The organism is Cyanobium sp. Aljojuca 7D2 (genome assembly GCF_024346415.1).
GTDB lineage: Bacteria > Cyanobacteriota > Cyanobacteriia > PCC-6307 > Cyanobiaceae > Cyanobium_A.
The window spans coordinates 1-55,096 of the sequence record NZ_JAGQCX010000013.1 but is presented as its reverse complement, the minus strand read 5'-3'; the positions used below and the strand labels follow the sequence as shown (position 1 = coordinate 55,096).

Genomic DNA, 55,096 nt, shown 5'->3' with positions numbered 1-55,096 from the left:
GGGGGGCATGGAAGGCCTCACCATGGCCGATCTGCTGGGTCCAGACTCCAGCCAGCAGCAGCAGTCGCATCGCTCCTCGAGCGCCAAACAGGCTGGCAGCGCCGATCAGGCTGGCAGCGCACCGGCCCGCAGCGTCGACGATTTCGATTTTGACGAGGAGGCGTTCCTGGCCGCCCTCGACGAGCACGAACCCCACGGCACCACAGGGGAAGTGGTGCGCGGCACGGTGATTGGCCTGGAGAGTGATGGGGTGTACGTGGACATCGGTGGCAAAGCACCGGGGTTCATGCCGAAAACGGAATGCGGTCTTGGTGTGATCACCAACCTCAAGGAGCGCTTTCCCAAGGGACTCGAAGTGGAGGTGCTGGTTACCCGCGAGCAGAACGCTGACGGGATGGTGACCATCAGCGCCCGGGCCCTCGCCCTGCGTCAGAGCTGGGAAAAGGTGCGCGCCCTGGAAAAGGAGGGAAAGGTGGTGCAGGTGAAGGTGAACGGCTTCAATCGCGGCGGTGTCACCTGCGATCTCGAAGGCCTGCGCGGCTTCATTCCCCGCTCCCAGCTGCAGGAGGGTGAAAACCATGAGGCTCTGGTGGGTAAAACCCTCGGCGCGGCTTTCCTGGAGGTCAACCCCGAAACCCGCAAGTTGGTGTTGTCGGAGAAGAAGGCAGCCACCGCCGCCCTGTTCCAAAACCTGGAGGTGGGTCAATTGGTGGAAGGGCAGGTGGTCTCGATCAAGCCCTACGGCCTGTTTGTGGACCTGGGGGGCGTGAGCGGCCTGCTGCACCAGTCGGCCATCACCGGCGGTCAACTGCGCGAGCTGCGCGAGCTGCGCGAGGTATTCGGCCAAGGCGATCGGCTCAAGGCCCTGATCACCGAGCTCGATCCAGGCCGCGGTCGCATCGCCCTCAACACCGCCCTGCTGGAAGGCCAGCCTGGTGAACTGCTGATTGACAAAGACAAGGTGATGGACGAAGCCACCGACCGTGCCAACCGCGCCCGTTCGGTGCTGCGCCAGCAGGAGCAACAGGCGGGATGAGCAAAGCCCCTGTTCCAGCGGAGCCAGTGGTGGCCCCAGTCACCACTGGCCTCTCCCCCGACTGGGAGCTCGACTACTACTCACGGCCCATCCTCGAGCCCGACGGCAAGAAGCGCTGGGAACTGCTGATCTGCTCCACGCCCCAGGTGCAGACCGCAGAACAGCCCTCTGCTGCCACCTTTCGCTGGGTGCAGGCCTGCCCCGCCTCCAGCGTCAACTCGATCTGGCTGAGGGACGCCCTCGAGCAGGCCCTAGCCGCTGCTGCCGCCCAGGGCTTCGGGCCCCCACGGCGGCTGCGCTGCTGGCGGGCCTCGATGCGCACCATGGTGCAACGGGCCGCCGAGGGACTGGGCCTGGAACTGGTGCCCAGCCGGCGCACCTATGCGCTGGTGACCTGGCTGCAGGAGCGGGAGCGTGACGTTTACCCCCAGGAGAGCGGCTACATGGCCGGCCCCCTGGCGCCGCCGCCCCAACCGATCCGCCCGATCGCCGTACCCCTACCGGAAGCGGCTCGGGGCGAGAGCTGGGGCTGGGCCACCCTGCCCGTGGGCGCCCTCGCCAGCGCCGCCGACTGGGAGCTGGGATTTGCCGGCCTGGTGCCTCTGCCAGAAGACCTCTCCCCCGAGGTGCCGGTGCCAGGGATTCGCCTGTTCAGTGCCTCCCGGGCCCTGGCCCTGGCTGGCTGGCTGGCGGGGTTGGAGCCGGTGCGCCTGGACATCAGCGGGCAACAGCTGGTGCTTGAGGCCGGCTTGGAAGACCGCTGGCTGCTGAGCGATCTGCCGGCCGATGAGGCGAAGGCGGCGGCAACGGCTTTCGCCGCGGCCCGCCAGCAGGCCGGAGGGCTGCAATTCCTCGCCGTCCAGGCCCGCGAGGACGACCAGCGCTTCGAGGGCTTCTGGCTGCTGCGCGACCTCCCCGACGCCTGAGACCACCGGCACCCGGCACCAACCATGGCCGAAGCGCTCGATCCCCCTTTTGACCGTCCCGACCGGGACTTCAACAGCCTGCCGGACTGGACCTGGGTGGGCACCTATGGCGGCCACTACCTCCAGTGCGACCTGCTCGGCAGCTTTGAGCACGCCTTTTTCACCCGCCAGTGGCAGGGCCGGGGGCCTGAGGTGCTGGCCGGCTACGTGAGTGCCGGGGTGAGCGTGCACCGTCTGCGCCAGGTGCACAGTGCCGTGGTGCTGCCGGCCAGCCAGGCCACGGCCGAGCCCTGGCCCGAGGCCGATGGCCTGGTGAGCGATGGCGGCGGCCAGTGTCTCTGGGCCTGCGGCGCCGATTGCACGCCGGTGCTGATCGCCGATCCGGTTTCGGGCCGGGTGGCCACCTGCCATGCGGGTTGGCGGGGTGTGGCCGGCGGCATCCTGGCCGCGGCCGTGCAACAACTGCAAGCCAGCGGCAGCCGCGCCGCCGAGCTGCTGGTGGCCCTGGGTCCCGCGATCAGCGGGTCTTGCTACCAGGTGGAGCGAGCGGTGAGCGAGCAGGTGGCGGCGGCTCTGGCGCCAAGCTCGCCGCAGCCACTGCCAGACCAATTGGAGGCCTTGCGCTGCTGCGGGGCCCTGCAGGACGACCCCGATCCCCAGCGCGACCGGCTAGACATTCGCGCCGCTGCCCGCCGCCAACTCGAGAACCTCGGCGTTGCGACTGAACGCATTGCAATCTGCCCCCTTTGCACAGCCAGTGAACCACTGCTATTTCACTCCTGGCGCCGTGATCAAGTGAAAGCGGTGCAGTGGAGCGGGATTGTTTCCCAGGCCTGATGTTCGAGACCAATTTTTTTCGCCGCCCATGCGACTGGATGTGACTAAATCCATGCACCTTGGCACAGCACCGATCCGGATTTACATCGGATTCCCACCCCTTCGCTTGCAGTCGGGACAGATCCTGCGTAATAATGCAGATGTCGGATAAATCTCATCCATGCTCACTGGCGCTGACCTCCTCGCAAAGGTCAAGGAACTTGGAGATGTGAGCAAGTCCGATCTCGTCCGAGCTTGCGGCTATGTCTCCCACAAGAAAGATGGCTCGGAGCGGCTGAATTTCACGGCCTTTTACGAGGCCCTGCTCAATGCCAAAGGCGTTGATTTCGGCGGCACCGCCAAAACCGGCAAAGGCGGCCGCAAGCTCAGCTTCAACACCAAGGTGCAGTTCAACGGCAACCTGATGGTGGGCAAGGCCTACACCGGCATGCTCGATCTCAAACCCGGCGACGAATTTGAGATCAAACTGGGTCGCAAGCAGATCCGACTGGTGCCCCTGGGCGCTGAAGACGAGGACGAGTGATCGCCAAGGCGACCTGCTCGGCCACCTTGATCCCATCGATGGCCGCCGAAAGGATTCCGCCCGCATAACCGGCTCCCTCTCCCGCCGGATAGAGCCCTGGGGTGTTGCAACACTCCAGGGCTGTTTTGTCTCTGGGCAGCCGTAGTGGCGAGGAGGTGCGCGTTTCCACCCCCGTCAGCAGGGCATCCTCCATCGCGAAACCGGGGATGCGACGTTCAAACACCGGCAGGGCCTCCCGAATGGCCTCCAGCACAAACGCCGGCAGGCAACCCTCAAGCGTGCCGAAGCGCACCCCAGGCTGGTACGACGCGTTCACAGCCCTGGCGCCGCCGCTGCTGGGGCGACCGGCCAGGAAATCACCCACCCGCTGGGCGGGTGCCTGGTAGCCGGACCCACCGGCAATGAAGGCACGGCTCTCCCAGTGCCGCTGGAAGGCCACCCCGGCCAGGGGATCGTTGGGTCCATCACCGTAGGGGGCCAGATCGTCGAGGTCGACCGTCACGACAATGCCGCTGTTGGCGTTGCGCTCATTGCGGGAGTGCTGGCTCATGCCATTGGTCACCACCCGGCCCGCTTCCGAGGTGGCACCCACCACCAAGCCGCCCGGACACATGCAGAAGCTGTAGACGCTGCGGCCCTGGCTGGCTTCGCCGCTGCAGTGATGCACGAGCTTGTACTCGGCAGCGCCCAGGCGCGGATGGCCGGCGGCCCCACCCCAACGGGCGCGGTCGATCAGGCTCTGGGGATGTTCGATGCGCAGGCCCACCGCGAAGGGCTTGGGCAGTATTGCCACACCGGCATCCTTCAGCATTGCGAAGCTGTCGCGGGCGCTGTGGCCGAGGGCCAGCACCACATGGCTGGCCGCAATCCGCTCGCCGCTCTGGAGCCGTAGGGCCTGCACGGAGCGATCCCCATCCGCCAACTCCAGGCCATCCACCCGAGCCTGAAAGCGCACCTCACCCCCCAGGGCCTCAATCCGCTGGCGCAGGCCACGCACCACCGTGGCCAACTTGAACGTGCCGATGTGGGGGTGATGCAGGGTGAGGATGTCTGGGTTGGCACCGGCAGCCACCAGCTCTTCCAGCACCTTGCGCACGTAGGGCTTCGCCTCGCTCACCTGGCTGTAGAGCTTGCCGTCGGAAAAGGTGCCTGCTCCCCCCTCCCCAAACTGGGCATTGGAGTCGGGGTTGAAGGGGCTGTTGCCTCTCCAGAAGCCGAAGGTGTCGGCCGTGCGCTCCTTGACGGCTTTGCCGCGCTCCAGCAGTAGGGGGCGGAAGCCCATCTGGGCGAGCAGCAGGGCCGCGAAGTAGCCACAGGGGCCAGCCCCCACCACCACCGGACGCGGTACGGCCACCCCTGGATTGGTCCCAGCGCCGGGGGCCTGGGCCACCGGGTGGTATGTCGTATCGGGGCTGGGCCGCAGGTGGGGATCCCCCGCGAAGCGCTGCAGCAGGCGGGCCTCCGCCCGCGGATCGAGGGCCAAGTCCAGATCGAGGCTGTACACCAGGGCGATGGCCTGGGGCTTGCGGGCATCGACGCTGCGCTTCACCAGCCGCACCGCTCGCAGCTGGTCGGGAGCAATCCGCAACCGCCGGCACGCCGCCGCCTCCAGCTCGGCGTCGCTGTGGTCGAGGGGAAGTTTCAGCTCACTCAGGCGCAGCACAACCGTCTCCTGGGGGGCCCAACCGGAGATGGCGGCCGATGTATGGCGTTATTTCAGCAGTTTCGAGGTCCGCCGTCAGGACAACGCCTCGGCCTGCCAGGGTGAGAACTGATACGGCGCCAGCCCCATGGGGATCACCCACTGCCCCCTCTGCATGGCCCTGGCGGTTCTGTGCGTGGTGCGAGCCATGGCCCACGGCACCCTGTTGTGGCGCCTAGCGGCTTGATTGATCCCCCTTGCCCCGGGCGCTAAGCAGGGGGCAGTCCTTTGCCTGCAGACCATCCCATGGATGAGCGCCCCATGCACCATTGGCCAGGCTCCTCCCTGCGGCGGCGGGATGTTCTGACTCTGGCGGGGCTGGCCTTGGGGGCCTGGGCGACTACCGGCCTGCCCTCAAGGCCTGCTGCAGCCAGCTCCAACAGAGTCGGGGCATCCGCACTGCCACCGCGGGGCGACCTGCGGCTGGTGGCCATCAGCGACCTCAACAGCAGCTATGGCTCCACGAGCTACCTGCCGGAGGTGCTGCGGGCTGTCGAGCTGATTCCCAGCTGGAAACCTGACCTGGTGCTCTGCGGCGGCGACATGGTGGCCGGCCAGAAGCAGGGGCTCAGCCGCGTGCACCTGAGTGCCATGTGGGCCTCCTTCCACCGCCAGCTGCTGGCGCCGCTGCGGCGGGCGGGGCTGCCGGTGGCGATCACCATGGGCAATCACGATGCCTCCTCCGCCCGCTCCGGCGGGCGCTACGCGTTCGGGCTCGACCGGCAGGAGGCGGAGCGCTACTGGCGCGGGCAGGAAGACGGGCTGGGGCTGTCCTTCATGGATGCCAGCCGGTTCCCGTTCGCCTACAGCGTGCGCCAACACGACCTGTTCCTGCTGGTGTGGGATGCCTCCTCCGCCACCGTGCCGGCTGAGCAGGTGGCCTGGGCCGAGCGCCAGCTGAGCAGCCCGGCGGCGCAGTCGGCCCGGCTGCGCCTTGTGCTGGGCCATCTGCCCCTCTATGCGGTGGGGCAGGGCAGGGACACCCCCGGCAACGTGCTGCAACAGAGCGACGCCCTGCGCCAACTGCTGGAGCGCACCGGTGCCCACGCCTACATCAGTGGCCACCACCACGCCTACTTCCCCGGCCGGGTGGGCCAGCTGGATCTGCTCAACCTCGGCGCCCTGGGCAGTGGGCCGCGCCGTCGGCTGGAGGATCCCTCGCCACCGGTGCAGACGCTCACCCTGATCGATGCCTTCTGGCCCCGGGGCGACGGCGCCGGCCGCACCGTTTACACCACCTACAACATGCGCACCCTGCAGCCGATCACCAGCCAGCAGCTACCGGCCCAGATCCGCCCCAGCCAGGGGGCGGTGCTGCGGCGGATTGGCTGAGCGGATCGGCTGAGCGGCTCTGGTCGGGCGCTCAGCCCAGGCTGGCCTCGATTCGGGCCACCTCCAGCCGGGTGGCGATCACGGCGTCGGGGTTGAGGCTGATCGAATCGATCCCCTCCTCCACCAGGAAGCGGGCGAAGTCGGGGAAATCACTGGGGGCCTGGCCGCAGATGCCGATCTTGCGGCCGCAGCGCCGGGCCGTTTGGATCGCCAGCCGGATCATGGCCTTCACGGTGGCGTGGCGCTCATCAAACAGCTCCGCCACCAGCGCCGAATCGCGATCCAGGCCCAGGATGAGCTGGGTGAGGTCGTTGGAGCCGATCGAGAAGCCGTCGAAACGCTCCGCAAACGCCTCAGCCCCGATCACATTGCTGGGCAGCTCGCACATCACATACACCTCCAGCCCGTTCTCGCCCCGCACCAGGCCGGAGCGGGCCATCTCGGCCAGCACCTTGTCGCCCTCTTCGGGGGTGCGGCAGAAGGGCACCATCGGGATCACGTTGGTGAGGCCCATGCCCTCGCGCACCCGCTTGAGGGCCTGGCATTCCAAGGCGAAGGCGTCGCGGAAGGCGGGGGCGTAGTAACGGGAGGCGCCCCGCCAGCCGAGCATCGGGTTCTCCTCGCTGGGCTCGAAGGCGGCGCCCCCCAGCAACTTGGCGTACTCGTTGCTCTTGAAATCGGAGAAGCGCAGGATCACCGGCCGGGGATAGAAGGCCGCCGCGATGCGGGCCATGCCCTGGGCCAGCAGATCCACGTAGTACTCGGCCGGGCTGGCCTGGCCCGCGGTCAGCTGGGCGATCGCCACGCGTTCCGCGGGATCGGCAACCCGCTCCGACTGGAGCAGGGCCATCGGGTGCACCTTGATGTGGTTGGCGATGATGAACTCAAGCCGGGCCAACCCCACCCCATCGCAGGGGATGGCCGCCAGGTTGAAGGCCTCCTCCGGGTTGCCCACGTTCATCAGGATCTGGGTGCGGGTGGCGGGCAGATCGCCGATGGGCTGCTCCGTCACCGAGAACGGCAGGGTGCCGCGGTACACCCGGCCCACATCGCCTTCGCAGCAGCTGATCGTGATGGGATCGCCATCGTGGATGCGGCGGGTGGCGTCCCCGGTGCCAACGATGGCGGTGATGCCCATCTCCCGGGCAATGATCGCCGCGTGGCAGGTGCGCCCCCCCTGGTCGGTCACCACGCCGCTGGCTCGCTTGAGGATCGGCTCCCAGTCGGGATCGGTGCGCTCAGTGATCAGCAGATCGCCGCTCTCGAAGCGCTCAATCTCGGAGGGGTGGCCGATCACCCGTGCCACGCCGCTGCTCACGGAGGCGCCGATGGCACGGCCGCTCACCAGGGTTTCGGCCTGGTGAGGCTCCAGGTGCCAGCTGCGCAGCACCGCCAGCTGCTGGCACGACTGCACGGTTTCGGGGCGGGCCTGGAGGATGAACAGCTCGCCCGTCAGGCCATCCTTGGCCCACTCGATGTCCATCGGCGTGGGGGACCCGCGCTGGGCGCTGTAGTGGCGCTCAATCCGGCAGGCCCAGCGGGCCAGGGTGAGGCACTCGTCGTCGCTGAGGGCGAAGCGATCGCGCTCGGCCTGGGGCACCGGCTCGTTGTGCACGGGCGCGCCACCCTCGCCAGCCCCAGCCTCGCCGTACACCATCCGGATCGCCTTGCTGCCCAGCCGCTTGCTCAGGATCGGCGCGAAACCCTGCTCCAGCGTGGGTTTGAAGATCAGCATCTCGTCGGGGTTGACGGCCCCCTGCACCACGTTTTCGCCTAGGCCGTAGGCGGCCGTGAGCAGCACCGCATCGCGGAAGCCGGTTTCGGTGTCGATGCTGAACATCACCCCGGCACAGGCGCGGTCGGAGCGCACCATCCGCTGCACACCGATCGAGAGGGCCACCTCGAGGTGATCGAAGCCGTTGAGCTGGCGATAGGAGATCGCCCGGTCGGTGAACAGCGACGCGTAGCAACGCCGGCAGGCATCGAGCAGGGCTGCCTCCCCCGCGATGTTCAATTAGGTCTCCTGCTGCCCGGCAAAGCTGGCGTTGGGGAGGTCTTCGGCGGTGGCACTGGAGCGCACCGCGACCGCTGGCAAGGTGCCATCTGGGGCGCAGAGCTCTCGATAGGCCGCCAGGATCGCCTCGACCAGGTCGGCAGGCAGCTCGGCGTTCAGCAGCAGGGTGCGGGCGGCCTTGCCGGCGCTCTGCAGGGCGCCGAGGTCGTCGGCATCCAGCCCCGTGAGCAGCTCCGCCAGCGGGGCCATGAGGCCATTGCTGCGCAACAGGTGGCGGTAGGCGGCCGCAGTGGTGGCGAAGCCCCCCGGCACCCGCACCCCCTCGCCGGCGAGCTCGCGAATCATCTCGCCCAGGGAAGCGTTTTTGCCCCCAACCTGCGCAATCGCCCCAAGGCCCACCGCCGTGAACGGCACCACCAAGGGAGCACCCAGGGTTTCGGCAGGCAGGGGATTGGCGGTGCGCATCCGGTAAGGGCAGCCAAATCAACTCTGGCGCCACTGGACGGCCCTGGGGCCAACTGTGAAGGCGGCCACCCAAGCCAAGCCCCCCTATCCCAGACCCGACATGGATGCCACAGTGGACCGATGCTGTTTCCCCGTTCGGCGGTTTCTGTGTCTCGTTTTTCCCTGGCCCGGTTCGCTGCTTCCGCCTTTAGCGCCACGGCTTTCGCTGGCGCCACGGCTTTCGCTGGCGTCACGGCTGTAGCAGGAGCAACGGCGTTGCTGGGAGCTCCCGGCCTGGCCCAGTCGTCAGCACCTGCCGCAGCGGCCGCCAAGCCCGCCAGCCTGGAGACGATGAACGACATGGCTCTGGCCGCCGCCGTCAACGTCTGCGAACTGGCAGTGGAGCAGAAGGTGCCAGTGCAGAACGCCGTGATCTCCAACGCCAAGGCGATCACCTACGTGGTCACCGCCACCCACGGCGGCCAGATCGCCGGTGCGGGCAAGCTGGAGGCCTCCCAGATCGTCAACGGCACGATCGTGCAGATCGTGGGCCGCGTGAAGCAAGGCTGCTACCCGAAGATCACCACCGCCGACAAGAAATTCGTCGATGACGTGATCGCCCAGTTCTCGGCCCAGGCCAAGCAGCAGCAGAAGAAGTAGGAAGGACGCGACTGGGCCCCGTAACCGGTAGGGGCCCCTTCAATCGGGATCTGACTCTTCCGGCTGGCTTTCGGGCAACAACTGGGCCAGCAGGCCCGCGGCCATCAACACACCCCCGAGGCTCAGGGCCAACATCCTGTTGCTGGCTGCGGGTCCGTCACTCCATACGCCGGCCGCCAGGAAGGCTCCACCCAGCAGTAGGGAAGGCACCAGCACGATGCCTTTGGCAGTGCGGTTCAAACTCACGGAATCAGCCCAAGCAACAGGATCAGGCGCCGAGATTGGCACAATCGCCGCTGGGATCGGCGTCAGCGGCAACCTGAGCCAGGCCGGCGGCAACCAAACCGCTGGCCAGATCCGTGCCCCCGGGAGTGCTTCCGGATCGGGGTTGGGGAGCCGAGAGGGTCTGCACCCGGGCCAGCAGAACCCCCTGGTTCTGGCCCATGGGCCGCAGATTGACCCGAGTGCGGCGGGGGGCGGCCTGACGCAGCCAATCCACCGCCTCGCTCTGCTGGGCCTCGGGCACCACGATGCAAGCCAACTGGACGGTGTAGCTGCGGTTCTGATCACCCAGTTGCAACAGGGTGGCGCCCCGCACTTGCAGCATCTCAGCCGCCAGCGCCCCACCAGGCCAGAGCAACAGGACGAGGGCCGCGATCAGTGCCGCAAGCCACCTCAAAGCTTGGCGCCGCAGTTGGGGCAGAACAGATGGGCGCTTTCGGTGGTGCTGCCACAGGCATGGCAGTGGCGGGTGGTATCGATGGCCAGCTCGGGATGGCTGGGCAAGCCCACCATCTGGGCGTTGCTGGCGCCGGGGGGCACCATCGGGTAGCAGTTTTCGTTGCGGCGCACCTTGACGTCAATGAACACGGGGCCGGGATGGTCGAGGGCCGCCTGGAGCTGCTGGCGCAGGCTGGCCCGATCATCGATCAGCACGCCCCGCACCCCGAAGGACTCGGCCAGGGCTGCGAAGTTGGGCATGCCTCCGGTCATCTCGGAGGCGGAATAGCGCTCGCCGTAGAAGCTTTCCTGCCACTGGCGCACCATGCCCTGCCAGCCGTTGTTGAGCACCACCACCTTCACCGGCAGGTTGTACTGGCTGAGGGTGCCCAGCTCCTGGATGTTCATCAGGATGCTGGCGTCGCCGGCCACACAGATCACCTGCTCGTGGGGGAAGGCCGTTTGCACCCCCATAGCGGCAGGCATGCCGAAGCCCATGGTGCCCAGGCCCGCCGAGCTGATCCAGCGGCGGGGGCCGTTGTGGAGAAACTGGGCTGCCCACATCTGATGCTGACCCACATCCGTGGTGTAGAAGGCATCGGGCGCCAGCTCACGCAGGGCCACCACCACCTCCTGCGGGGCGATGTCGCCCTCGGGAGCAGGCACCACCAGGGGGTAGTGCTGCTTCCAGCTATCGATCCGCTGCAACCAAGCTTCGGTGCGGCCTTCACTGCTCTCACCGGCAGACGCCGCCAGCAGAGCCTCCAGGGCGGCCTGCACATCGGCAACCAGTGCCACATCCGGCAGGCGGGTCTTGCCCATTTCCGCCGCATCGATGTCGATGTGAATCACCTGGGCCCGGGGCGCAAAGCCGTCGAGCCGGCCGGTGACCCGATCGTCAAAGCGAGCGCCGCTGGCGATCAACAGATCGCACTCGGTGACCGCGAAATTGGCGTAGGCGGTGCCATGCATGCCCAGCATGCCCACCGCCAGGGGATGCTTCTCATCGAAGGCCCCCTTGCCCATCAAGGTGGTGGTGACGGGCAACCGGAAGCGCTCAGCCAGCTGCTTGACGGCACCATGAGCGCCGCTGCTGATGGCGCCGCCGCCCACATACAGCAGGGGACGGCGAGCCTGACGAATCAGCGTCAGGGCCGCGGCGATCGCCGCCGGATCGGGGCTGGGGGGCAGCTTGAAACCGGCGGGGATGGCCGTACCAGGGGCCACCGGGGTGTAGTCGAATTCCTCAAGGCCCACGTCCTTAGGCACATCGATCAGCACCGGGCCGGGGCGGCCGCTGGCGGCGATCAGGAAGGCCTCGGCCACGATTCGGCCGATATCAGCCGGGTCGCGCACCACCCAGGAGTGCTTCACGATCGGCAGGGTGATGCCGAAGATGTCAGTTTCCTGGAAGGCATCCGTGCCGATGGATGCCCGGGGCACCTGCCCGGTGATCACCACCATGGGCACCGAGTCCATCTGGGCGGTGGCGATGCCGGTGACCAGGTTGGTGGCGCCGGGGCCGGAGGTGCCGAAGCACACACCCACCTTGCCGGTGGCGCGTGCATAGGCATCGGCGGCATGGGTGCCGCCCTGCTCATGGCGCACCAGGATGTGCTTGAGCCAGCCACGGGCCTCGGCCTTGTGCAGCTCGTCGTAGATCGGCAGGATCGCGCCGCCGGGGTAGCCGAAGATGTGCTCCACCCCATGGCGATGCAGCGCATCCATCAGGGCATAGCCGCCACTAACGCGCTGCGGAAGGCTGGCCGAAACGGCGGCGCTGTCGCCATTGGAGACAGCAGGGGCGGACTGGGCCGCAGGAGTGAGGGGCGTCAGCGTCACGGCTGCAGCAGGCCAACCACTGAGGCTGGTTCACGAACTACGGCAACCCTAGGTGCCGGCGCGGCTTTTGACGCGGCCTGCCGCCATGGCCCGCAGAATCTGGGCGGGATCGAGCCAGCGCCCGCCGTGACGCATGCCCCAGTGCAGATGGGGGCCGGTGGTGCGACCACTCATGCCCACATGGCCGATCAACTGTCCGGTGCGCAGCCGTTGCCCCTGGCGCAGGGCCACGGGGCCGCTGCGATAGGTGCCGCCGGCCACCTGGCCGGCGAGGTGGCAATAAATGTGCTCGTAGTCCCCCGAGCGGATCACCAGGCCGATGCCACAGGCTCCGTCGTGGATCACGTCCTGCACCACCCCGGCCCACCAGTTGCGGATCGGTGAGCCCATCGGGGCGGCGATATCGAGGCCGTAGTGGGGCTCCACCCGGCCCCAGGGCCCCGTGCGGGTGCCGAAGTGGCTGGTGTAGGCCAGGAAGTTGGCTACCGGAAACACCCCCATGTGCCAATGGGCTTGCGCGAGCGCCGTACCGCAAGCCAGCTGAACCGTGACAACCACAGCCGCGCAGGTCAGGCTGGACCAGGCAGCGGTTCTTTCACCCCTGCAAAACCCTGTTGAGCAGCGTGTCAAACAACGCCTGCAAGGGCCTTTGAAGCGTTTCGTCAGGGGGCGGTGTTTAAAGCAGGCCGAGCGCATGCAGGGGGCCCCGTCCGCTGATCAGTTCCAGCAGGAAAGCGGAAAAGCCCACCATCGCCAAGCGGCCGTTCCACACCTCGGAGCTGTTGTTCCAGCCCCAGGCCCACTTGTCCTGGGGATAGAGCTTCACCTTGGTGGGCAACTCGGCGGCCTGATCCAGGTTGACCTCCGGGCCCTCCAGGGCGTGCTGCACGAGATCGGCCAGGCCGTGAATGAAAGCCGGGGTCGTGTCCAAGGCCGGGACGCGCCTGAAATTGATGATGCCCGCCTCGGTGGCGATTTCCCGGTATTCGATGTCAATTTCTTCGAGCGTTTCGATGTGCTCGCTGACGAAACTGATCGGCACCACCACCAGATCGGTCACACCGGCGGCCCCCAGCTCCTGCAGAGCGTCGTCGGTGTAGGGCTTGAGCCACTCCACCGGACCCACCCGGCTCTGGTAGGCCAAGGTGAACGGATTGGCGTGACCCAGATCGCGCTCGAGCCGTTCCATGATCAGGCGCGCGCAGGCTTCGATCTCTTGCTGGTAGGGGTCACCGGCCTCCTCCACGTAGCTCTTGGGCACCCCATGGGCACTGAAGAACACATGGGCCTGGGCCGGCTCGGGGCAGGCCTGGATCTCGCGGGCGATCAGGCCGGCCATGGCGCCGATGTAGCCGGGGTCGTCGTAGTAACTGCGGATGCAGCGGATCGGCAGGCGCGAAAAGCCTGTATCGGCCTGACGCAGCCGCTGCAGCTCCCGGAAACTCGAGCCGCTGGTGCTGATCGAGAAGTGGGGATAAAGGGGCAGCACCACTACCTCATCCACCCCGTCGGCCTTGATGTCGCCCACCGCCGATTCGGTGAAGGGATGCCAGTAGCGCATGGCCACATAGCTGGTGGCCTCGATGCCCCGGGAGCGCAATTCACTCTGGAGCTCCCGGGCCTGCTGTTCGGTGATGCGCCTCAGGGGCGAGCCACCGCCGATCGAGCGGTAGGCCTCCTGGGATTTGCCGGCCCGCAAACTGCTGATCAACCAGGCCAGGGGCTTCTGGAGAGCAGGATTCGGCAGCCGGATGATCTCCGGATCGGAAAACAGGTTGTACAGAAACGGACCGACGTCCTGGATACGCTCGGGCCCGCCGAGGTTCAGTAGCAGCACGCCAACCTTGGCCATGCCCTCGTTCCGTACGGCTCAGGAAGGGCGAGCGTAACGCTGCAGCTACGCCCCTAGCGGCTTCGGCGTCGGATCGATAACGTCGGAGCCTGTGCAGGGGCCATGGCAAGCGGAGCTGCGGAGCCCGATCTGGCGAGTCTGCAGGCCCAGCTGGCGCAGGAAAACAGCGCCTTGGCACGGGCGGGGCTTTCGCTGCGTCTGGAGCTGCGCGGCCAACGGCTGGGGCTGCGGGGGCCGCTGCCCTGCCGCCATGGGACGGGTCGGCACCCCGTGCAGCGGATCAGCCTGGGGCTGGCCGCCGACGCGGCGGGGTTGGAGCAGGCCAAGGAGCGCCTGAAGGAGGTGCTGCGTCAGCTCCAGCAGGGGCGCTTCGACTGGTCGGCGTGGGCCCGGGCGCTGCCGGAACCGACCCCAGGAAGCCCTGCCGCCGAGCGGGTGGCGGGGCGGGTGACGAGTCCGGTGATGAAGGGCAGCGACGATCCCCTCGGGCTGGAGAGCTTCGAGGCGGCCTTCTTCGCCGACCCCCGCCGCCGCCGCAACCCCGCCGGCTGCCGCACCACCTGGACCAGCGCCTACCGCCCCTACCTGCGGCGCCTGGGGGCAGTGGCGGCGGAACGGAACTGGCCCCTGGGCCTGCCGTTGCTGGAGACGGTGCTGGAGAGCTATGCCCCCACCAGCCGCAGTCGCCAGCAGTGCGGCACCGCCCTGGCGGCCCTGGCCCGCCACATGGGCCAGCCCTTGCCCGAGGACTGGGCCGAGCGGGCAGCGGGCTACGGCCTGCATGCGGCCCGGTTCCGCAGGCTGCCCGGCGATCCGCAGATCCTCGCCCTGGCCGAGCAGATCCCCAACCCCAGCTGGCGGCTGGCCTACGGGTTGATGGCCACCTATGGCCTGCGCAACCACGAGATTTTTTTCTGCGACCTCTCGGCCCTGGCCCCCGGCGGCGACCGGGTGATCCGGGTGCTGCCCACCTCCAAAACCGGTGAGCACCAGGTGTGGCCGTTCCAGCCGGAGTGGGTGGAACACTTCGGCCTGGAGCAACTGGCGAGCACAGAGCCACCCCTGCCACCAGTGGCCACCGACCTACGCCGCACCACCCTGCAGCAGGTGGGCCGGCGGGTGGCGGAACAATTTCGCCGCTACGACCTGCCGATCACCCCCTACGACCTGCGCCATGCCTGGGCCGTGCGCACCATCCACATCGGCCTGCCCGACACCGTGGCAGCCCGGATGATGGGTCACTCCGTGGCCATTCACACCCGCACGTATCACCACTGGATCACCCGCCGCGACCAGCAGCAGGCGGTGGATGCGGCCCTGGCGCGCCGGCAGTCGGTGGCCTAAGCCCGCCAGAGTAGCTGCCTTGCCGTTGCCCTGCCGTGAGCCAACCCGATCCCACCGCACCCCAGCCCGACGCCACTGCGCCAGGGTCGGCCCTCGATGCGGTGGCAGCGGAACTCGGCCCCGGCGGCGCTCTGGCGCCAGAAGCGGATGCCGATGGCTACCGCCGCCGCATGGCACGGCGCAAGGAGGTGCAGCAGCAGCGAGTGGGTGAGCGCAACCTGGAGAAGGGGCTGGTGCTGGTGTTCACCGGCGACGGCAAGGGCAAGACCACCGCAGCCCTAGGGCTGGTGCTGCGCACCCTGGGCCACGGCGACGCGGTGGCGGTGGTGCAGTTCATCAAGGGCGGCTGGCAGCCAGGCGAGGCCAAGGCCCTCGAGTTGTTTGGCGACGCGCTGGCCTGGCACGCCCTGGGTGAGGGCTTTACCTGGGAAACCCAGGACCGGGAGCGGGATCGTGCGTTGGTCCAGGCCGCCTGGGAGAGATCGCTCAGCTACCTCGCCGACGCCAACCGCAAGCTGGTGGTGCTCGATGAGGTGAATGTCGCCCTCAAGCTGGGCTACCTGGCGGTGGAGCAGGTGCTGGAGGGCCTGGCCCTGCGCCCCGAGCTCACCCACGTGGCCCTCACCGGCCGCGGTGCCCCCCCGGCCCTGGTGGAGCGGGCCGATCTGGTGACGGAAATGAAATTGCTGCGCCATCCCTTCCGGGAGCAGGGCGTAAAAGCTCAGCGAGGGATTGAGTTCTAGGCACGGCTCAGCCCAGGTCGTCCTGGAGCTGGGCCAGGGCACTCACCAGCACGGTGAGGCCGCTGATCAACACGGCCCGGTGCACATCGGGTTCGCGCCAGATCGCCGGGTCGGCACTGGCCCGATCCAGGGCCGAGAGGGTAAGGCGCGCCATCACGCCACAGGATCGCGGCTGGCGGGAAGGCTGGGGCTGGCCGAGGGGGAGGTGGCCCATGGCGCTCACGCTTTGCGGCACTGAAGCGGTTGGACGGGCACGACGCAAGGGCGTTGCTACGGTGCGGCAAATCAGTGGGGTCGATGGGTTACAAGCGCGTGCTGCTCAAACTCAGCGGCGAAGCGCTGATGGGTGAGCAGGGCTATGGCATCGATCCGGCGATCGTGCAGTCCATTGCCTCCGATGTGGCCGCCTGCGTGGCCGGTGGCACCCAGCTGGCGATCGTGGTGGGTGGCGGCAACATCTTCCGCGGCCTGAAGGGATCGGCCGCCGGCATGGACCGGGCCACCGCCGACTACGTCGGCATGCTCGCCACCGTGATGAACGCCATCACCCTGCAGGACGGTCTCGAGCGGGCCGGGGTGCCCACCCGGGTGCAGAGCGCCATCTCGATGCAGGAGGTGGCCGAGCCCTACATCCGCCGCAAGGCGATCCGCCACATGGAAAAGGGCCGCGTGGTGATCTTCGCCGCCGGCACCGGCAACCCCTTTTTCACCACCGACACCACCGCAGCCCTGCGGGCCGCTGAGATCGGCGCCGATGTGGTGTTCAAGGCCACCAAGGTGGATGGCGTCTACAACAAGGACCCCAACAAGCACACCGATGCGGTGCGCTACGAGAGCCTCTCGTTCCTGGAGGTGCTCAGCTCCGAGCTCGAGGTGATGGACGGCACGGCCATTGCCCTCTGCAAGGACAACGCCATTCCGATTGTGGTGTTTGATCTGTTCGGCGCCGGCAACATCGGCCGCGCCGTGGCCGGCGAGCCGATCGGCACCCGCATTCACCCCTGACCCCCGCCATGGATTTGGAAGCCAGCATGCGCAAGTCGCTCGACGCGACGCAGCGCACCTTCAACACCATCCGCACGGGCCGGGCCAACCCCTCCCTGCTCGACAAGATCAGTGTGGAGTACTACGGCGCGGAGACGCCCCTGAAGTCTCTGGCCACCCTGTCCACCCCCGATTCCCAGACGATCCAGATCCAGCCGTTCGACACCGGCTCGATGGGACTGATTGAGAAGGCCATCTCCATGAGTGATCTGGGCCTCACCTGCAACAACGACGGCAAGGTGATCCGGATCAACATCCCGCCCCTCACCGAAGATCGCCGCAAGGAGCTCTGCAAGCTGGCCGCGAAGTATGCCGAAGAGGGCAAGGTGGCCCTGCGCAACGTGCGCCGCGATGCCATCGACAAGGTGAAAAAGCAGGAGAAGGACGGCGAGCTCTCGGAAGATCAGAGCCGCGATGAACAGGACAAGGTGCAGAAGCTCACCGATAAGTTCATCGCCGAGCTCGAGAAGCACCTGGCCGAAAAGGAAGCCGACATCCTCAAGGTGTGAACGCCACGCCAACTGACGTGGTGGTGGTGGGGGCCGGCGCTGCCGGTGGCGCCGCAGCCTTCCACCTAGCCCAGCGGGGGGTGAAGGTGGTGCTCCTGGATCGCGCCGCCTTCCCCCGCCCCAAGCCCTGTGGGGGCGGCATGGCGGCCTCGATGCAGGCGCTGTTCCCCTTTGACCTGGGGCCGGCCGTGGATGCGGTGATCGACCAGGTGCGTTTCACCTGGTGCCTGGGCGACCCCGTGACGGCCGTGTTGCCCGGCGATGCCCCCTTCTGGATCGTGCGGCGTTCCGTACTCGATGCCTATCTGGTGGAGCAGGCCACGGCAGCTGGGGTGGACTTCCAACCGGGCGTGGCGGTGCAGAGCCTGCAGCGATCAGGGGATCACTGGCAGCTCCAGGCGATCGGGCCAACCGGCGCAGCCCTATCACTCCAGGCGCGGGCGGTGGTGATCGCCGACGGCTCAGGATCGCAGTTGGCGGCCCGCCATGGCTTGGGGCCTGCCCGGCCGCGCTTTGCCGACACGGTGTCGGTGGAGGTGGAATGTGCGGTTCGCGAGCCCAGCACCGCCCGCTTTGAATTCGGTCTGGTGCGCCATGGCTTCTGCTGGTCCTTCCCCCGCCAGGGGGGCTACAGCATCGGCGTGGGCACCTTCATCGGCCGCGATCCCGCCGATGCCGATGCGGTGCTGAGCCAACTATTGCCCAGCCTGGGCCTATCCCCCGATGCCGGCGAACGCCGGGCGGGCCAGCTGCGCATCTGGGATGGCCACCACCCCCTCCATGGCCAGGGGGAGAACTCCGGGCTGGTGGTGGTGGGCGATGCCGCCTCCCTCTGTGATCCCTTCCTTGCCGAAGGTCTGCGTCCCGCCCTGATCAGCGGCTGCCGGGCCGCTGAGGCGATCGCAGCCTGGTTGGCCGGTGAGCCCACGGCCCTGGCCGGCTACACCAGCCGCATGCGGGCCGAATGGGGCGAGTCGATGGCCTGGGGCAAACGCATCGCCCAGGTGTTCTACCGGGTGCCCCGGGTGGGCTATCAGCTGGGCATCAAGCGCCCCACCGCACCGCAGCGCATTGCCCAGATCCTTTCCGGCGAGATGGGCTACGGCGACATCGCCCAGCGGGTGATCCGCCGCTTGCTGTTCCAACGCTCCTGAAGGTGGGCTTCAGCTCTTGGTGCAGGCTTCAGATCTTGGTGCAATCCTTGAGTTGCCGCAGGCGCTGATCGATCGAGCCCAGCAGTTCGATCGCAAACATCGGCGATTCCTGCACCGCAAACAGAAACTTTTCGCGGTTCATCACCAGCAACCGGCAGGGGGTTAACGCCCGGGCATTGCCGTAGCGGCGGTGATCGCTCGTCACCAGCGCGCCGGCGCCGAACACATCGCCGGCATTGATCTGCTCATGGCCCTGGTCGCCGTTCCAGCTCAACTGCACCGAGCCCTCCAGCAGGCCAAACATGCAATCGCCCGATTCTCCCGAGGCAAAAATCAGCTCCCCAGGCTCCACCGTGACCACCTCACCGTTGCTGGCCAGGGCGCGCATGGTGTCGAGGGCGTTCACGGTGCGACGGGAAGGACAAACACGTGGCCAGTGTGCCCCACGCGGGTTAAGGCTGGCTGTAGCCGGCGCCCACCAGGGCCGCGCCCAGTCCACCCTTGATGTCGTCTGGGGCGAGCCGGCCATCTTTATCGGTGTCGAGAGCATCGAACACCGCATCGCTGCCCAGCCACTCCTCGCGCGTGATGCAACCGTCGCCATCGAGATCATTGAGCAGGAAGATCTCGTGCACGGCATGGCTGAAGGCGGCGCCGCCCTCCAGCTCGGCCAGGCGATGGGCCAGCTGGGCCTCCAGGGCTTCGATCGCCTTGCAGAAGCCGCGGATCCCCTCATCCAGCTTCTCGGTGGCCATCGGATCGGCCGCCAGCATCTGACGGAAGTGGGCTTCATCGAGATGGATCTGGGCTTCGGTGGGAGCCGGATCAAAGGCGTTGAGTTTGCGCTCCAGTTCTCCTTCGGTGTGGCGCAACTGATCGAGCAGCGCCGGCGAGATGGTGAGCAGATCACAGCCAGCCAGCTCGATGATCTCCTCAATGTTGCGGAAGCTGGCTCCCATCACCTCGGTTTTGTAGCCGTAGGTTTTGAAGTAGTTGAAGATCTGGGTCACGGAGATCACACCGGGGTCTTCTGGGCCGGGGTAGCCGTCGCGGCCGGTGCTCTTCTTGTACCAATCGAGGATGCGCCCCACGAAGGGGGAGATCAGGGTGACGCCGGCCTCGGCGCAGGCCACCGCCTGGGCAAACCCGAACAACAGCGTCAGGTTGCAGTGGATACCCTCCTGCTCCAGTTGCTGGGCGGCACGAATGCCCTCCCAGGTGGACGCCACCTTGATCAGCACCCGGTCGTTGCTGATGCCTGCCTGGTTGTACAGGCCGATCAGTTTGCGGGCCTTGGCGATGGTGGCTTCGGTGTCGTAGCTGAGGCGGGCGTCCACTTCTGTGGACACGCGGCCGGGCACGATCTTGAGGATCTCCTTGCCGAAGGTGACGCAGATTTCATCGAGGGCTTCCCGCACCACGGCGTCGGCGCCGGCATCGGCCCCCATCACCTGGCGCGACTCCTGCAGGGAGCGATCGATCAGGTTTTGGTAGGTGGGAATCTGGGCTGCGGCCAGGATCAGCGACGGGTTGGTGGTGGCGTCGCGGGGGGTGAACTGCTTGATCGCATCGATATCGCCGGTGTCGGACACCACCACGGTCATGGCAGCGAGTTGATCGAGCAGGTTGGCCATGGGCAGGGGTGGTTTGAGCTGGCTGGGCATCAGCCCTGGTTGCCATCACGCTAGCCAGTGTGGCCGGATGCACCCAGACGGCAGACCGATCCTTGAGGGAACGGCAACACGAGCCGTCAGGCCTTGGGGCGCGACGGCGGAATCCGCTCCAGCACCAGCAGGGCGTCGATGATCTGGCGGGCGACCGGGGCCGCCACCGTGGAGCCGTAGGTGTTGCCTCCCTTCGGTTCATCCACCACCACGAGCACGACGTAGCGCGGGTCGTCGATGGGCAGGTGGCCAACAAAGCTGGTAATCAGAGCCCCCGGGATGTACACACCCCGCTCCGCTTTCTGGGCAGTGCCGGTTTTGCCGCCGATCCGGTAACCGGGAATCTTGATGCCCAAGCCACTGCTGTTCTCCACCACCGACTCCATCCAGCTCATCACCGTGCGGGTGACAGCGGGATCGAGCAACGGCAGCCCGCTCCCACCCGGAGCGCTGGCCAGTGCATCTCCAGAGCGCAGACCGCGGGTGATGTGCGGGCTCACCAGCCGGCCCCCGTTGGCCAACATGGCGTGCAGCTGCAGCAGCTTCAGCGGCGTCAGGGAGAAACCCTGGCCAAAGGCGGCCACGGCCGGCTCAATCGCCTGGCTGGTGAAGGCCTTGCGGGACTTGAGTTCACCGGCTACCGCCCCCGGCAGGTCGGTGTCGGGCCTTTCATCAATCCCGAAGGTGCGCAGCCACTGCCAGAAGCGATCCCGCTTCACCTGGGCCATCGCCTTCACCATCGCCACGTTGCTCGACACCTGCAGCACGGTGGGGAAATCAATCAGGCCATTGGCCCGCTTGTCGTGGTTGAAGATCGGCCAGCCCCCGATCGTTAGCTGACCGGTGTCGGCCACCCGGCCATTGGCCTGAATTGCCTTGTCCTGCAGGGCCAGGGCCAGGTTGATCGGCTTGAAGGTGGAGCCCGGTTCGTAGAGGTCCTGCACCGACCACTCGCGGAACAGCCCGGGGTTGAATTTCCAGAACTGGTTGGGATCGTAGGTGGGGGTGGAGGCCAGCGCCAGCATTTCGCCGTTGCGCACATCCATCACCAGGGCCGCACCGCGCTTGGCATTCCACTTCTTGACCTGCTTGACCAGGGCTTGCTGGGCCACCTGCTGCAGCCGGGCATCGAGGGTGAGCTGCAGGCGCAGGTCGTCGCCGTAGAGGGAGCCAGCCGTCAGGCCGGCGGGCAGCGGGGTGCCATCGGCACCCCGGCGCATCTGCAGGGCCGTTTCCTGGCGCTTGAGGTCGCCATCCCGGCTCTGCTCCAGGCCGGCCTGGGGAACGCGCTCCAGGTTGAGGAAGCCGACGACGTTGGCAAACAGGGGGCCCTGGGGATAGATGCGGTGGGGGTAGGCCTCGAGATCCAGGCCACTGATCCCCAGCTGCCGCACCCGCTCAGCCGTCTCCGGATCCAGGTCGGTGCGCAGCTTGATGCCACTGCGGCGGCCCGCCATCGTTTGCAGGAGCCCGGCTTTCGGCAGGGCCAACACCGCCGCCACCTTGCTGGCCACCTCATCGGAGCTGCGGATCTTCTGGGGGTCGTCGCCCGGGAAATTGAAATAGCGGGGATGGGCCCAGAGGGTGAAGCGCTGTTCATCAAGGGCCACCAGGCGCCCGTTGCGATCAACGATCGTGCGCCGCTTGCCGATCGGCTTGGTGGTTTGGGTCTGGATGGCGTGGGCCCGGTTCTGGAGGTTGGTCGCATCGACCACCTGCAACCAGGCCAGCCGTACGGCCAGGCCCACCAGGCCCACGCACAACAGCCCATAAACCGCCAGCAAACGGCCGGTGGGCACCGGCTGGATCGCGACGACCCGCTGGGGAGAACTGCTGCGACTGCGGATAGGGCCGCGGCGACGACTGGACGTCATCGACATGGATCAGTAACCCGAGCGGATCTGACGCAGCTGAATGCTGCTCAGCAGGGGCAAGCCGCCGGAGAGGGAGGCGGACTTGGGCGGGGGGAGATACACCAATTTTTCACTGCTGGTCGGCACCAGCCAGCCCGGGCGCTTCACCGCGCCCAGGTGGTGCTGCTCCAACAGCGCCGACGATTCCTGCAGCTTGTGCTCCAACACCTGGGAGGCCTCCAGTTGCTGGTAGCTCACACCCCAGCGGTTCTGCCAGTGCAGGGTCAGGGCGCTGAGGGCGAGCATGCAGATGCCGAGGCCCGCCAGGGTGCCATCGGTGGCGCGGTGGAGGTTGCTGATCCAGGGAGCTCGGCGCTCCAGCCTGCGGCCGGAGAGGGAGCCCTGAATCAGCTCAAGGGTGCGCCGCTGGGCCCGTCGGCTGGCATGTCTCCCCGCCATCAGAGGACTTTCGGGAGCCTGCCGGGGCGAGAGGGAGGCAACCAAAGGGACGGCCCGAGCACTGCGCGATTGAACCACCCCTGATGCCAAGCAGCAAGGGGACTGGAGCCTTCAACCTGCCAGCAAGAGCAAATTGGCAAAGGTGAGGCCATTCCAAAGGCTGTGCATCAACACACTCGCCCCCAGCCTGCCGCTCTGGAGCCGTAGCCAGCCCAGGCCCAAGCCGAGCACAAACAGGGGCGGCAACTCGCCGATGCTGAGGTGGGCAACGCTGAACACCAGCGCACTGATCAGCACGGCCCAGAGGCCGCCCCAGCGCTGAGCCAGCACCGGCAGCAGCACGCCGCGGAACAGGGTTTCCTCAAACAGTGGCGCCAGCACCAGGGCCGTTACGGCAAAACAAAGCAACGCCAGGGGATTGGCACTGGTGAGCACCAGCTCGAGCAGGGGATTGCTGCCGCCAGGATCGCCAACCAACCGCTCCTGAAGCCAGCCCGTCAGGGCCACCAGGGGCAGCACCATCAGCACCTGGACCAGAGCACGGCGCAGGGTGCCGCCCAGTGGTCGCCAGTGCCACTGCAGCCAGCCCCCTAGGGGCCGCGGACCGTGGGACCGCAACTGGCCCCAGAGCAGTGCCAGCGGGACCGCCATCAAACCGAGGTATAGGCCCAGCACCAACACCCCCTGCTGCAGGGCGGGCTGGGCGGCCAGCGGCCCGAGTCCGCCCTGCAGCAGGGGAGCCAGCAGCAGCGGCACCAGCAACTCACCCACCACCACAAAGCCACCGGCGATCAGCAGGGTTGCCTCCGCCAGGGTCAGGGGTGGCCCCTGCAGGGGCGCCCGGGCCTGGGCCTTGCCGCGCCAGCGCAGCCAGAGCTCGCGCAGCAGCAGGCCGATGCCCAGCAGCAACAACAGCACCGGCACCACCCCCGTACCCAAAAGACGCAGCACCGCCGCCCGCTGGGCCGGCCGATCGCTGCAGGCGTCGACACTCCCGCCCAGGGCCTGGCAGGCCAAGGCTCGGGTGAGGGGCGAGGGGTGCCAGCCCGCCCACAGCTCCTCCGCCGGCCCAGGGGGCCGGTTCGCAGGCGGGGCGAGCAGGGCCGCCAGGAGGGGCCGCTGCTCTGGAGGCACCTGCTGTTGCAGATCCTGCAGCCGTTGCCGGCCCGCCTGCTGCTGCCCCGTCTGACCCTGCAGCAGAGCCAGTTGCAGCTGCTGCTCGGGGGCAGGGGGCAGGGGGGCGTCGTTGACCTGCTGGAGAAGTTCCTTCTGCAAGCCCTGGAGCGGCTGATCCCCGGCCAAGAGCGGGCGCAGGTTGGCGGGCAGGGCGGGGGCCGCCAGGGCCGTCAGCTCCAGCTGGCGCAGCTCCAGGGCATTGCCCACCGATGGGCGCTGCAGGCTGTCCACCAGGCCGTTGAGCCAGAGCAGGCCACTAAGCACCAGGCTGAGCAGGGCCAGTCCAGCGGTCCACCCTGCGCTCGGACGGGGTTGCGGGGTGGGGCTGGCGTTCAAGCGCAGGCCCTCCGGGGCTTACGAGTGGGGCGATTCTGCCCACACCCCCTCCCATACGATGGTCAGAGAGCAGAGTCAAGCCCGTGCCCCTTCGGATTGTGTTGGTGCGCCATGGGCAGAGCAGCTTCAATGTGGAGCACCGCATCCAGGGCCGCGACGATCTCTCCACCCTCACCGACACCGGCCAGTCCCAGGCCCGTGCCACAGGGGCCGCGCTGCGGGATCTGACCTTCACGGCGGCCTACACCTCGCCGCTGCGCCGGGCCGCCGACACCGCCCAGCTGTTGCTGGCCGAGCAGGGGCAGGGCCTGGTGGCGACGCCCGATGCGCTGTTGCTGGAAATTGACCTGGCCCCCTGGAGCGGGCTGCTGCGCCAGGAGCTGCGCGAGCACCACGCCGAGCAAGAGCGGCAGTGGCGTTTGGCGCCGGAACGGCTCGAACTGCAGCGGGCCGATGGCTACACCTACCGGCCCCTGCAGGAGCTGATGGCCCAGGCCCAGCAATTCCGAGAGCAGCTGCTGGAGCGCCATGGGGCTGCAATCGCTGACGAGCAGGGTCCACCCCAGACAGTGCTAGTGGTGGCCCACAACGCCATCCTGCGCTGCCTGCTGCTGGCGCTGCTGGATCTGCCCCTGTCCGGCTTCCGCCGGCTGCGGGTCGACAACTGCTCCCTATCGGTGCTCAACCTCAGTGGCGGGGGAGTGCAGGTGGAATCCCTCAACGGGCTGGCCCACCTCGGCACCCCCCTGCCCTCCAAAGGCCCAGGGCCGCGCCTGCTGCTGGTGCGCCATGGCGAAACCGACTGGAACCGCGAAGGCCGCTTCCAGGGGCAGATCGACATTCCCCTCAATGCCACCGGGCGCTCCCAGGCCGAGGCGGCTGGTCGGTTCCTGGCGCCGGTCACGATCAATCGGGCCTACACCAGCTGCATGGCGCGCCCCCGCCAGACCGCCGAAGCGATCCTGGCCTCCCACCCCGGCGTGCCCCTCACCAGCAGCACCGGCCTGGTCGAAATCGGCCATGGACTCTGGGAAGGCCGGCTCGAGCAGGAGATCGCCGAGGGCTGGCCCCAGTTGCTCGCCGACTGGAAACGGGCGCCCCAGACCGTGCAGATGCCGGAGGGGGAGACCCTGCAGCAGGTCTGGGACCGCTCCCTGGCCACATGGGCCCGCATCGCCGCCAGCCTCAGCGACGACGAAACCGCCCTGGTGGTGGCCCATGACGCCGTCAACAAAACCATTCTCTGCGGACTGCTGGGCCTGCAGCCCGCCGACATCTGGGCCATCAAGCAGGGCAACGGTGGCGTCACCGTGATCGACTACCCCGAGGGAGCCGACGGGCGCCCGCTGGTGGCGGCCATGAACCTCACCCCACACCTGGGTGGCGTGTTGGACCGCACCGCCGCCGGTGCGCTCTGAATTTTGACGCGCCCCCTCTGGCTTCAGCAGGTTCAACTGCTCACAGGGCCAGGCCAGCCCCTCCACCGCGCCGATGCCCTGATCGATGCCAACGGTGCCCTGCTCAGCTGGGGAGAGCCGGCCGGGCAGCAGGCCGCAGCCCTCGGGCTCTCCCCCACAGCTGCCCAGGCGTGGCTGCTGGCGCCGATGCTGGTGGATCCCCACAGCGCGCTGGAGCAGCCCTGGGATGGGCGGGCTGAGAACCTCACCAGCCTGGCTGCCGCCGCAGCGGCGGGGGGCTACGGCACCGTGGCCCTGTTGCCCTGGTCCAGCCCCTGGCGGGACCGGCCCGAGCGCCTCAACCTCAACCTGAACCTGTCCGGACTCGAGCCGCTGGCCCTGGAGCGCTGGGGCAGCTTCAGCCTGGAGGGGGCCGATCAGGAGCTGGCCCCCCACGCCGATCAGATCGCTGCAGGGGCCCTCGGGCTGGCCTGCCACGACCAGCTGCCTCCCCTGGCCCTGTTGGAGCGGGGGTTGCTGCTCGGCGAGATGGGCCCGCGGCCCGTGCTGGTGGCTCCCAGAGATCGGAGCCTCACCGGCGGCGGCTTCGTGCGCGAGGGGGTCGACGCCCTGCGGGCCGGCTGGCCGCTGGATCCGGTGCTGAGCGAAACCCTGCCGCTGCAGAGCCTGCTCACCCTGGCCGCCAGCCGTCCCGAGGCAGCCCTGCGACTGATGAACCTCTCCACCGCCGCAGGTGTCGCGTTGCTGCGGGCGGCCCAGCAGCGCCCCCTGGCCAGCGTCAGCTGGTGGCACCTGCTGGCCGACAGCAGCAACCTGGATCCCACCGCTGAGGGCTGGCGGCTGCACCCCTCCCTGGGCACAGCGGACGATCGCCACGCCCTGATCACCGCCCTGGCCGATGGCGTGCTCACCGCCGTGGCGGTGCATCACCTGCCACTTGATGCGGAGGAGCAGCTGCTGCCCCTCGACCAGCGGCGGCCTGGGCTGGCCGGCCACGGCGCCCCCCGCGGACTGGTGCTGCCGCTGCTCTGGCAGGAGCTGGTGGGGCGCCGCAGCTGGCCCGTGGAGCAGCTCTGGCAGGCCCTGAGCTGGGGCGGGTCCGCGCTGCTGGGGCTGCCGCCCGAACAGCTCCGCATGGGGTCGCGCCGCTGGCTGCTGTTCGACCCGCAGCAGCAATGGGCCTGGGAGCCAAGCCATTCGCTCTCGCACGCAGCCAACCAACCCCTGGGAGGCCGGACCATCACGGGTGGGGTGCGCGCTACCGGCTTGACGCCGGCTGATCACTGGAGCCTGTCACCCCCAGCGCCCCCGTCTGGTTAAAGGGATAAAAGCGCCAAAAGGCACGGCCGATGATTTCGTCCTGGGGCAGGAAAGGGCCCCCTGGCCAGAAGCGTCCGTCCCAGCTGTTGGCACGGTTGTCACCCAGGGTGAGCACATGGCCTGGTGGAACCACCGCATTGAGGGTGCGGCAGGGCCCCATCCCCTGGCTGTCCACCGGGCAGTCGTTCTGCACGTAGGGCTCGGGCAGCCGCTGGCCATTGATGAACACATGCCCCCTGGGATCCACCATCACCCGCTCGCCCGGCAAAGCCACCACCCGCTTGATGTAGGCATCGCAGGCGGGGCTGGCCACCCCGGGCAGACTGCCGATCAGGGGCAGATTCACCACCAGGCAGCGCAAGGGGTTGCGGCTGGCACCAGCCGAGAGCACCGGGTCGAAATGGTGGGGAGAGTGGAACACCACGATCTCGCCGCGGCGGGGAGCGCGCTGGCGGTAGCTGAGTTTTTCCACCAGCAGGCGATCCTGCAACTGCAACCCCGGCAGCATCGAACCCGACGGGATGTAGCGGGCCTCCACCAGAAACTGGCGAATGCCCAACGCCACCGCCAGGGTGATCACCACACTGCGCCAGAAGGCCCAGGGGCTTTCTGGTGTCTCCGCAAGGGCCTGAGCGGGCGTCTCGGCGGGGGGCTCAGCCGGCGACGGGGAGGGCTGATTCAGGCTTTCGGGAGTGTTCAACGGGCGGTTCAACAGGTGGGGCCTTCAGAAACGGGAGGGCGCTGGGGAAGCCGAGCCCAAGCAGGCCCGGCCGCATCATTGCCTGGCCGCATCATTGTGTTGACGCAGGGGCCTCAGGGCCTGCGGAGTCAGGGTCCCCTGGCCAGACTCGGCAGGTTAGGCACCCCACCACCCGCCCGGCTCCATGGCGCGCCCCCGCTGGCAAGCTCAAACCGCTGCGTCGATGGCGGCATCATCGGGGAGCTGGGCGCGGAGCTGGGATCGCTTTGTGGCGGTGTGGGCCAGCCTCAACCTGCTGTGGGTCGCCTTCGACCTCACCTACGTGCCGCTGCGCACCTTCTGGCTGCAGCGCAACCTCTACCCGATCCCCTCGGTGCCGCTGGTGGTACCCCTCACCGTGATCCCGGATGTCACACCGCTGGTGGATCCGATCAAGGGCATCGAACCTCACCGCGAAACCCAGGCCTACCTCGAGCAATACCGCCAGTTGGATGCGGCCCTGCTGGCCCTGCCCACCGGCCAGGCCCCCCAGGCGAGCCAGGTGATCCTGTTGAACCGCCAGGCCCAGCTCACCGCCCAACTGATCGACAGCAACCCCTTCCTGGCCTCGGAGGCCTCCGGCACCCTCGAGAAGATCAAAAACCGCCTGCGTCAGCGGGCCGACCGGGACTCCGCCCGCCAAGCCTCCGCCGTGCTGCTGGATCCGGCCTGGATCCAGAGCCGGGGCTGGAGTCAGGAGCGCCGCTTCTGGAGCGGCCAGATCCTGCCGCTGGTGGCCACCAACTACTGGCGGTCCATCGATGAGAACGGCCGCCCCACCGACCATTTCTGGCGCATCGACCTGCTGCTGTTCCAGAGCGTCTTCGCGCTGGACATCCTGCTGCGGCTGATCCGGCTGCGGCGGCGCCTGCCGGGGCTGAGCTGGGGCGATGCCCTGTTGCGGCGCTGGAGCGACCTGCCCCTGCTGCTGCCCTTCTGGCGCTGGTTGCGGGTGGTGCCGGTGCTGGAGCGGCTTCAGACGTCTGGGCTGGTCAACTTCGAGCCGCTGCGGGCCGTGGTCAGCCGCGGCGTGGTGGCACTGCTGGCGGTGGAGCTGTTCGAGGTGCTGTCGCTGCAGATCCTCGATGGCACCCAGGGGCTGATCCGCTCGCGGCGCTGGCCCCAACGGCTGCGGGCGCTGCGCAGCCACCAGAGCGTGGCCAGCAGCAGCGACGAGCGGGCGCTGGTGGAGCTGGTGCGCATCTGGGCGCCGCTGCTGCTCAGCCGGGTGGCCCCGCGCCTGGCCCCGGAGCTGCAGGGGCTGCTGGGCTACAGCCTGCGCCAAAGCCTCGATCGCACCGTGGTGCCGCCGCCGCTGCGCCAGCTGCAGCCCCTGCTCCAGGTGGAAACCGGCATCAGCCGCCAGCTGGCCTCGGGCATGGTCGACAGCCTGCTGGAGCTTTCCCGCAGCACCGGCAACCGGCTCTCGCGCCGCGACGATGTGCAGCTCGACCTACTGCAGCGCTTCATCGACCGCTTCTGGGAAGAACTGGCAGCCGCCCTGGAGAGCGGGCCCGCCCTGGAGCGTTCCCAGGAGCTCCTCTGCGCCCTGATCGATGGCGCCAAAGGCACCTACCTCAGCCAGATCAACCGGGCCGGCATAGAGGCTCTGATCCAGGAGCTGGATCAATTGATCACCGCCCCCGTCAGGGCCGAAGGCGAGCAGGCCCCTAACCCGGAGCCTGGACGTCCAGAAGCGCTGCCCACTCCGGCTCCTTGAAGCCTGTGAGGATGAGGCCGGCGTCGGTGATCAGCACGGGCCGCTTGATCAACTTGCCATCAGCAGCCAGAGCCGCGAGGGCCGCCTGATCATCGAGGGCTTGCACTGCAGCCGCTCCCAGGGCGCGGTAACTCTGGCCACTGGTGTTGAACAGGCGCTGGCGCCCCAGTTGCGCCAAGGCCTGCTCCAGCTCCGCGGAGCTTGGGGGTTGCTCGGTGATGTCGAGGATTTCAGGCTGCAGCTGTCGGGCGGCCAGCCAAGCGATGGCCTTACGGCAGGTGCTGCAACGCGAGTAGCTGTAGAGCTTCAGCGGCCTAGCCCCTGCCAATCAAGGACTTAAGCGCCCCAACCAGGCTGTTGGAGCCTTTGCCCACGGCGTTGGTGGGCCGGGTGCGGACGGTGACGTCGCCGTTGACGGTGGTGCGGCAGCTGAGGCGGAAGTTGGCGGGGCGATCCGCCAGGTACACCTCTTCCACATCGCTGCGGGGGGAAAGATTTTGCATGCCCTCCACCACTTCCATCACACAGGTGCCGCACTGGCCGAGGCCACCGCAATTGTTGACGTTGTTGAGTCCCTTGTAGGGGTTGATGCCCGCATCAAGAGCGGCCTTGCGCAGGTTGGCCCCCTCGATGCAACCGACCTGCTGGCCTTCCTGTTCAAAACGGATGGTGGGCACGGTCGAGCTGGGGCAAAGTGCGCCGCCCAACTTAAGCCACGCCCGTCCCGATGCCTAGCATCAGAGTCCACGTCTTCAAGCCTTGTCAGCTCCCCTCGGCTACGACCTGATCGTGCAGCAGCTGATCCCGGGTTACGCCAGCCTGGCCCGGTTGGCGGTGGCCCTGCTGGCGGCTTCACCGCTGGCCAGCCGCACCGGTGCCGGTGTGCTGGTGGCAGGTTGCGGCACCGGGGCTGAGCTGGTGGAAGCCCGGGCCCAGCGCCCAGAGTGGCAGCTGACCGCGATTGATCCCTCCGCAGAGATGCTCGCCGCGGCCCAGAAGCGCCTGGGGAGCGAGGGCATCCAGTGGCGTCAAACCACGGTGGAGGAGCTGCAGGCGGATGCCTGCTTCGCCGGGGCCCTGTCGGTGCTGGTGTTGCAGTCGTTGCCGGATGACGGCACCAAGCTGGCCTTCCTCACGGCCCTGGCCCGCAGCCTGGAGCCGGGCGGCCAGCTGGTGCTGGTGGATCTGATGGCGCCGGAACGCTCCCCTCTGCAAAACCAGGTGGACGCGGCCTGGTTGGGCTTTCAGCGGGCCAGCGGCTTAGAGGCGGAGCCGCGCGACCTGGAGCCTCTCACCCAGGGGCTCCACCCCATCGGCGAGGCCCGGCTCACCGCCCTGGTGAACGCGGCCGGCTTCAGCGACCCGGCCCGGATCTTCCAGGCTCTGGGCTACGAGGGCTTCCTGCTGCAGCGCCGTCCCTGAGGCCAGGGTCAGCAGCTGGCCTTGGCGGCCTCGATACAGCTCTGCAGCAGGGCCGGCACCGCCTCCAGATCCAGCCAACCGGTGATCTCGGTGACCCGACCCTCCATGTTTTTGTAGGTGCGGAAAAACTCCGCCACTTCCTCAAGCTGGTTGGGCGCGATCTGACGAATCGAGCGGATCTCCTTGTGCCTGAAGCCGGCCTCCGGCACACACAGCAACTTGCCGTCGTGGGCACCGGAGTCGACCATGTCGAGGATGCCGATCGGTCGGGCGCGAATCAGGCAGCCCGCAAAGGTGGGCTCCTCCATGATCACCATCGCGTCGAGGGGGGCACCATCCTCGGCGAGGGTATTGGGCACGAAGCCGTAATCAAACGGGTAGCGCACCGACGAGTGCAACACCCGATCGAGGGCCATCACCCCCGCCTGCTCGTTATATTCGTATTTATTGCGGCTGCCGGCGGGAATTTCCACCACCAGGTTCACCAGCCCAGGCGCCGGGGAGGCCGGCAGATGGCGCAGATCCATCGAAGCTCGGCGGGATGGGGGTAAACGATCTGCCGGTCACCACCGTGGTCAGTGGCACGACGGCTGTGGCCAAGGCAATCAGGCTGCCCAGGAGCAGCGGTAGGGCTTGGGGGCCCGGACTGAAAGGGTCATCCCCATCGTCGCCCAAGGGCTCCTGACTGGCCAACTGGATCGGCGTGGGGCAGTCGGGCCTAGTGATGGGCCTGAGGGTCGTAGGGGAATCTCGGGAAACACGATCCATGGGGCTGTGGAAGGTGCAGGCACCTCATCCACCAGTAACAACACAAGAGACTTCAACAATTCTGGCACTTTTTCCGCCAGGCGAGCGGTCTTGTTCAGGCGGCGGGGCGAACACCCTGATCGTGCTGATCGCGACGGGCACTGAGGTCGGCTGGGCGACCGTCGAGGTGATCGAGACGGGTGCGGATGACACGCAACTCCTCGAGGATGGCACCGAGCAACTGCTGGGTGGCTGTGGAGGGGGAGTTGAGAACCTCCACCGTGACCTCCTTGATCCGCAGGACGTCGCGTGCGAAGCGAGCCACCTCGTTGGGGTGGAACATCAGCGGATCCTTCTGATCGCTGCGGTATTCCGGATTGAGTTTGCGCGGATTGAAGGGAGGGTTAAGATTGCGCGGATCGGTGTTGGTGTAGCGGTAGACCGAGGCGCGGGATCGGTTGAGGGCCTTCTGAACCTCATCAATACCGATCAAACCTTCGCTGGCTTCCGACCCCACCTCCGCAGATCCGACCGAAGCAGCCTCTTCCAGCGGTAGCGCCGCCTTCTGACCCAATCCCGCTGCACCCAACCCCATTGCATGAGCGGCACCGGGGTGGAGAGACATGAGACGGACCTGGGACAACTGGGATTGGGCTCAGACGTTAGCAGGGGTTGCGAGGCTCCGCTGCAGCGATGGTCACCCTGACGACTGCATCCCTGGGCTTGGGTCGGTGATAGGTTCCGCGATCCTCTGAAATCTGCGGCCATGCGCGTCTCCCGCCTGATGCTGGTGACGCTTCGCGATGATCCGGCCGAGGCCGAGATCCCTTCCCACAAGCTGTTGCTGCGGGCGGGATACATCCGCCGGGTGGCCTCCGGGATTTACGCCTACCTGCCGCTGATGTGGCGGGTGCTCCAGAAGGTGTCCAGGGTTGTGCGCCAGGAGATGGATCGAGCCGGTGCCCTCGAAACCCTGCTGCCCCAGCTGCAGCCAGCAGAGCTATGGCAGCGCAGTGGCCGCTGGGCCGGCTACACCGCGGGCGAGGGCATCATGTTTCACCTGGAGGATCGCCAGGGCCGAGAGCTCGGATTGGGACCCACCCATGAAGAGGTGATCACGGCACTGGCCGGCGACCTGCTGCGCTCCTACCGGCAGTTGCCCGTGAATCTTTATCAGATTCAGAGCAAATTCCGCGATGAGATCCGTCCTCGTTTCGGGCTAATGCGCGGACGGGAATTCATCATGAAGGATGCCTATTCCTTTCATGCCGACGAAGACTCCCTGCGGCAGACCTACGCGGAGATGGACCAGGCCTACCGCCGCATCTTTGCCCGCTGCGGCCTCCGAGCCGTGGCTGTGGAAGCCGATAGCGGTGCCATCGGCGGATCCGCAAGCCAGGAGTTCATGGTCACCGCCGATGCTGGCGAGGACCTGATCCTGACCAGCGGCGACGGCCGCTACGCCGCCAACCAGGAACGGGCCGTGTCGTTGGCACCTGAAGCCGTGGCCCTGCTGGGCGGCGTGCGCGCCGGTGGACAGGGTGAACCCCTCGCCACCCATGGGCAGAGCAGCATCGAAGACCTCTGCTCTGCCCATGGCTTCGATCCCACCCAGACGGTGAAGGTGCTGCTGCTGTTGGCCCGCTTCGAAGATGGCCACCAACAGCCCCTGTTGGTGAGCCTGCGGGGGGATCAACAGCTCAACGAGGTCAAGCTGGCCAATGCGGTGACCGCCCGAGGCTCCGCCGAGCACGGCGCCTTGCTGGACATCAGCCCCCTCAGCGCCGAAGCAGCTGCCAAGGAAGGCCTGGAGCCCATCCCCTTCGGCTTCATGGGACCCCAGCTGAGCGATGGCGCCCTGGCCGCCGCCCGCAGCTGGTCGCCGCGCTTCCTGCGGCTCGCCGACCCCACCGCCACCGCGCTCGAGGCCTTTGTGGGTGGGGCCAACACGATGGACACCCACCTGGTGGGGGCTGCCTGGGGATCGCTATGCCCCGCTCCCGAGAGCGTGGACCTGCGGGCCGCCCAGCCTGGAGATCGCTGCCAGCACGATCCCAGCCAGCAGCTGGAGGCCAGCCGTGGCATTGAAGTGGGCCACATCTTCCAGCTCGGCCGCAAATACTCGGAAGCCCTCGACGCCCGCTTCACCAACGAAGCCGGCGTTGAGGAAGCCCTGTGGATGGGCTGTTACGGCATCGGGGTCTCGCGGCTGGCCCAGGCGGCGGTGGAGCAGCACCACGACGGCAACGGCATCTGCTGGCCCGTATCGATCGCTCCGTTTGAGGTGATCGTGGTGGTGGCGAACGCGGCCGACCCTGAGCAATCCAACCTCGGCGAAAAGCTCTACGGCCAGCTGCAGCAGGCCGACGTGGACGTGCTGCTGGATGACCGCGGCGAGCGGGCTGGGGTGAAGTTCAAGGATGCCGACCTGATCGGCATCCCCTGGCGGGTGGTGGTAGGCCGCGGCGCCGCAGCCGGCGTGGTGGAGCTGGTGGAACGCTCCAGTGGCGACAAGCGGGAGCTCCCCGCCAGCGAGCTGCTCGCGACCCTGCTGCCCAGCCTGGAGAGCCAGCGCCAGGGGCTTCTCTGAGGCGGCTTCTAGGATCGAAGAACTTGCATCCCACCCATGGCCGCTGTGCTCGCCCCCTTCAGCCAGCGGCTGAGGCTTCTGATCTCGCGGCTGGCGATCGCCTTGGTGCTCTGCCTGAGCCTGACCCTGACGGCCTGCAGCTCCGCCAGTGGCGGCCTCACGGGCAACTACGTCGACGACACCGTGGCGGTTGCCGACAGCCTCCTGGCCACCATCAACCTGGGGGCTGATGATCCCGGCCGCGCTGAAGCCGAGACCGAAGCCCGCAGCCTGATCAACGGCTACATGGCGCGCTACCGCCCCCGCAGCGCGGTGAACGGCCTCGGCTCCTTCACCACCATGCAGACCGCCCTCAACTCCCTAGCCGGCCACTACACCAACTACCCGAATCGGCCGGTGCCTGACGCTCTTAAGGAGCGCATCAGCAAAGAGCTGAAAAAGGCCGAAACCAACGTCGTCCGGGGGGCTTGAGCCCTTGGTTCACGGCGCCTGGACAGCGAGCCGTGCCGTTCCGACTTTGACGAACGGCACCGCGATCTGAGAGGCTCTTGCATTGTGCTCAGAAGCGGCTGCGGGCCGCTGCCTCCTTGGCCAACGTTGTCGTCATCGGTGCACAGTGGGGCGACGAGGGGAAGGGCAAGATCACAGATCTTCTCAGCCGCTCCGCCGACGTTGTGGTGCGCTATCAGGGCGGGGTCAACGCCGGCCACACCATCGTCGTGGACGACAAGGTGCTCAAGCTGCACCTGATCCCCTCCGGCATCCTCTATCCCGACACCGTCTGCCTGATCGGTTCCGGCACAGTGGTGGACCCGAAGGTGATGCTCGGCGAGCTGGACATGCTGGCCGAGAACGGCATTGGCGTGGAGGGCCTGCAGCTGGCCTCCACGGCCCACGTGACCATGCCTTACCACCGCCTGCTGGACCAGGCGATGGAGCAGCGCCGCGGCGACCGTCGGATCGGCACCACCGGCCGGGGCATCGGCCCCACCTACGCCGACAAGTCGGAGCGCAACGGCATCCGCATCCTCGACATCCTTGACGAGGGCCGCCTGCGCGACCGGCTGGCCGGGCCGCTGGCCGAGAAGAACGAAATTCTGGTGAAGCTCTACGGGCTCGAGCCGCTTGTGTTCGAGGAGGTGGTGGCCGAATACGTGGCCTACGGCCAGCGCCTGGCCCCCCACGTCGTCGACTGCACGCGCACCATCCACCAGGCCGCGCGGGCCCGCAAGAACATCCTGTTCGAGGGCGCCCAGGGAACCCTGCTCGATCTCGATCACGGCACCTATCCCTACGTCACCTCGTCCAACCCGGTGAGTGGCGGCGCCTGCATCGGTGCCGGCGTGGGTCCCACCCTGATCGACCGGGTGATCGGCGTGGCCAAGGCCTACACCACCCGGGTGGGCGAGGGTCCCTTCCCCACCGAGCTCGAAGGCAGCCTCAACGATCACCTCTGCGACCGCGGCGGCGAATTCGGGACCACCACCGGTCGACGCCGGCGCTGTGGCTGGTTTGACGGCGTGATTGGCCGCTACGCCGTAGAGGTGAACGGTCTCGACTGTTTGGCCATCACCAAACTCGACGTGCTCGATGAGCTCGATGAAATTCAGGTGTGCGTCGCCTACGAGCTCGACGGCGAGCGCATTGAGTATTTCCCGAGCAGCTCGGAAGACTTCGCCCGCTGCCAGCCGATCTTTGAAACCCTGCCGGGTTGGCAGACCTCCACCGCCGACTGCCGCAGCCTCGAGGAACTGCCGGCCACGGCGATGAGCTACCTGCGCTTTTTGGCCGACCTGATGGAAGTGCCGATTGCGATTGTCTCCCTGGGCGCCAACCGCGACCAGACCATCGTGGTGGAGGACCCCATCCACGGTCCCAAGCGAGCCCTGCTGAGCGTCTGATGACCAAACATTTCGACGTTGTCGGCATCGGCAACGCCATCGTGGACGTGCTGGTGCAGGCCGACGACGACCTGCTTGACAACTTCGAGCTCACCAAGGGCACCATGGCCCTGGTGGATGAGCACCAGGCCGAAACGCTCTACGCCAGCGTGGGACCTGGCCTGGAAACCTCCGGGGGCTCAGCCGCCAACACCCTCGCCGGGGTGGCTCAGCTGGGCGGGCGGGCCGGCTTCATCGGCCGGGTGCGCGACGACCAGCTGGGAGGCATCTTTGCCCACGACATCCGTTCGGTCGGTGCCCGGTTCGATACGCCGGCGGCCACCACGGGGCCGTCCACGGCCCGCTGCCTGATCCTGGTCACCCCGGATGCCCAGCGCACCATGTGCACCTACCTGGGGGCGTCGGTGGGCCTCGATCCTGCCGACCTGGATCTGGACCTGGTGGCCCAGGCCAAGGTGCTGTACCTCGAGGGCTACCTGTGGGACAGCGACGAGGCCAAGGCGGCCTTCATCGCCGCGGCCGAGGTGGCTCGCGCCCATGGCGGTGAAGTGGCCCTGAGCCTCTCCGATGCCTTCTGCGTCGAACGCCACCGCGACAGCTTCCAAGAGCTGGTGGATGGCCACGTCGACATCTTGTTTGCCAACGAGATGGAGATCACGGCCCTCTACAAAGCCAACAGCTTTGAAGAGGCCGCCGACCAGGTGCGGGGGCGCTGCAAGGTGGCGGCCCTGACCCGCAGCGAACTGGGCTCGGTGATTCTCAATGGCCAGGGCAGCCACGCCATTGCGCCCTTCCGGCTCGGCCCCCTGGTGGACACCACCGGCGCCGGCGATCTTTATGCGGCCGGCTTCCTGCATGGTTACACCCAGGGCCAGGACCTGGAGGCCTGCGGTCGCCTCGGCTCACTCTGCGCTGGTCAGGTGGTGACCCAGCTCGGCCCCCGGCCCCAGGGATCCCTCAAGGACCTGGTGGCCCAGCATCTGGGCTGAGGCTCTCCACCAGCCACTGGCCATAGGCACCGGCGCTGACGGCGCTCCAGTGGATCCACTCTGGGGTGTCGTAGCTGTGCAACGCCAGCAACGCCTCACGCAGGGCTTCCAGCCGCTCGGGGCTGGTTTTGAGCAGCAGTTGCACTTCCTCGCTGGAGGTGATCTGCCCCTGCCAGCGGTAGTGCGACTGCACCGGCAACAGGCTGGCGCAGGCCACAAGGCGCCGCTCCAGGAGCTCCGCCGCCAGGGCCCTGGCCCGCTCTGGGCTGGCCTCGGTGGTGAGCACCAGCTGCAAGGGCTGGTTGGTGTTGGCGTCCGTCATGGGCGGGGGGGCGTCCAGCCAGCCAGTGTCGCCAGCAGCGCCGCTGCATCGAGGCTCTCCAGCCCGGCCGGCTCCTGGGGGCGGCACAGCAGCAGCAGATTCAGACCCTCGGTGCAGCAAATCCTGCGCCAGAGCTGCTCGGTGGAGCCGCCAGACTGGCGCGCCAACACCGTGTTGATGCGCCAGCGACGCACCAGGGCCCGCTCCACGGCCAGCGCCGACCCAGGCCTGAGGCAGGCAACCCGCTCAGCTGTCAGGCCCGCCGCCATGGCCTGTTGCAGGGAGCTGACGCTGGGCAGCAGGCGGGCATGGTGAAGGGCACTGGGGCTGAGGGCGACGGCTGCCGCCAACTGCCGGGCGCCGATGGCCAGCAGCAGGCGCTGACCCGCCAGCGGCACAGCCCGCAGAGTCTCCAGCGCTGGAAGCAAGGTGGCCGGGCCCTCAAGGGTGGGGCGCTGCAAGCGCAGCAGCCGTTGCCTCTGGCGGGCGCAACCCGCCATGAGCTGGCGACTCACCTGGCAGGCAAACGGATGGCTGGCATCCACCACCACCGAGTAGGGGCGGCCGCTAGATGCGGCGGCCACCAGTTCGGCCTCCACAGCCACCTCTCCACCAAGGGCGCCCACCCGGAGGGTCAGCTCGGAGTGGGGCCGGTAGGCCAGGGCCGCAGGCGCGCTGACCACACTCACCGTCAGCTGCCACCCAAGGGTCAGCAGCCGCTCGGCCAGCTCGGGGCCCTCGCCGGTGCCGGCCACCAACCACAGACGCCGGCCGCTCTGGTGGCGGCAATCCTGGTGCATATCGGGTCGGTGCATCAGGATGGGCGTCGCCCAATGGTTGCCGGGGAGTGAATCACTGTCTGCTCGAGGTCGAGGTGCTGGAAGCGCCCCAGGTGCGCTACACCCAAGACAACCAGACGCCGGTGGCGGAGATGGCCGTGCAGATCGACGGTCTGCGTCCCGATGATCCTCCGGGCCAGTTGAAGGTGGTGGGCTGGGGCAATCTGGCCCAGGAGCTGCAGAACCGGGTGCAGGTGGGCCAGCGGCTGATGCTCGAAGGCCGCCTGCGCATGAACACCGTGACCCGGCAGGACGGTGTCAAGGAAAAGCGCGCCGAATTCACCCTGGCCCGCCTCCACCCCCTGGGTGCAGGAGCCTCCGGAATGGCTGCAGGCACCGACTCCCCCATGGGTGCCCCCGCCGCCAGTGCCAGTGCGCCGCCGGTGCGCCGCGCCGCCGGCTCCGGGATGGCAGCAGCTCCAGGCGGTGGCGCCCCCAGCGCGGCGCCTCCCAGCGCCGCCCAGCCGGCTGCCCAGCCCCCCACCTGGAACACCTCGCCGCTGGTGCCCGATCTGCCCGACGACGACGACATTCCCTTCTGAATTGAGCCCTACCGGCCTACCTGCTCACTCGCCCACCCGCTCACTGGCCTGGTCGAGCAGCTGGCCGAGTTCGCGCTCCAGAGCTGCCAGATCCAGGCGCCATTGGGGCCAACGGCCGGCATCAATCTGACGCAACAGCCAGAGCCGATCGGCCTTAAGCGCTTCGATCAAGGCAGCGGTGCTGGGATCAGAGGCCGTGCTGGAGGCATCGGAGGCCATGGGCATGCAGGAAGATGGCTGTATGCAAGCACTCCTCTCCCCCGGAAGCCTGGTCACGATTGCGGGAGCAGTGCTCACGGTGATCGGCTCAATCGCTTACGCCACCGACATCCCCAACCTCAGCCTGCCGACGATCTTTTACGGCATTCCGATCCTGCTGGGCGGGCTAGCCCTGAAATCATCGGAGCTGCCGCCCCCGCAGCGCCTCACCCCCGCCGCCCAGTACAAGGCGCTGCGGGAGCTCCCAGAAAGCGAACCGCTCCGCAAGCTGCTCGCCGACGTGGACCGCTGGCGCTACGGCCAGAAAGCCCATCTGGAGAGCTCGCTGGAGGTGCTGAAGCTCTGGGATGAGGACGCCCCGCCCCAGTTGATCAGCGTCGAAGAGCTGGATTGCGACGGCCGCTACGGACTCAGGCTGCGGTTTCGCTGTGAGGGGGTGCCCCTGGAGCGCTGGCAGGCCCGGGCCGACCGCCTCGGCCGCTTCTTCGGGCCAGGCCTCCAGGCCGACATTCAACCGGAGCGCCGCGACAGCTTCAGCCTCGCCCTGGTGCCCGCGGCTGCAACGAGCTAAGACCCGCTTGTTCCCCATTCCCCGTCGTTTCTGCGCCCCGCCTTGAGCTCCGAACCCTTGATCAGCAGCCAGGACACCCTGCGGGTGTCGGTCCTCAGTGAGGCCCTTCCCTACATCCAGCGCTTTGCTGGCCGCCGGGTGGTGGTCAAGTACGGCGGTGCGGCCATGGTGCGCGACGAGCTGCGCGATGCCGTCTACCGCGACCTGGTGCTGCTGGCCTCCGTCGGCGTGCAACCGGTGGTGGTGCACGGCGGCGGCCCGGAGATCAACGACTGGCTCACCCGCCTCAACATCGAACCGGCCTTCCGCAACGGCCTGCGGGTGACCACCCCGGAAACCATGGACGTGGTGGAGATGGTGCTGGTGGGCCGGGTCAACAAACACATTGTCAACGGGCTCAACCGCGTGGGTGGGCGGGCCGTGGGCCTGTGCGGCAGCGATGGCTCCCTGGTGCGGGCCCGCACCTACGCCGATGGGGCCAATGGCCTGGTGGGGGAGGTGGCGGCGGTGGACCCCTCCGTGCTGTTTCCTCTGCTCGATGCGGGCTACATCCCCGTGATCTCCAGCGTGGCGGCCGACGGCGAGGGGCAGGCCCACAACATCAACGCCGACACGGTGGCCGGCGAACTGGCCGCCGCACTGCAGGCCGAGAAGCTGATCCTGCTGACCGACACGGCGGGGATCCTGCAGGATCGCCACGATCCCGGCTCCCTGATCCGCCAGCTCAGCCTCTCGCAAGCCCGGCAGCTGATCCACGACGGCGTGGTGAACGGCGGCATGACCCCGAAAACCGAGTGCTGCATCCGCGCCTTGGCCCAGGGGGTGGCAGCGGCCCACATCGTTGATGGCCGGGTGCCCCACGCCCTGCTGCTCGAGGTGTTCACCGATGCGGGCATCGGCACGATGGTGGTGGGCAGCCAACGCGCCTGCCATGGCTGATGCGCCCCTGGAGGAACAGCTGGCCCCAGCTCGCGCGGCCCTGGAGCGGGGTGACTACGGGCGGGTGGTGCGGCTGCTCGAGCCCCTGACCCGCGAACACCCCTCCACCACCCAGACAGGTGCCGAGATCCAGCTGCTGCTGGCCACGGCCTGGATGGGCCAGGGTGACAACGCTCGCGCCATGGTGTGCTGCCGCCTGATCAAGCGCTGCCGGGATGCCACCCTGCGGGCCCAGGCCCAGGACCTGCTCACCGTGCTGGAAGCCCCCGCCCTGGAGCGGCCCCGCGACTGGTCGATCACCCTGCCCGATCTGGGCTCAGCCCAGGCGATGGGCAGCCAGATGCAGCAACTGGCCCGCAGCCGCCGCGCCAACAAACCTCCGCCGCCGCCGCCACCGCCCGTTGGGCCCACCCGGGCCCCGGTGGGCTTTGCCCTGCTGGCGGTGGTGTTGCTGCTGCTCACGGTGCTGCTCGGCGGCTGCATGGAGGTGCGCACCGAGCTCAACTTCAAGGGACCGGGCCGGCTGCAGATCGCCCATGCCCTGATCAGCGCCGGCGCCCAGCCGCCCCCCTGGGCGCGCCAGTTCAGCCAGATCCTGCAGAGCCAGGGCTTTCGGCCTACCTCCACCGTGGCGGCGTCTGCGGCCCCTGGGGATTGGCAACAACGGCTGCAGAGCCAGGTGCTGGCGGCACCCCGCGCCCTGGAGCTGCTGGCCCGCAACCTCAGCGATGCGGCCCAGCTCGCCGGGGTGACCCTGCCGGCTCCGGAGCTCGCGCTGCAGGAGCGCAACTGGCTGGTGGGGGTGCACCAGACCCTCGAACTGGCCGTGGACCTGCGGGAGGTGCAACCCCTGCCGGGCTTCAGCGCCGCCGTTGAGCTGAGCCCCGCCGGCAGCAGGGCCGTGCAGAGCGCTGGCCCGGAGCCGGCCCAGGCTCTTCCAGGCCGGCAGACCCTGCGTTGGCCGCTGCGCTTCGGGGCGCGCAACACCCTGCAGCTGACCTGCTGGCGCTGGAGCGGATTGGGGCTGGGCGGCCTGCTGATCGCGGCGGGCCTGGCACTGGTGCTGGCACTGGAGCGCCTGCGCCGGCTGCTGGGCTTCGGCCTGCCCGAGCTGCCGGCCTAAGCCACCTCTTACAGGGTGAGGGGATCGGGGTCGATCGCCAGCCCCACCCCCGCCGGCAGCCCCTGGCGCAACAGGGCCTCACTGGGCAGGGGCAACGGCTGCCCGGCGGGTCCGTGCAACAGCAGCTGCCAGCGGCTCTTGCCCGCCACCCGGGCCACCGGGGCCGGGGCGGGACCGATCAGCAGCCAACCGGCCGCTTCGAGGTCGCCGCGAATCCGCTCCGCCAGAGCCGCTGCCGCCGTGGCGGTGCCGCTGGCCGTGGGGCCACTCAGCCGCAACAGGCAGGCCCGGCTAAAGGGCACCAGGCCGGCCTGGCGACGCAACTGGCTCTCCTCCAGCAGAAATTGCCCGTAGCGGCCATCCACGAGATGGCGGATCACGGGGTGATCGGGGCTGTAGGTCTGCACCAGCACCTCCCCCGGCTTCTCACCGCGCCCGGCCCGGCCCGCCAGCTGCAACAGCAGCTGCAGGCACTGCTCCGAGGAGCGCAGATCAGGGCGATGCAGCAGTCCATCCGCCGCGAGCACCACAGCGAGGGTGACCCGGGGCAGGTCCATCCCCTTGGCCAACATCTGGGTGCCCACGAGCACGTCGGCCTCACCTTGGGCAAAACGGTCGAGCAGGCGGCGGTGACCATCCCGGCCCCGGGTGGTGTCGCGATCGAAGCGCAGCAACCGCAGCCCCTCCAGCTCGGCTGCCAGCTGCTCCATCACCCGCTGGGTGCCGGCCCCGAAGGGTTTGAAGGCGGTGGAGCCGCAGTGGCCGCAGCGGTCCCCCAGCTCGGCGCGGTGATCGCACCAGTGGCAGCGCAACCATTCCTGGCCGCCCTTGGAGCGGTGCACCGTGAGAGCCACATCGCAATGGGGGCACAGCACCGCCTCGCCGCAGCTGCGGCAACTCAGGAAGGCCCGGTAGCCGCGGCGGGGCACCAGCACCACGGCCTGCTCCCCCTTCTCCTGCAGCTGCTCAAGCCGCCCCATCAGGGTCCGACTGAGCAGGCGGCGGTGGCCCTCAGCCAACTCATGGCGCATGTCGATCACCCGCACGGCGGGCAGCGGCCGGGCACCGATCCGCTCCGGTAGCCGCAGCAGGCGGGTGGAGGCCTGGGGCCCCTGGCACGCCAGCCAGCTCTCCAGCGATGGGGTGGCACTGCCAAGCACCAGCCGGGCTCCGCTGCGCCGGGCCCGCTGCCGAGCCACATCGCGGGCGTGGTAGCAGGGCATCGGGCTGTCCTGCTTGTAGGAGCTGTCGTGCTCCTCATCCAGCACGATCAAGCCCAGGCGTGGCATCGGCAAAAAGATCGCCGAGCGGGTGCCCACCACCACCACCGGCTCGTCTTCGAGGCAGCGGCGCCAGGTGGCAACCCGGGCGCCATCGGCGAGGCCGCTGTGAAACTCCACCACCCGGGAGCCAAAGCGCTCACGGGCACGGTCAAGCAGCTGGGGAATCAGGCCGATCTCCGGCGTGAGCAGCAGGCAGCCCTCCCCCGCGGCGAGCGCCCGGGCAGCCGCCTGCAGATACACCTCGGTTTTGCCGGCGCCGGTGACGCCCCAGAGCAGAAATTCAGCGCCCGGATCCGCCCCGGCCAGAGCCTGCACCGCAGCGGCCTGGGCTTCGGTGAGAGCAGGCCAGGCGGCAGCCGGCAGGCCCGCAGAACTGCTGCCCTGCTCCGACTCCGAGCGCCGCACCACCAACCCCCGAGATTCCAGGCCCTTCAGCACAGCCCGGCTGAAGCCCGCCTCCCCGCAGAGCTGGCGCAGGGGCACCGCAGCGGCTTGACCCTCCAGGTGGTCCAACAGCTGCTGCTGCCGGGGGGTAAGGGGCTGGCTGGGGAGCGGCGCGGCGGAGCGTTCCACCAACCAGGTTGGACGGCTGGTGCGACTGGGCCCCTGGCTGCGCTGGCCGAGCCAACCCGGGGGAAGGGCGCTCTTGAGTGTTTTGAACAGGCTGGTGTGGCACGACTCGGCCACGCTCTCAATCAACCCTTGCCATTGGGGATCGACGGCGGCGCGCTGCCAGATCACCAGAATCGGTTGGATTGTCTTGCCGCTCAGACTGGCCGGCAGCTGATCGAGCGCTTCCACCACAAGCCCGGTGTGCAGGCGGCCCTGCAGACGCACCCGCACCAGATCACCGATGCCAGCAGGGGTCTGAGCGCTGTTGGCATAGGTAAAGACCTGGCCTTCCCGGCCGGCCTCAAGCCAGATCTGCAGCCACGGGGGCGTCGAGCTTGCAAAGGTCACAGCCCATTCATAGAATGTGTCTGTTGGGCAGTCCAATGGCTGCCGTCGGAACCGAGCAGAGTTCCGTCCAGCGGGAAGACCTGAAGAGAGACCCCGGGAGCCAGCCTCCCACCATTCGGCCTCCCGGTCTGCGACCACCCCTGACAGCACTGCTTGGCTCCAGCCAATTTTTTGGCTCCAGCCAATTTTTTGGCTCCAGCCAATTTTTTGGCTCCAGCCAATTTTTTGGCTCCAGCCAATTTTTTGGCTCCAGCCAATTTTTTGGCTCCAGCCAATTTTTTGGCTCCAGCCAATTTCCTGGCTTCGGCCATCCAATCAGGCTTCAGCCGCCGACCTTTTTGTTCCATCAGGTCGTTTTCTGTCGTGAGGTGTCCCGTCGACCCCGCTGTTCAACATCACTGTCGACTCTCCTCAAACCCTTGAGGCCTCTCGAAGTCCAGCCACCCGACCGACCATCGCCGTTTCCAACCCAGTTCGACTGTGCAGTCGTGCTGAATGCCGACGGGCAATCCCTGGAAACCCGCTTCCTCCCCAACGCTCTGTCTCTCTTCGTTTCCGTATCCCATGAGCCCCGCTGCTGCCGAGCTGAAAGCAACCCCGGAAATCCTGATGGTGGCCACGGCGGCCGGTGAAGAGTTGGCTGTGAAGCCCAAGGCGAAGAAGGCTGCTGCCAAGCCCAAGGCCACTTCCAGCAAGTCTGCCGCCCCAAAAACCACAACCGCTAAATCCAGCCCAGCCAAAGCCAAGGCTTCAGGCACCAAGGCCCCAGCCAAGGCCAAGGTTGCCGTTGCGGATGCAGCCCCCGCCACCGACGGGGCAGACCCAGGCCTCGCCGCCGCGGTAGCCGAGAAGGACGACAAGGCCGCCAAAGCTCTGGCGAGCATCAAGGTGGGACCGAAGGGCGTCTACACGGAAGACTCGATCCGCGTCTATCTGCAGGAGATCGGCCGGATTCGCCTGCTGCGGCCCGATGAGGAAATCGAGCTGGCTCGCAAGATCGCCGACCTGCTGCAGCTGGAGGAACTGGCGGCTCAGTTTGAAGCCGACCACGGCCACCACCCCGACAACAAGGAGTGGGCAGCCCTGGTGGACATGCCCCTCATCAAGTTCCGCCGGCGCCTGATGCTCGGCCGGCGCGCCAAGGAAAAGATGGTGCAGTCCAACCTGCGCCTGGTGGTGTCGATCGCCAAGAAATACATGAACCGGGGCCTGAGCTTCCAGGACCTGATTCAGGAAGGCAGCCTCGGCCTGATCCGCGCCGCCGAGAAGTTCGACCACGAGAAGGGCTACAAGTTTTCCACCTACGCCACCTGGTGGATCCGTCAGGCCATCACCCGCGCCATCGCCGATCAGAGCCGCACCATCCGGCTGCCGGTGCACCTCTACGAGACGATCTCGCGCATCAAGAAAACCACCAAGACCCTCTCCCAGGAATTCGGCCGCAAGCCCACCGAGGAGGAGATCGCCGAATCGATGGAGATGACCATCGAGAAGCTGCGCTTCATCGCCAAGAGCGCCCAGCTGCCCATCTCCCTGGAAACGCCGATCGGCAAGGAGGAGGATTCACGCCTCGGCGACTTCATCGAAGCCGACATCGAGAACCCCGAGCAGGACGTGGCCAAGAACCTGCTGCGCGAAGACCTCGAAGGCGTGCTGGCCACCCTCAGCCCCCGCGAGCGCGACGTGCTGCGCCTGCGCTACGGCCTGGATGACGGCCGCATGAAAACCCTTGAGGAGATCGGCCAGATCTTCGATGTGACCCGCGAGCGGATCCGTCAGATCGAGGCCAAGGCCCTGCGCAAGCTGCGCCACCCCAACCGCAACGGCGTGCTGAAGGAGTACATCAAGTGAGTGAGGGCCTGACGGCCCTGCGGGGGCTGCGCAGCGCGCCGATGCTTCAGGCCCCTGAGCGTGCTGCGCTGTTGACGGAACTGCAGCCCTGTCTTGCCGCCTGTGACTGGTTCACGGTGGGGGTGATGGCTCCCACCGCGGCCACGGCCCTGGCCTGCCTGAGCCAGCTGGAGAGGGCCCTGGGCTGGAGCCCCCTGGAGCTGGATCCGGCCTGCGAAGCCCTGGAGGCCATCGAGGGTCCGGTGTTTCTCAAGGCCAACCAGAACACGGGGCGCTTTCTGGTGCGGCGTGAAACGGGGCTGGGGGATGGGCTTCTCATCACTGGCCACAGCAGTGCCAATCCCGACGCCGAAGACACCTGGGGCCCCTTTCCCCTCGATCTGTTTGCCGCCTGAGCGATCCCGCGCGTTTGTGACAGCGCAGGCGTTGCTGGAGAGCTCCACTCCTTAGGCTGGGCGCCTGTTATCTGGCACCGATGGCCAATCACCTGCGCATCGCCTCCCGCCGCAGCCAGCTGGCCATGGTGCAGACCCATTGGGTGCGCGATGAGCTGGCCAAGGCCCACAGCGGCCTGGAGATCAGCATCGAGGCGATGGCCACCCAGGGCGACAAGATCCTCGATGTGGCCCTGGCCAAAATCGGCGACAAGGGCCTGTTCACCAAGGAGCTCGAGGCCCAGATTCTGGTCGACCAGGCCGACATCGCCGTTCACAGCCTCAAGGACCTGCCCACCAACCTGCCCGAAGGCCTGATGCTGGGCTGCATCACCGAGCGGGAAGATCCCGCCGATGCCCTGGTGGTGCACGCCAAGCACAACGACAAAACCCTGGCCACCCTGCCCGCAGGTGCCGTGGTGGGCACCAGCTCCCTGCGCCGCCTGGCCCAGCTTCGCCACCACTACCCGCACCTCACCTTCAAGGACGTGCGCGGCAATGTGATCACCCGCCTGGAGAAGCTCGATTCCGGTGAATTCGACTGTCTGATCCTGGCGGCAGCCGGCCTGGGGCGGCTGGGGCTGGGCGACCGCATCCACGAGCTGATCGATCCCTCCATCTCCCTGCACGCTGTGGGCCAAGGGGCCCTGGGCATCGAGTGCCGCGAGGGCGATGGCGCCGTGCTGGAGCAGATCAAAGTGCTGGAGCACACCCCCACCGCCCGCCGCTGCCTGGCAGAGCGGGCCTTCCTGCGCGAATTGGAGGGCGGCTGCCAGGTGCCGATCGGCGTCAACACCCTCTTTGCAGGCCCCGACAACACTGGAGAGCTGATCCTCACCGGCATGGTGGCCAGCCTCGATGGCCTGCGTCTGATCCGCGATGAGGCCCGCGGCCCCCAGGAGGATCCCGAGGCCATCGGCATTGCCCTGGCCCACACCCTCAAGGCCCAGGGAGCAGGAGAAATCCTGGAGGAGATCTTTGCAACGGTCCGGCCTGAAGCCTGAAACCACATCCGAACCCGCTGAGAACCAGGCCCCGGCAGAAGCCGAGGCCCGCGCCCTCCCGTACCAGTGGAATCTGCTCGCCTGGGCAGCCCTGGTGGGCGTGCTCACCGGGCTGGCCGTGGTGGGCTTCCATGAATTGCTTGGCTTCATCAACAACGGGCTGTTTGGCCCGTTCGTCGAGGGCCTGCTCACCGTTGGCCGAAGCCAGCCGCCCGAGCTCCCGCCCGAACTGCCCGCCCTGCCTCCGGATACGGGCACGCCCCTGCGAGCCCTGCTGCAGGTGGGTCTGGGGGGCCTGGGCTTTCTGCCGCCACCGCCGGCAGCGCCCGAGCCGCTCCCCCTACCCGTCTCGTCACTCCCCGACTGGATCAGCCTCTGGCCGGTCGTGGTGGTGCCCACGTTGGGGGGGCTGGCCGTGGGCCTGCTACGCCGCTATGGCGGCGACCTCGGTCCGGGACTACCCAGCCTGATGGCCATGGCGGATGGGGCGGTGCCGGCCCAGCCCCGGCTGCCGCTTCAGCGCCTGCTGGGCGCATCCCTGAGCCTCGGCAGCGGCGCCTCCCTCGGCCCCGAGGGCCCCAGCGTGGAGAGCGGCGGCAACCTTGGGCTTTGGGTGGCCTTGCGCGGCGGGCTCTCCCCCCAGAGCCAGAAAGCCCTGGTGGCGGCCGGGGTGGCCGCCGGCCTGGCAGCAGGCTTTAAGGCCCCGATCGCAGGGGTGTTCTTTGCCTTAGAGGGAAGCTTCAGCGCCGTGCAGGGCCGCCCCAGCCTGCGGGCCGTGCTGGTGGCGGCGGTGGCCTCCTCGCTCGTCACCCAGCTGCTACTCGGCGACACGCCGATCCTGCGACTGCCGGCCTACGAGGTGCGCTCGCCACTGGAGTTGCCCCTCTATCTGGGGCTGGGGTTGGTGGCCAGCTTGATGTCCTGGGCCCTGATCAGCCTGCTGGCCGCCGGCCGCAGTGAACGGCTGCAGGGCTGGCTGGCCCAGTTGCCGCCGGGCCTGCCCACCGCCCTGGGCGGGGCCTGTGTGGGCCTGATGGCCCTGGTGTTTCCCCAGGTGCTGGGAGTCGGCTACGACACGATCGAAGCCCTGCTCGGCAGTAACGGGGGGGTGCCGCTGTTGACCCTGCTGGTGTTGCTGGGCGTGAAACTGCTGGCCACCGGCATCAGCAACGCCACCGGCTTCGTGGGCGGGGGATTTGCCCCCTCGCTGTTTCTCGGGGCCGTGCTGGGCAACTGCTACGGCCAACTGCTCGGCGCCAGTGGCCTGCACCTGCCGGTGGCCGAACCACCGGCCTACGCGATGGTGGGCATGGCGGCCGTGCTGGCAGGCAGCGCCCGGGCGCCACTCACCGCGCTGCTGCTGCTGTTTGAGCTCACCCGCGACATCCGCATCGTGCTGCCGCTGATGGCCGCGGCCGGCCTCAGCGCCGCCCTGGTGGAGCGCTGGCAGGGGCTGGCGGATCCTGGGCTGCTCGGCCCCGATCCCCAGGAGGAGCACCGCCGCCGCCAGCTGGCGGCCTTGCCGGTGGGTGAAGCCTTTGAGCCGGAAGCCCCGCTGGTGCTGCCGGCCGAGCTGCCGGCCCACCTGGCCCTGCGCCAGCTGGTAGATGCCCACGGCCATTGCCTGGTGGTGGCTGACGGGGCCTGGGTGGTGGGGCTGGTGACCCTGGCGGACCTGCAACGGGCTCTCAGTGCCGAACCCTCGCGCAGCCCAAGTGGCGCGGCCTTGGTGCCCAGCCTGATGGACTGCCGCCGCGGTGATCTGGTGTGGCTGCCCCTGTCGGCCCAGTTGGCCCAGCTGGAGGATCAGCTCACCCCCAATGGCCTACGCCAAGTGCCGGTGTTCGATGTGCCGCCAGCCGTGGCGGCGGCCCTGCCCCATGGCTTGCCGAATCCTGGCCTCCCCGTCGAAGCGCTGCGGGGTTTGGCCAGTCGCGATGGCATGGCCCGGGCCTTGGCCCGGCACCTGCAGCCAGCTCAGGACTGGGCCTGAAGGGCGCCGTTGAGCGGCTGGGCTGCCGGATCGACGGCACACAGGCGCTCCAGGATCCGCTCGAGGTCGAGGGACGACAGCTCGCCGTCGCTGGCCCACTTGAGCGTGGTGCTGGCCTGGGGATCGGCAGGTTGGTGGGAAGGGGAAGCCGGGGACATGAACGGGGCCGAGGGAGGCCCATGGCCTCAAAGAGGCCTTACAAAGTACATGTGTTGATGCGACGTTCCGCCGGAGAGCCGTCGATCTCCAGAATGTTTTCCATGGATGGCCGATCAGCGCTGCACAATCACCGGCGTCCCGACATCCACCAGATCAAACAGTTTGCGCACATGCTCGTGCAGCATGCGCACGCAGCCATTGGTCACGGCGGCGCGGGAGGTCACCGTCCACGACCAGGCAGACGGAGTGCCGTGGATGCCGTATTGGTTCGGACCGCTCTGCTGGAACCCCAGCCAGCGGTCGCCCAGGGGACCATTAGGCCCCACCGTGGCATTGATCTTGCCGCTCTTGGTGCTCTGGTATTTGGGATTGACCACCTTGTTCTGAACCGTGAACCGGCCCACTGGGGTGGGCGTGCTGGGGTCGCCGATCGCCACGGGCCAGCTGCTGATCACCTTGCCGTTTTCACGCAGGCTGATCGTGCGCTTGCTCAGCTGCAACACGATTTCTCGGGTGCTGGCCTGGGGGGCGGGAGCAGACTGAGGCCCAGGAACTGCCATGGCAGCGGGCGCTGCCGGTTGAACCGACGGGGACACAGGGGTGTCCTGGGCCCAGACCGGCGCCATCAGCAACGCGACAGCGGCAAGCCAGAGGGGTTTGAAGGAGGTGGTCATCGGCAATTCGCGCGCAAACTTCGAACTCAGACTGAAAACCCCGGCTGCGAGCTCTGGCTCAGTTCACCAACTTGGCATCGATGGTGTCGCGGTAGCGCTGCTCGCACTCCTTGATGATGCGTACGGCCTCGGCGGGTTCAAGGAAGCCGTTCACCTTGCAGGTGCCGGGCTTCTTGAGATCCTTGTAGTGCTCCCAGTAGTACTCGGTTTCCTTCACCCACTGCGCACCGAGCTGGGTGTAGCTGGTGATGTGGTCCATGCGCTTGTCATCGGCCAGCACGGCGATCACCTTGTCGTCCACTTCGCCGCCATCGTCGAAGGTCATGATGCCGATGATGCGGGCCTCCACCAGGGAGCCGGGCACCAGGGGTTCGGTGACGCCCACGATTTCGATGTCGAGGGGATCGCCGTCCTCGTCCCAGGTGCGGGGAATGCAGCCGTAGGCGAACGGGTAGGCCAGGGAGGAATAGCCGACGCGGTCGAGCTTGAGGTGGCCGGTTTCCGTGATCAGCTCGTATTTGTTGATCGTCATGGAGTTGAGCTCCACGATGGCGTTCAGACGCAGCTCGGCTTCATCGGCAAAGGCCGGCAGCACGTGCAGCAGGTTGAGCATCGTGCGGCTCGGAGCGTGGTCGATGTTCGCCATGGGCGCGGCTTCAAAACGGGATTGGGCGGCATCCTAAGGAGCGGGGTCATCAGGCCTGAAGCGGCTCGAGCTTGTGGCGCAGATAACGGAGAAACGGGGCTGCGCTTAGAGGAGCACCACTCACCTGCTCCACCAGCCCTTCGGCATCGACGCTTCGGCCCAGGGGGTAGACCCGCTGGGCCAACCAGTCGTGCAAACGGCTCTCCTGGCCCGCGCCGATCGCCGCCTCGATGGCGCCATCACCCCACTCCTGCTCCATGGCTTCTGCCAGCTGGGCGCTGATCAGATGGCCGAGGGCATAGCTGGGGAAATAACCAAACAGCCCTTCGGCCCAATGAATGTCCTGGAGGCAGCCCTCGGCATCGCTCTTCGGCTGGATGCCCAGCAGGTTGCGCATCCGCTGGTTCCACTGCTCAGGGAGATCCTCCACCGGCATGTCCTGCTCCAGCAGAGCCAGCTCCAGCTCGTAGCGCAGCACGATGTGCAGGCAGTAGCTGAGCTCATCGGCCTCCACCCGGATCAAGCCAGGCTTGAGCGGGTTGAGGGCGCGCCAGAAGCCCTGGGCGTCGCCCCAGGGCTCGCTGGCCGGCGCGCTGCCCAGAGCGGCGCAAACGTGGGGATGCCAACGCTCGGCAAAGGCGCGGCTGCGGGCCACGCGGCACTCCCAGAACAGCGACTGGGATTCGTGCACGCCCATCGAGGTGGCCTCCCCCAGGGGCCAGGGGAAGTAGTGGTCGCCTGAGCGGGGCAGGCCCTGCTCGTAGAGGGAGTGGCCCCACTCGTGGGCGGTGGCCAGAAAGGCCGAGAGGGGCTGGCCCGGCACCACCCGGGTGGTGATGCGGAAGTCCTGGGGGCCCACCGTGCAGGAAAAGGGATGGGCGGAGTGGGAGCGCTGGCAACGGCTTGGGTCGTAGCCCCATCGCTCGAGCAATGCGGTGCAGAGCTCCTCCTGCATTGCCTCAGGCCAATCCAGCGGTTCAACAGCGTCGCGGCTGGCGGAGACCGGCTCGACTGAGGGCGCTCCTGCGACCTGCTGCAGCAGGTCTGGCAGCTCAGCCTTGAGCGGCGCAAACAACTCGCCCAGCCGCGCCTTGGTCACCTCAGGCTCGAAGGGCTGGGCCAGCACCTCCCAGGGGCTGCGGGCCACCGGCTCAGCCGCCGCCAGCTGGCTGGCCTGCTGTCGGCGCAGGGCAATCAGCTCCTGGAGGGCCGGGGCAAAGGCGGCGAAATCGTTGCGGGCGCGGGCGTCCTGCCAGACGGCATTGCCGCGAGACTGGGCCTTGGCGAGGGCCGCCACCAGGGCTGGATCAAGGCAGCGCTGACGCTCCAGCTCCAGCCGCAGCAGCTGCAGATTGCGGCGGCGCTCAGGCAGCGCATCGACGTCGAGCTCGGCCTCAGCCGCTGCCACCAACTCGGCGTATTCCGCGCTGCTCTGGCGCTGGTGCAACTGGCCGGCCAACAGGGCCAGCTGGTCCCCCCGCCAAGCGGCGCCAGCCGCGGGCATCACCGTGTTCTGGTCGTAGTAGAGGGCACTACTGATCGAGCCCAGCAGGCGCGTTTGGTGCAGATGGCTCCGGAGACGCGCAAGGGCCGAGTCGAATGGAGCCATAGAGATGACGAGGCGGTGACGCATCAAGCATGGTCCCCACCAGCGGCTACCCACCAGTCGCCACAGCAGCGGGCTTAGGCCGACTGCAACTGGGAGAGCTGGTCCTCCAGGCGCTGCTTCAGCCGCGTCTGCACCAGGGTGCAGAGGTCGTTGACCAGCTCGCCTTCTGCAGTCCAGATCGTGCGCACCCCATCGCGCTCACACCGCACCAGGCCGGCCCGCTGCAGCTGGCCCAGCTGGCGGCTGATGTGCGATTGGGAAAAGCCAGTGGCCTCAATGAGCGCAGCCACATCCATCGGCCCCTGCTTCAGCTGACAGAGCAACTGCAGGCGGGCCGGCTCACTCAACAGCCGAAAGAACTGGCTGTACTCCTCCAGCAACTGGGGAGAGGGCATGGAGCCGAAGGCAGCCATCAAAGCGAGTATGACAATAAAGACATTATGCAGCAGGCTGCTGATCCTGCAGGAGCGCCGTCGTGCTGCAGGTGCTCGAACGCAAGCCAGCCGGATGGGCTGCAACCGCCCCACACTGAATCCAAGGAAGAGCCCGGCATGCGGGCAAAGCCCATGCGCCAAGCCACCAACCATGCCCAGCGGCTGATCACCCTGTGGATCGCTTGGATGCTGGCCATGCTGTTCCATGTGGATCTGGGCTTGATGCCCCTGTTCCACGGTCAGTCACCGGAGATCCACAGCCAGCTCCCCACCAGCGCCCTACCGCTGCTGTTCGGCGCCATGCTCGGCTACTTCCTGCTGCCGCTGATCGCGATTGTGTTGATCAGCTATGCCGACACCGCATCGGATCCGGCATTGCGCTGGCGGCCCTGGCGACGTTTGCACTTCTGGTTCAGCATCGTCTACTCAGTCACCAACGTGCCCCATCTGATCGCCGACATCCTGGTGCCAGTTGCCCGAGGCGATCAGATCGCGCTGATGGCAGCCCTGACGGTGTTCGGGTTGCTGATCAACGTGGAGGGCTGGCGCTGGTGGCGCGGGGATGCTTGCGACTGAAGCCCTTTGCTGAGCTCTGCACCGCGACTGCGGCAGGCCACACCGGAACCGAACCGGTTGGAGCGCAAACCGCGAAAAGGGCTCTAAAAGTAGTGCTATTGCGACGCAGATGGCACACGCAAGAATGTGACATCGAACGCACCAGAAACCCATCCATGCTTTACCTAGAGGAACGAAACAATGAACGATCGTCTTCGCGTTCTTCAGCGTCAGCCCCGCCGGATCTCGATCACCTTGAGCTACCACGTGCATGAGGCCTTGCTGAGCCGATCGGAAAACGAAGGCCGCTCCGTCTCCAACCTTTGTGCCTTCTTGCTGGAGGACGCCTTGAGGGAACAACAACCAGCGATGGCACAGCCCTCAGGCTTCGAAGGCAACGGGCACCGCGCGGTGCAAGCCAAGCAGCTGCTCGGCATCAATCCCACCCCCAACGGGCACCTCAGAAGGCCATAAAACCGAGAGGTGCCGAGGCCGCCTCTTCAATCAGGATTCAAGGCGGGTACAACATTTCTCCTCAACTTTCCGAGCGCTCGGCTCTCGATAACCTGAACATGATGCCTGGTTTTCCCCGTTAAGCGTGAAACATCCACGAGTGACAGTTTTTTATCACTCGAAAACCGAAGGTTTAACACCTGAATTTCAAACAGGGAAAGCTGGGCTATATACCCCTGAGCCAAGCATAGTCATCAACGACAACATTTTTATCGGCCGAAGGAATGGTATCCTTGAGCGTCAATTCACCGCCCTCTGCGCCCGACACGCCACGATCAAGTGACACCGTATTATTATACTATAGCAACAAGTTGACCTGGGCAACTCGCTTCTCATCTTCACCGCTAATTCTAACAACATCTTCGACTTTTAACGCCCCTCCGTTGGCAATCTGAAGATGGCTCATCTTCACAGCAAGCGACAACAGAGAGTGGGGAATTCGAATCAGATAGTTGTATTCGTGAATAAATCTAGCAACCGCCTGGCGAATCCACCAATAGCCATAGGTCGAAAATCGATACCCTCTTGAAGGGTCAAACTTCTCAACAGCTCGAATCAAGCCAAGATTTCCAGCCTGAATTAAATCCATCATATCAATGCAATTTCCACGAATTCGACTCCGATATTTCGACACCACACTCACCACCAACCGCAGATTGGCATTGACCATACGGTCTAAAGCACGGCGACCGCGTCTCTCGACAGCCTTAGAAGGCTGTTCCTCATCCAACCAAGCTCGAATTAGGCGTCCATGATGCAGTTCTTCCTCAACACTTAACAATGGAATACGACCAATTGCTTTGAGATAGTCGCCGAGGATGTCGCTCATAGAAAGGGCCAAAAGGTCCTGACCATGCTCCAGCAACAGCCTCTAATCAATAGGAAAAACCGCCATTCTGCGCCTTTCCTGCATCAACCAGACGCAGACAGGTCTGCAGGTCATGACAGGCCTGTCGTGGCGATGGCATCAGGCCCACTGATGTGACCTCCTTGCCCAGCCGTGAGGCCCCAAGCAAGCCTGCTGCCAGCTCAAGCGAGGGTTTTCATCAACGCACTTTTATGCAATAAAGCAATTGCATGCATCAATTTCTGGCTTTATGCATTGAAGCGCAGGCAGATCTACAGCAAAGCGCCACTGACAGCAATCTCGCTTTCCCATATATTTGAATTACTGGAGCTCGCTCTTCCGCAATGCCGCGCATCACCGTCGAACTGACAACAGAGGAGCACCGGGCACTCAAGCTACTGGCCATTCTTGAAAACAAAAAACTTGGAGTGGTCTTAAGGGCACCTCGAAAAATTCGCGTCCGCAGTCGGCAGTAGCTCACATAAAAATGCCGCCAAAGGCGGCTTAATCACAATATTAGCCTTCAGATCGTCAACCAGGTTCCCGTTCAGATCTTATGAAGT

58 protein-coding genes and 1 pseudogene (1 of these 59 cut by a window edge) are annotated in these 55,096 nt (G+C 67.2%); 29 read left to right on the top strand and 30 right to left on the bottom strand.

Annotation, left to right across the window (positions count from 1 at the left end):
- The 4 genes from KBY57_RS12570 to KBY57_RS12555 all read left to right on the top strand — a co-directional run.
- A protein-coding gene (locus KBY57_RS12570; protein ID WP_409996454.1) for a S1 RNA-binding domain-containing protein crosses the window boundary here: on the top strand, nt 1–1,036 show its 3' portion. 182 nt of this gene lie to the left of the window's left edge; the window shows 1,036 of its 1,218 coding nt (coding positions 183–1,218); the start codon falls outside the window, past its left edge; its stop codon occupies nt 1,034–1,036.
- Nucleotides 1,033–1,962, top strand: coding sequence for a Tab2/Atab2 family RNA-binding protein (locus KBY57_RS12565; RefSeq protein ID WP_254996214.1), 930 nt, complete (start codon nt 1,033–1,035; stop codon nt 1,960–1,962). The genes KBY57_RS12570 and KBY57_RS12565 overlap by 4 nt, the downstream gene beginning before the upstream one ends.
- A 24-nt stretch (nt 1,963–1,986) precedes the next feature.
- Entirely contained in the window at nt 1,987–2,799 is an 813-nt protein-coding gene (pgeF, locus tag KBY57_RS12560) for a peptidoglycan editing factor PgeF (protein WP_254996213.1), read from the top strand.
- Nucleotides 2,800–2,959: 160 nt separating this feature from the next.
- A complete protein-coding gene (locus KBY57_RS12555) occupies nt 2,960–3,322 on the top strand; it encodes an AbrB family transcriptional regulator (RefSeq protein ID WP_254996212.1) in 363 nt (120 codons plus the stop codon).
- Here KBY57_RS12555 and KBY57_RS12550 read toward each other — a convergent pair.
- Nucleotides 3,261–4,985, bottom strand: coding sequence for an NAD(P)/FAD-dependent oxidoreductase (locus tag KBY57_RS12550; RefSeq protein ID WP_254996211.1), 1,725 nt, complete (start codon nt 4,983–4,985; stop codon nt 3,261–3,263). The two genes, KBY57_RS12555 and KBY57_RS12550, sit on opposite strands and share 62 nt — an antisense overlap.
- 285 nt (nt 4,986–5,270) lie before the next feature.
- Here KBY57_RS12550 and KBY57_RS12545 point away from each other — a divergent pair, with 285 nt between their 5' ends.
- Entirely contained in the window at nt 5,271–6,356 is a 1,086-nt protein-coding gene (locus tag KBY57_RS12545; protein WP_254996210.1) for a metallophosphoesterase family protein, read from the top strand.
- Between the two features lie 31 nt (nt 6,357–6,387).
- Here the strand turns inward: KBY57_RS12545 and ppsA are convergent.
- Nucleotides 6,388–8,835: pseudogene (gene ppsA / locus KBY57_RS12540) on the bottom strand (phosphoenolpyruvate synthase).
- A 255-nt stretch (nt 8,836–9,090) separates the two neighbouring features.
- Between ppsA and KBY57_RS12535 the strand changes: the two are divergent.
- Nucleotides 9,091–9,474: a hypothetical protein gene (locus KBY57_RS12535; protein WP_254996209.1), complete on the top strand. Its 384-nt coding sequence runs from the start codon at nt 9,091–9,093 to the stop codon at nt 9,472–9,474.
- A 39-nt stretch (nt 9,475–9,513) separates the two neighbouring features.
- Here the strand turns inward: KBY57_RS12535 and KBY57_RS12530 are convergent, their stop codons facing one another.
- From KBY57_RS12530 to hemH, 5 genes are all read right to left on the bottom strand, one after another.
- The gene (locus tag KBY57_RS12530; protein WP_254996208.1) at nt 9,514–9,720 is read right to left on the bottom strand and encodes a GIVxVP protein; all 207 of its coding nucleotides are present in this window, start codon (nt 9,718–9,720) and stop codon (nt 9,514–9,516) included.
- Nucleotides 9,721–9,742: 22 nt separating this feature from the next.
- The gene (locus KBY57_RS12525; RefSeq protein ID WP_315859804.1) at nt 9,743–10,081 is read right to left on the bottom strand and encodes a nuclease; all 339 of its coding nucleotides are present in this window, start codon (nt 10,079–10,081) and stop codon (nt 9,743–9,745) included.
- Nucleotides 10,082–10,149: 68 nt separating this feature from the next.
- On the bottom strand, nt 10,150–11,922 hold the full coding sequence (gene ilvB, locus KBY57_RS12520; RefSeq protein ID WP_409996453.1) for a biosynthetic-type acetolactate synthase large subunit: 1,773 nt from the start codon (nt 11,920–11,922) through the stop codon (nt 10,150–10,152).
- Between the two features lie 162 nt (nt 11,923–12,084).
- Nucleotides 12,085–12,594: a M23 family metallopeptidase gene (locus KBY57_RS12515; protein ID WP_254996206.1), complete on the bottom strand. Its 510-nt coding sequence runs from the start codon at nt 12,592–12,594 to the stop codon at nt 12,085–12,087.
- A 118-nt stretch (nt 12,595–12,712) separates the two neighbouring features.
- Nucleotides 12,713–13,888, bottom strand: coding sequence for a ferrochelatase (hemH, locus tag KBY57_RS12510; RefSeq protein ID WP_094559897.1), 1,176 nt, complete (start codon nt 13,886–13,888; stop codon nt 12,713–12,715).
- A gap of 102 nt (nt 13,889–13,990) precedes the next feature.
- Here hemH and KBY57_RS12505 point away from each other — a divergent pair, with 102 nt between their 5' ends.
- Both KBY57_RS12505 and cobO read left to right on the top strand, forming a co-directional pair.
- Nucleotides 13,991–15,232 carry a site-specific integrase gene (locus KBY57_RS12505; RefSeq protein ID WP_254996205.1) on the top strand — a complete coding sequence of 414 codons (1,242 nt, stop codon included), beginning with the start codon at nt 13,991–13,993 and terminating at the stop codon, nt 15,230–15,232.
- A gap of 35 nt (nt 15,233–15,267) precedes the next feature.
- Complete coding sequence (gene cobO, locus KBY57_RS12500; protein WP_254996204.1) at nt 15,268–15,975, top strand: cob(I)yrinic acid a,c-diamide adenosyltransferase; 708 nt, start codon at nt 15,268–15,270, stop codon at nt 15,973–15,975.
- A gap of 7 nt (nt 15,976–15,982) precedes the next feature.
- Here cobO and KBY57_RS12495 read toward each other — a convergent pair whose 3' ends face one another.
- Entirely contained in the window at nt 15,983–16,129 is a 147-nt protein-coding gene (locus KBY57_RS12495) for a hypothetical protein (protein ID WP_254996203.1), read from the bottom strand.
- A 143-nt stretch (nt 16,130–16,272) separates the two neighbouring features.
- On the opposite strand from KBY57_RS12495, the gene pyrH reads away from it, so the two are divergent.
- The 3 genes from pyrH to KBY57_RS12480 are packed head-to-tail and all read left to right on the top strand — an operon-like array spanning nt 16,273 to nt 18,682.
- Nucleotides 16,273–16,980 (top strand): UMP kinase, encoded by a 708-nt coding sequence (gene pyrH / locus KBY57_RS12490; protein ID WP_254996202.1) that lies wholly within the window; start codon nt 16,273–16,275, stop codon nt 16,978–16,980.
- Between the two features lie 8 nt (nt 16,981–16,988).
- Nucleotides 16,989–17,528 (top strand): ribosome recycling factor, encoded by a 540-nt coding sequence (gene frr / locus KBY57_RS12485; protein WP_254996201.1) that lies wholly within the window; start codon nt 16,989–16,991, stop codon nt 17,526–17,528.
- A complete protein-coding gene (locus tag KBY57_RS12480) occupies nt 17,525–18,682 on the top strand; it encodes an NAD(P)/FAD-dependent oxidoreductase (RefSeq protein ID WP_254996200.1) in 1,158 nt (385 codons plus the stop codon). The genes frr and KBY57_RS12480 overlap by 4 nt, the downstream gene beginning before the upstream one ends.
- 28 nt (nt 18,683–18,710) lie before the next feature.
- Here KBY57_RS12480 and KBY57_RS12475 read toward each other — a convergent pair whose 3' ends face one another.
- The 5 genes from KBY57_RS12475 to KBY57_RS12455 form a co-directional block, all read right to left on the bottom strand.
- On the bottom strand, nt 18,711–19,088 hold the full coding sequence (locus tag KBY57_RS12475) for a Crp/Fnr family transcriptional regulator (RefSeq protein ID WP_094559904.1): 378 nt from the start codon (nt 19,086–19,088) through the stop codon (nt 18,711–18,713).
- 46 nt (nt 19,089–19,134) lie between these two features.
- Nucleotides 19,135–20,316 carry a transaldolase gene (locus tag KBY57_RS12470; protein ID WP_254996223.1) on the bottom strand — a complete coding sequence of 394 codons (1,182 nt, stop codon included), beginning with the start codon at nt 20,314–20,316 and terminating at the stop codon, nt 19,135–19,137.
- Between the two features lie 116 nt (nt 20,317–20,432).
- Complete coding sequence (locus KBY57_RS12465) at nt 20,433–22,220, bottom strand: peptidoglycan D,D-transpeptidase FtsI family protein (protein ID WP_254996199.1); 1,788 nt, start codon at nt 22,218–22,220, stop codon at nt 20,433–20,435.
- Between the two features lie 9 nt (nt 22,221–22,229).
- Nucleotides 22,230–22,703, bottom strand: coding sequence for a hypothetical protein (locus KBY57_RS12460; RefSeq protein ID WP_254996198.1), 474 nt, complete (start codon nt 22,701–22,703; stop codon nt 22,230–22,232).
- A gap of 66 nt (nt 22,704–22,769) precedes the next feature.
- On the bottom strand, nt 22,770–24,170 hold the full coding sequence (locus tag KBY57_RS12455; protein WP_254996197.1) for a CPBP family intramembrane glutamic endopeptidase: 1,401 nt from the start codon (nt 24,168–24,170) through the stop codon (nt 22,770–22,772).
- 83 nt (nt 24,171–24,253) lie between these two features.
- On the opposite strand from KBY57_RS12455, the gene KBY57_RS12450 reads away from it, so the two are divergent.
- Together KBY57_RS12450 and KBY57_RS12445 are read left to right on the top strand one after the other, a co-directional pair.
- Nucleotides 24,254–25,588, top strand: a complete 1,335-nt coding sequence (locus KBY57_RS12450; protein ID WP_254996196.1) for a histidine phosphatase family protein — start codon at nt 24,254–24,256, stop codon at nt 25,586–25,588.
- A 3-nt stretch (nt 25,589–25,591) separates the two neighbouring features.
- A complete protein-coding gene (locus KBY57_RS12445; RefSeq protein WP_254996195.1) occupies nt 25,592–26,908 on the top strand; it encodes a dihydroorotase in 1,317 nt (438 codons plus the stop codon).
- On the opposite strand, the gene lepB is transcribed toward KBY57_RS12445, so the two are convergent.
- The gene (gene lepB, locus KBY57_RS12440) at nt 26,847–27,620 is read right to left on the bottom strand and encodes a signal peptidase I (protein WP_261356835.1); all 774 of its coding nucleotides are present in this window, start codon (nt 27,618–27,620) and stop codon (nt 26,847–26,849) included. The two genes, KBY57_RS12445 and lepB, sit on opposite strands and share 62 nt — an antisense overlap.
- Nucleotides 27,621–27,831: 211 nt before the next feature.
- Between lepB and KBY57_RS12435 the strand changes: the two genes are divergently transcribed.
- Nucleotides 27,832–29,367 carry a hypothetical protein gene (locus tag KBY57_RS12435; protein WP_254996194.1) on the top strand — a complete coding sequence of 512 codons (1,536 nt, stop codon included), beginning with the start codon at nt 27,832–27,834 and terminating at the stop codon, nt 29,365–29,367.
- Here KBY57_RS12435 and KBY57_RS12430 read toward each other — a convergent pair.
- Both KBY57_RS12430 and KBY57_RS12425 read right to left on the bottom strand, forming a co-directional pair.
- On the bottom strand, nt 29,318–29,695 hold the full coding sequence (locus KBY57_RS12430) for a Spx/MgsR family RNA polymerase-binding regulatory protein (protein WP_254996193.1): 378 nt from the start codon (nt 29,693–29,695) through the stop codon (nt 29,318–29,320). The genes KBY57_RS12435 and KBY57_RS12430 overlap by 50 nt on opposite strands.
- Nucleotides 29,682–30,044 (bottom strand): 2Fe-2S iron-sulfur cluster-binding protein, encoded by a 363-nt coding sequence (locus KBY57_RS12425; RefSeq protein WP_254996192.1) that lies wholly within the window; start codon nt 30,042–30,044, stop codon nt 29,682–29,684. The genes KBY57_RS12430 and KBY57_RS12425 overlap by 14 nt, the downstream gene beginning before the upstream one ends.
- Nucleotides 30,045–30,126: 82 nt before the next feature.
- Between KBY57_RS12425 and KBY57_RS12420 the strand changes: the two genes are divergently transcribed.
- Nucleotides 30,127–30,789, top strand: coding sequence for a class I SAM-dependent methyltransferase (locus KBY57_RS12420; protein WP_254996191.1), 663 nt, complete (start codon nt 30,127–30,129; stop codon nt 30,787–30,789).
- 8 nt (nt 30,790–30,797) lie between these two features.
- Here KBY57_RS12420 and KBY57_RS12415 read toward each other — a convergent pair whose 3' ends face one another.
- Nucleotides 30,798–31,316 (bottom strand): inorganic diphosphatase, encoded by a 519-nt coding sequence (locus KBY57_RS12415; protein ID WP_254988234.1) that lies wholly within the window; start codon nt 31,314–31,316, stop codon nt 30,798–30,800.
- 335 nt (nt 31,317–31,651) lie between these two features.
- Nucleotides 31,652–32,131 (bottom strand): hypothetical protein, encoded by a 480-nt coding sequence (locus tag KBY57_RS12410; protein ID WP_261356834.1) that lies wholly within the window; start codon nt 32,129–32,131, stop codon nt 31,652–31,654.
- A gap of 171 nt (nt 32,132–32,302) precedes the next feature.
- On the opposite strand from KBY57_RS12410, the gene KBY57_RS12405 reads away from it, so the two are divergent.
- The 4 genes from KBY57_RS12405 (at nt 32,303) to KBY57_RS12390 (ending at nt 37,016) form a co-directional block, all read left to right on the top strand.
- A complete protein-coding gene (locus KBY57_RS12405; protein WP_254996189.1) occupies nt 32,303–34,126 on the top strand; it encodes a proline--tRNA ligase in 1,824 nt (607 codons plus the stop codon).
- A gap of 36 nt (nt 34,127–34,162) precedes the next feature.
- The gene (gene psb27, locus KBY57_RS12400; protein ID WP_254996188.1) at nt 34,163–34,597 is read left to right on the top strand and encodes a photosystem II protein Psb27; all 435 of its coding nucleotides are present in this window, start codon (nt 34,163–34,165) and stop codon (nt 34,595–34,597) included.
- 116 nt (nt 34,598–34,713) lie between these two features.
- A complete protein-coding gene (locus KBY57_RS12395; RefSeq protein WP_254996187.1) occupies nt 34,714–36,027 on the top strand; it encodes an adenylosuccinate synthase in 1,314 nt (437 codons plus the stop codon).
- On the top strand, nt 36,027–37,016 hold the full coding sequence (locus KBY57_RS12390; protein ID WP_254996186.1) for an adenosine kinase: 990 nt from the start codon (nt 36,027–36,029) through the stop codon (nt 37,014–37,016). The genes KBY57_RS12395 and KBY57_RS12390 overlap by 1 nt, the downstream gene beginning before the upstream one ends.
- Here KBY57_RS12390 and cutA read toward each other — a convergent pair.
- Complete coding sequence (gene cutA, locus KBY57_RS12385) at nt 36,985–37,338, bottom strand: divalent-cation tolerance protein CutA (RefSeq protein ID WP_094559918.1); 354 nt, start codon at nt 37,336–37,338, stop codon at nt 36,985–36,987. The genes KBY57_RS12390 and cutA overlap by 32 nt on opposite strands.
- On the bottom strand, nt 37,335–38,153 hold the full coding sequence (locus KBY57_RS12380) for a precorrin-6A/cobalt-precorrin-6A reductase (RefSeq protein WP_254996185.1): 819 nt from the start codon (nt 38,151–38,153) through the stop codon (nt 37,335–37,337). The genes cutA and KBY57_RS12380 overlap by 4 nt, the downstream gene beginning before the upstream one ends.
- A gap of 32 nt (nt 38,154–38,185) precedes the next feature.
- Here KBY57_RS12380 and KBY57_RS12375 point away from each other — a divergent pair, with 32 nt between their 5' ends.
- Nucleotides 38,186–38,719, top strand: coding sequence for a single-stranded DNA-binding protein (locus KBY57_RS12375; RefSeq protein WP_254996184.1), 534 nt, complete (start codon nt 38,186–38,188; stop codon nt 38,717–38,719).
- A 24-nt stretch (nt 38,720–38,743) separates the two neighbouring features.
- Here the strand turns inward: KBY57_RS12375 and KBY57_RS12370 are convergent, their stop codons facing one another.
- Entirely contained in the window at nt 38,744–38,944 is a 201-nt protein-coding gene (locus KBY57_RS12370; RefSeq protein ID WP_254996183.1) for a hypothetical protein, read from the bottom strand.
- Between the two features lie 16 nt (nt 38,945–38,960).
- On the opposite strand from KBY57_RS12370, the gene KBY57_RS12365 reads away from it, so the two are divergent.
- From KBY57_RS12365 to KBY57_RS12355, 3 genes are read left to right on the top strand one after another with little or no spacing between them, the layout of a single operon-like run.
- Complete coding sequence (locus tag KBY57_RS12365; RefSeq protein ID WP_254996182.1) at nt 38,961–39,509, top strand: DUF2854 domain-containing protein; 549 nt, start codon at nt 38,961–38,963, stop codon at nt 39,507–39,509.
- A gap of 42 nt (nt 39,510–39,551) precedes the next feature.
- Complete coding sequence (gene argB / locus KBY57_RS12360; protein ID WP_254996181.1) at nt 39,552–40,448, top strand: acetylglutamate kinase; 897 nt, start codon at nt 39,552–39,554, stop codon at nt 40,446–40,448.
- On the top strand, nt 40,441–41,571 hold the full coding sequence (locus KBY57_RS12355) for a DUF3153 domain-containing protein (protein ID WP_254996180.1): 1,131 nt from the start codon (nt 40,441–40,443) through the stop codon (nt 41,569–41,571). The genes argB and KBY57_RS12355 overlap by 8 nt, the downstream gene beginning before the upstream one ends.
- Nucleotides 41,572–41,579: 8 nt before the next feature.
- Here the strand turns inward: KBY57_RS12355 and priA are convergent, their stop codons facing one another.
- A complete protein-coding gene (priA, locus tag KBY57_RS12350) occupies nt 41,580–43,814 on the bottom strand; it encodes a primosomal protein N' (RefSeq protein ID WP_254996179.1) in 2,235 nt (744 codons plus the stop codon).
- Nucleotides 43,811–44,125: a hypothetical protein gene (locus KBY57_RS12345; RefSeq protein ID WP_254996178.1), complete on the bottom strand. Its 315-nt coding sequence runs from the start codon at nt 44,123–44,125 to the stop codon at nt 43,811–43,813. The genes priA and KBY57_RS12345 overlap by 4 nt, the downstream gene beginning before the upstream one ends.
- Nucleotides 44,126–44,378: 253 nt before the next feature.
- Here KBY57_RS12345 and rpoD point away from each other — a divergent pair, with 253 nt between their 5' ends.
- The 4 genes from rpoD to KBY57_RS12325 all read left to right on the top strand — a co-directional run bounded on the left by rpoD (nt 44,379) and on the right by KBY57_RS12325 (nt 49,096).
- Nucleotides 44,379–45,665 (top strand): RNA polymerase sigma factor RpoD, encoded by a 1,287-nt coding sequence (rpoD, locus tag KBY57_RS12340; protein ID WP_254996177.1) that lies wholly within the window; start codon nt 44,379–44,381, stop codon nt 45,663–45,665.
- A complete protein-coding gene (locus KBY57_RS12335) occupies nt 45,662–46,060 on the top strand; it encodes a DUF1824 family protein (protein WP_254996176.1) in 399 nt (132 codons plus the stop codon). The genes rpoD and KBY57_RS12335 overlap by 4 nt, the downstream gene beginning before the upstream one ends.
- Nucleotides 46,061–46,140: 80 nt before the next feature.
- Complete coding sequence (gene hemC / locus KBY57_RS12330; protein WP_254996175.1) at nt 46,141–47,103, top strand: hydroxymethylbilane synthase; 963 nt, start codon at nt 46,141–46,143, stop codon at nt 47,101–47,103.
- Nucleotides 47,078–49,096, top strand: coding sequence for a chloride channel protein (locus tag KBY57_RS12325; RefSeq protein WP_254996174.1), 2,019 nt, complete (start codon nt 47,078–47,080; stop codon nt 49,094–49,096). The genes hemC and KBY57_RS12325 overlap by 26 nt, the downstream gene beginning before the upstream one ends.
- Here the strand turns inward: KBY57_RS12325 and KBY57_RS12320 are convergent.
- The 5 genes from KBY57_RS12320 to KBY57_RS12300 all read right to left on the bottom strand — a co-directional run bounded on the left by KBY57_RS12320 (nt 49,081) and on the right by KBY57_RS12300 (nt 52,597).
- Nucleotides 49,081–49,254 (bottom strand): hypothetical protein, encoded by a 174-nt coding sequence (locus KBY57_RS12320; RefSeq protein ID WP_254996173.1) that lies wholly within the window; start codon nt 49,252–49,254, stop codon nt 49,081–49,083. The two genes, KBY57_RS12325 and KBY57_RS12320, sit on opposite strands and share 16 nt — an antisense overlap.
- A 114-nt stretch (nt 49,255–49,368) precedes the next feature.
- Nucleotides 49,369–49,929 carry a L,D-transpeptidase gene (locus KBY57_RS12315; protein ID WP_254996172.1) on the bottom strand — a complete coding sequence of 187 codons (561 nt, stop codon included), beginning with the start codon at nt 49,927–49,929 and terminating at the stop codon, nt 49,369–49,371.
- A 58-nt stretch (nt 49,930–49,987) separates the two neighbouring features.
- The gene (locus KBY57_RS12310) at nt 49,988–50,575 is read right to left on the bottom strand and encodes an inorganic diphosphatase (protein WP_254996171.1); all 588 of its coding nucleotides are present in this window, start codon (nt 50,573–50,575) and stop codon (nt 49,988–49,990) included.
- Nucleotides 50,576–50,624: 49 nt separating this feature from the next.
- On the bottom strand, nt 50,625–52,184 hold the full coding sequence (locus KBY57_RS12305; protein ID WP_254996170.1) for a carboxypeptidase M32: 1,560 nt from the start codon (nt 52,182–52,184) through the stop codon (nt 50,625–50,627).
- Nucleotides 52,185–52,258: 74 nt separating this feature from the next.
- Nucleotides 52,259–52,597, bottom strand: a complete 339-nt coding sequence (locus KBY57_RS12300; RefSeq protein ID WP_254996169.1) for an ArsR/SmtB family transcription factor — start codon at nt 52,595–52,597, stop codon at nt 52,259–52,261.
- Between the two features lie 153 nt (nt 52,598–52,750).
- Between KBY57_RS12300 and KBY57_RS12295 the strand changes: the two genes are divergently transcribed.
- Both KBY57_RS12295 and KBY57_RS12290 read left to right on the top strand, forming a co-directional pair.
- Nucleotides 52,751–53,194 (top strand): hypothetical protein, encoded by a 444-nt coding sequence (locus tag KBY57_RS12295; RefSeq protein ID WP_254996168.1) that lies wholly within the window; start codon nt 52,751–52,753, stop codon nt 53,192–53,194.
- Between the two features lie 180 nt (nt 53,195–53,374).
- Entirely contained in the window at nt 53,375–53,647 is a 273-nt protein-coding gene (locus KBY57_RS12290; RefSeq protein ID WP_254996167.1) for a ribbon-helix-helix domain-containing protein, read from the top strand.
- A 26-nt stretch (nt 53,648–53,673) separates the two neighbouring features.
- Here KBY57_RS12290 and KBY57_RS14395 read toward each other — a convergent pair whose 3' ends face one another.
- The gene (locus KBY57_RS14395) at nt 53,674–53,871 is read right to left on the bottom strand and encodes a sigma factor-like helix-turn-helix DNA-binding protein (protein ID WP_409996452.1); all 198 of its coding nucleotides are present in this window, start codon (nt 53,869–53,871) and stop codon (nt 53,674–53,676) included.
- 113 nt (nt 53,872–53,984) lie between these two features.
- On the bottom strand, nt 53,985–54,515 hold the full coding sequence (locus KBY57_RS12285) for a sigma-70 family RNA polymerase sigma factor (RefSeq protein WP_254996166.1): 531 nt from the start codon (nt 54,513–54,515) through the stop codon (nt 53,985–53,987).
- Nucleotides 54,516–55,096 lie beyond the last annotated feature (581 nt).

Excerpts from the sequence above, each read along its gene's own strand:
- KBY57_RS12565 (WP_254996214.1), top strand. The coding sequence starts at position 1,033 with ATGAGCAAAGCCCCTGTTCCAGCGGAGCCAGTGGTGGCCCCAGTCACC.
- pgeF (WP_254996213.1), top strand. The coding sequence starts at position 1,987 with ATGGCCGAAGCGCTCGATCCCCCTTTTGACCGTCCCGACCGGGACTTC.
- KBY57_RS12555 (WP_254996212.1), top strand. The coding sequence starts at position 2,960 with ATGCTCACTGGCGCTGACCTCCTCGCAAAGGTCAAGGAACTTGGAGAT.
- KBY57_RS12545 (WP_254996210.1), top strand. The coding sequence starts at position 5,271 with ATGGATGAGCGCCCCATGCACCATTGGCCAGGCTCCTCCCTGCGGCGG.
- KBY57_RS12525 (WP_315859804.1), bottom strand. The coding sequence starts at position 10,081 with ATGCTGCAAGTGCGGGGCGCCACCCTGTTGCAACTGGGTGATCAGAAC.
- ilvB (WP_409996453.1), bottom strand. The coding sequence starts at position 11,922 with ATGGATGCGCTGCATCGCCATGGGGTGGAGCACATCTTCGGCTACCCC.
- hemH (WP_094559897.1), bottom strand. The coding sequence starts at position 13,888 with ATGGCCAAGGTTGGCGTGCTGCTACTGAACCTCGGCGGGCCCGAGCGT.
- KBY57_RS12505 (WP_254996205.1), top strand. The coding sequence starts at position 13,991 with ATGGCAAGCGGAGCTGCGGAGCCCGATCTGGCGAGTCTGCAGGCCCAG.
- KBY57_RS12495 (WP_254996203.1), bottom strand. The coding sequence starts at position 16,129 with ATGGCGCGCCTTACCCTCTCGGCCCTGGATCGGGCCAGTGCCGACCCG.
- pyrH (WP_254996202.1), top strand. The coding sequence starts at position 16,273 with ATGGGTTACAAGCGCGTGCTGCTCAAACTCAGCGGCGAAGCGCTGATG.
- frr (WP_254996201.1), top strand. The coding sequence starts at position 16,989 with ATGGATTTGGAAGCCAGCATGCGCAAGTCGCTCGACGCGACGCAGCGC.
- KBY57_RS12470 (WP_254996223.1), bottom strand. The coding sequence starts at position 20,316 with ATGGCCAACCTGCTCGATCAACTCGCTGCCATGACCGTGGTGGTGTCC.
- KBY57_RS12465 (WP_254996199.1), bottom strand. The coding sequence starts at position 22,220 with ATGACGTCCAGTCGTCGCCGCGGCCCTATCCGCAGTCGCAGCAGTTCT.
- KBY57_RS12435 (WP_254996194.1), top strand. The coding sequence starts at position 27,832 with ATGGCGGCATCATCGGGGAGCTGGGCGCGGAGCTGGGATCGCTTTGTG.
- KBY57_RS12415 (WP_254988234.1), bottom strand. The coding sequence starts at position 31,316 with ATGGATCTGCGCCATCTGCCGGCCTCCCCGGCGCCTGGGCTGGTGAAC.
- KBY57_RS12410 (WP_261356834.1), bottom strand. The coding sequence starts at position 32,131 with ATGGGGTTGGGTGCAGCGGGATTGGGTCAGAAGGCGGCGCTACCGCTG.
- KBY57_RS12405 (WP_254996189.1), top strand. The coding sequence starts at position 32,303 with ATGCGCGTCTCCCGCCTGATGCTGGTGACGCTTCGCGATGATCCGGCC.
- psb27 (WP_254996188.1), top strand. The coding sequence starts at position 34,163 with ATGGCCGCTGTGCTCGCCCCCTTCAGCCAGCGGCTGAGGCTTCTGATC.
- KBY57_RS12390 (WP_254996186.1), top strand. The coding sequence starts at position 36,027 with ATGACCAAACATTTCGACGTTGTCGGCATCGGCAACGCCATCGTGGAC.
- cutA (WP_094559918.1), bottom strand. The coding sequence starts at position 37,338 with ATGACGGACGCCAACACCAACCAGCCCTTGCAGCTGGTGCTCACCACC.
- KBY57_RS12380 (WP_254996185.1), bottom strand. The coding sequence starts at position 38,153 with ATGCACCGACCCGATATGCACCAGGATTGCCGCCACCAGAGCGGCCGG.
- KBY57_RS12370 (WP_254996183.1), bottom strand. The coding sequence starts at position 38,944 with ATGCCCATGGCCTCCGATGCCTCCAGCACGGCCTCTGATCCCAGCACC.
- KBY57_RS12365 (WP_254996182.1), top strand. The coding sequence starts at position 38,961 with ATGCAAGCACTCCTCTCCCCCGGAAGCCTGGTCACGATTGCGGGAGCA.
- KBY57_RS12355 (WP_254996180.1), top strand. The coding sequence starts at position 40,441 with ATGGCTGATGCGCCCCTGGAGGAACAGCTGGCCCCAGCTCGCGCGGCC.
- KBY57_RS12345 (WP_254996178.1), bottom strand. The coding sequence starts at position 44,125 with ATGGCCGAAGCCAGGAAATTGGCTGGAGCCAAAAAATTGGCTGGAGCC.
- rpoD (WP_254996177.1), top strand. The coding sequence starts at position 44,379 with ATGAGCCCCGCTGCTGCCGAGCTGAAAGCAACCCCGGAAATCCTGATG.
- hemC (WP_254996175.1), top strand. The coding sequence starts at position 46,141 with ATGGCCAATCACCTGCGCATCGCCTCCCGCCGCAGCCAGCTGGCCATG.
- KBY57_RS12320 (WP_254996173.1), bottom strand. The coding sequence starts at position 49,254 with ATGTCCCCGGCTTCCCCTTCCCACCAACCTGCCGATCCCCAGGCCAGC.
- KBY57_RS12315 (WP_254996172.1), bottom strand. The coding sequence starts at position 49,929 with ATGACCACCTCCTTCAAACCCCTCTGGCTTGCCGCTGTCGCGTTGCTG.
- KBY57_RS12310 (WP_254996171.1), bottom strand. The coding sequence starts at position 50,575 with ATGGCGAACATCGACCACGCTCCGAGCCGCACGATGCTCAACCTGCTG.
- KBY57_RS12305 (WP_254996170.1), bottom strand. The coding sequence starts at position 52,184 with ATGGCTCCATTCGACTCGGCCCTTGCGCGTCTCCGGAGCCATCTGCAC.
- KBY57_RS12300 (WP_254996169.1), bottom strand. The coding sequence starts at position 52,597 with ATGGCTGCCTTCGGCTCCATGCCCTCTCCCCAGTTGCTGGAGGAGTAC.
- KBY57_RS12295 (WP_254996168.1), top strand. The coding sequence starts at position 52,751 with ATGCGCCAAGCCACCAACCATGCCCAGCGGCTGATCACCCTGTGGATC.
- KBY57_RS12290 (WP_254996167.1), top strand. The coding sequence starts at position 53,375 with ATGAACGATCGTCTTCGCGTTCTTCAGCGTCAGCCCCGCCGGATCTCG.
- KBY57_RS12285 (WP_254996166.1), bottom strand. The coding sequence starts at position 54,515 with ATGAGCGACATCCTCGGCGACTATCTCAAAGCAATTGGTCGTATTCCA.